49 protein-coding genes and 1 riboswitch (2 of these 50 cut by a window edge) are annotated in these 57,671 nt (G+C 36.5%); of the genes, 29 read left to right on the forward strand and 20 right to left on the reverse strand.

The genetic code is table 11. From position 1 onward, the window contains the following. The 5 genes from D612_RS0102620 to D612_RS0102645 all read left to right on the forward strand — a co-directional run. Positions 1-45 carry the final stretch of a glycosyl hydrolase family 18 protein gene (locus D612_RS0102620; RefSeq protein WP_017753928.1) on the forward strand. It extends 1,707 nt beyond the left edge of the window, so 45 of the gene's 1,752 nt are visible here — the last part of the coding sequence; its start codon lies beyond the left edge, outside the window; its stop codon occupies positions 43-45. A gap of 131 nt (positions 46-176) precedes the next feature. Beyond that, positions 177-593, forward strand: coding sequence for a CoA-binding protein (locus D612_RS0102625; RefSeq protein ID WP_017753929.1), 417 nt, complete (start codon positions 177-179; stop codon positions 591-593). Positions 594-1,213: 620 nt separating this feature from the next. Further along, positions 1,214-3,178: a DNA topoisomerase IV subunit B gene (gene parE, locus D612_RS0102635; protein WP_017753931.1), complete on the forward strand. Its 1,965-nt coding sequence runs from the start codon at positions 1,214-1,216 to the stop codon at positions 3,176-3,178. A gap of 27 nt (positions 3,179-3,205) precedes the next feature. Next, entirely contained in the window at positions 3,206-5,620 is a 2,415-nt protein-coding gene (gene parC, locus D612_RS0102640; protein WP_034725798.1) for a DNA topoisomerase IV subunit A, read from the forward strand. 510 nt (positions 5,621-6,130) lie between these two features. Beyond that, positions 6,131-6,754 carry a TetR/AcrR family transcriptional regulator gene (locus tag D612_RS0102645; RefSeq protein ID WP_017753933.1) on the forward strand — a complete coding sequence of 208 codons (624 nt, stop codon included), beginning with the start codon at positions 6,131-6,133 and terminating at the stop codon, positions 6,752-6,754. Positions 6,755-6,931: 177 nt separating this feature from the next. On the opposite strand, the gene D612_RS19340 is transcribed toward D612_RS0102645, so the two are convergent. Continuing rightward, positions 6,932-7,447, reverse strand: coding sequence for a hypothetical protein (locus D612_RS19340; protein ID WP_017753934.1), 516 nt, complete (start codon positions 7,445-7,447; stop codon positions 6,932-6,934). A 335-nt stretch (positions 7,448-7,782) separates the two neighbouring features. Here D612_RS19340 and D612_RS0102655 point away from each other — a divergent pair, with 335 nt between their 5' ends. From D612_RS0102655 to D612_RS19790, 8 genes are all read left to right on the forward strand, one after another. Next, positions 7,783-8,925 carry an acyl-CoA dehydrogenase gene (locus tag D612_RS0102655; protein ID WP_017753935.1) on the forward strand — a complete coding sequence of 381 codons (1,143 nt, stop codon included), beginning with the start codon at positions 7,783-7,785 and terminating at the stop codon, positions 8,923-8,925. A 417-nt stretch (positions 8,926-9,342) separates the two neighbouring features. Then, the gene (locus D612_RS0102660; protein ID WP_017753936.1) at positions 9,343-10,701 is read left to right on the forward strand and encodes an acetyl-CoA carboxylase biotin carboxylase subunit; all 1,359 of its coding nucleotides are present in this window, start codon (positions 9,343-9,345) and stop codon (positions 10,699-10,701) included. A gap of 152 nt (positions 10,702-10,853) precedes the next feature. Then, on the forward strand, positions 10,854-11,066 hold the full coding sequence (locus D612_RS0102665) for an acetyl-CoA carboxylase biotin carboxyl carrier protein subunit (protein WP_017753937.1): 213 nt from the start codon (positions 10,854-10,856) through the stop codon (positions 11,064-11,066). A 188-nt stretch (positions 11,067-11,254) separates the two neighbouring features. Next, the gene (locus tag D612_RS0102670; RefSeq protein ID WP_017753938.1) at positions 11,255-12,172 is read left to right on the forward strand and encodes a hydroxymethylglutaryl-CoA lyase; all 918 of its coding nucleotides are present in this window, start codon (positions 11,255-11,257) and stop codon (positions 12,170-12,172) included. Positions 12,173-12,386: 214 nt separating this feature from the next. Continuing rightward, a complete protein-coding gene (locus D612_RS20025) occupies positions 12,387-12,521 on the forward strand; it encodes a hypothetical protein (RefSeq protein WP_017753939.1) in 135 nt (44 codons plus the stop codon). 32 nt (positions 12,522-12,553) lie between these two features. Beyond that, positions 12,554-13,333, forward strand: coding sequence for an enoyl-CoA hydratase (locus D612_RS0102680; protein WP_017753940.1), 780 nt, complete (start codon positions 12,554-12,556; stop codon positions 13,331-13,333). Between the two features lie 33 nt (positions 13,334-13,366). Then, positions 13,367-14,896, forward strand: a complete 1,530-nt coding sequence (locus tag D612_RS0102685) for an acyl-CoA carboxylase subunit beta (protein WP_407637445.1) — start codon at positions 13,367-13,369, stop codon at positions 14,894-14,896. Positions 14,897-15,109: 213 nt separating this feature from the next. Continuing rightward, positions 15,110-16,144 carry a polysaccharide deacetylase family protein gene (locus D612_RS19790; RefSeq protein WP_017753942.1) on the forward strand — a complete coding sequence of 345 codons (1,035 nt, stop codon included), beginning with the start codon at positions 15,110-15,112 and terminating at the stop codon, positions 16,142-16,144. A gap of 108 nt (positions 16,145-16,252) precedes the next feature. Here the strand turns inward: D612_RS19790 and D612_RS0102700 are convergent, their stop codons facing one another. Further along, the gene (locus D612_RS0102700; protein ID WP_017753943.1) at positions 16,253-18,238 is read right to left on the reverse strand and encodes an AMP-binding protein; all 1,986 of its coding nucleotides are present in this window, start codon (positions 18,236-18,238) and stop codon (positions 16,253-16,255) included. A gap of 287 nt (positions 18,239-18,525) precedes the next feature. Between D612_RS0102700 and D612_RS0102705 the strand changes: the two genes are divergently transcribed. Further along, positions 18,526-19,989: a protein adenylyltransferase SelO gene (locus D612_RS0102705; protein ID WP_017753944.1), complete on the forward strand. Its 1,464-nt coding sequence runs from the start codon at positions 18,526-18,528 to the stop codon at positions 19,987-19,989. A gap of 161 nt (positions 19,990-20,150) precedes the next feature. Here the strand turns inward: D612_RS0102705 and xerS are convergent, their stop codons facing one another. After that, positions 20,151-21,230: a tyrosine recombinase XerS gene (gene xerS, locus D612_RS0102710; RefSeq protein WP_017753945.1), complete on the reverse strand. Its 1,080-nt coding sequence runs from the start codon at positions 21,228-21,230 to the stop codon at positions 20,151-20,153. Positions 21,231-21,906: 676 nt separating this feature from the next. Here xerS and D612_RS0102715 point away from each other — a divergent pair. After that, positions 21,907-22,377, forward strand: a complete 471-nt coding sequence (locus D612_RS0102715) for a low molecular weight protein-tyrosine-phosphatase (RefSeq protein WP_017753946.1) — start codon at positions 21,907-21,909, stop codon at positions 22,375-22,377. 82 nt (positions 22,378-22,459) lie between these two features. Here the strand turns inward: D612_RS0102715 and D612_RS0102720 are convergent, their stop codons facing one another. Continuing rightward, the gene (locus D612_RS0102720; RefSeq protein ID WP_017753947.1) at positions 22,460-23,434 is read right to left on the reverse strand and encodes a TIGR01777 family oxidoreductase; all 975 of its coding nucleotides are present in this window, start codon (positions 23,432-23,434) and stop codon (positions 22,460-22,462) included. A 261-nt stretch (positions 23,435-23,695) separates the two neighbouring features. Here D612_RS0102720 and D612_RS0102725 point away from each other — a divergent pair, with 261 nt between their 5' ends. Together D612_RS0102725 and D612_RS0102730 are read left to right on the forward strand one after the other, a co-directional pair. Then, a complete protein-coding gene (locus D612_RS0102725; protein ID WP_017753948.1) occupies positions 23,696-24,793 on the forward strand; it encodes an SDR family oxidoreductase in 1,098 nt (365 codons plus the stop codon). Between the two features lie 124 nt (positions 24,794-24,917). Beyond that, the gene (locus D612_RS0102730; protein WP_017753949.1) at positions 24,918-26,303 is read left to right on the forward strand and encodes an aldehyde dehydrogenase; all 1,386 of its coding nucleotides are present in this window, start codon (positions 24,918-24,920) and stop codon (positions 26,301-26,303) included. A 38-nt stretch (positions 26,304-26,341) separates the two neighbouring features. On the opposite strand, the gene D612_RS0102735 is transcribed toward D612_RS0102730, so the two are convergent. The 4 genes from D612_RS0102735 to D612_RS0102750 all read right to left on the reverse strand — a co-directional run bounded on the left by D612_RS0102735 (position 26,342) and on the right by D612_RS0102750 (position 29,208). After that, positions 26,342-26,989: an ABC-2 transporter permease gene (locus tag D612_RS0102735; protein WP_017753950.1), complete on the reverse strand. Its 648-nt coding sequence runs from the start codon at positions 26,987-26,989 to the stop codon at positions 26,342-26,344. Further along, positions 26,973-27,851, reverse strand: coding sequence for a phenol-soluble modulin export ABC transporter ATP-binding protein PmtA (gene pmtA, locus D612_RS0102740; protein ID WP_017753951.1), 879 nt, complete (start codon positions 27,849-27,851; stop codon positions 26,973-26,975). The genes D612_RS0102735 and pmtA overlap by 17 nt, the downstream gene beginning before the upstream one ends. Positions 27,852-27,959: 108 nt before the next feature. Continuing rightward, the gene (locus D612_RS0102745; protein ID WP_017753952.1) at positions 27,960-28,331 is read right to left on the reverse strand and encodes a GntR family transcriptional regulator; all 372 of its coding nucleotides are present in this window, start codon (positions 28,329-28,331) and stop codon (positions 27,960-27,962) included. 124 nt (positions 28,332-28,455) lie between these two features. Further along, positions 28,456-29,208, reverse strand: a complete 753-nt coding sequence (locus D612_RS0102750) for an EAL domain-containing protein (RefSeq protein WP_017753953.1) — start codon at positions 29,206-29,208, stop codon at positions 28,456-28,458. Positions 29,209-29,286: 78 nt separating this feature from the next. Continuing rightward, positions 29,287-29,374: riboswitch (cyclic di-GMP riboswitch) on the reverse strand. A 243-nt stretch (positions 29,375-29,617) separates the two neighbouring features. Here D612_RS0102750 and D612_RS0102755 point away from each other — a divergent pair. Continuing rightward, positions 29,618-30,466 carry a DUF2935 domain-containing protein gene (locus D612_RS0102755; protein ID WP_407637446.1) on the forward strand — a complete coding sequence of 283 codons (849 nt, stop codon included), beginning with the start codon at positions 29,618-29,620 and terminating at the stop codon, positions 30,464-30,466. A gap of 181 nt (positions 30,467-30,647) precedes the next feature. Here the strand turns inward: D612_RS0102755 and D612_RS0102760 are convergent, their stop codons facing one another. After that, on the reverse strand, positions 30,648-31,115 hold the full coding sequence (locus tag D612_RS0102760) for a hypothetical protein (protein ID WP_017753955.1): 468 nt from the start codon (positions 31,113-31,115) through the stop codon (positions 30,648-30,650). Between the two features lie 257 nt (positions 31,116-31,372). Here D612_RS0102760 and D612_RS0102765 point away from each other — a divergent pair, with 257 nt between their 5' ends. The 8 genes from D612_RS0102765 to D612_RS0102800 all read left to right on the forward strand — a co-directional run bounded on the left by D612_RS0102765 (position 31,373) and on the right by D612_RS0102800 (position 38,950). Next, positions 31,373-31,768 carry a GntR family transcriptional regulator gene (locus D612_RS0102765; protein ID WP_017753956.1) on the forward strand — a complete coding sequence of 132 codons (396 nt, stop codon included), beginning with the start codon at positions 31,373-31,375 and terminating at the stop codon, positions 31,766-31,768. Next, positions 31,755-32,657 (forward strand): ABC transporter ATP-binding protein, encoded by a 903-nt coding sequence (locus D612_RS0102770; RefSeq protein WP_017753957.1) that lies wholly within the window; start codon positions 31,755-31,757, stop codon positions 32,655-32,657. Before D612_RS0102765 ends, D612_RS0102770 begins: the two co-directional genes overlap by 14 nt. After that, positions 32,638-33,378, forward strand: a complete 741-nt coding sequence (locus D612_RS0102775; protein ID WP_017753958.1) for a hypothetical protein — start codon at positions 32,638-32,640, stop codon at positions 33,376-33,378. The genes D612_RS0102770 and D612_RS0102775 overlap by 20 nt, the downstream gene beginning before the upstream one ends. Next, a complete protein-coding gene (locus tag D612_RS0102780; protein ID WP_017753959.1) occupies positions 33,375-34,115 on the forward strand; it encodes a hypothetical protein in 741 nt (246 codons plus the stop codon). Before D612_RS0102775 ends, D612_RS0102780 begins: the two co-directional genes overlap by 4 nt. A 75-nt stretch (positions 34,116-34,190) precedes the next feature. Continuing rightward, positions 34,191-34,877 (forward strand): response regulator transcription factor, encoded by a 687-nt coding sequence (locus D612_RS0102785; protein WP_017753960.1) that lies wholly within the window; start codon positions 34,191-34,193, stop codon positions 34,875-34,877. 192 nt (positions 34,878-35,069) lie between these two features. Beyond that, positions 35,070-36,080, forward strand: a complete 1,011-nt coding sequence (locus tag D612_RS0102790) for a sensor histidine kinase (protein WP_017753961.1) — start codon at positions 35,070-35,072, stop codon at positions 36,078-36,080. Positions 36,081-36,249: 169 nt separating this feature from the next. After that, positions 36,250-37,014 carry an ABC transporter ATP-binding protein gene (locus D612_RS0102795; protein ID WP_017753962.1) on the forward strand — a complete coding sequence of 255 codons (765 nt, stop codon included), beginning with the start codon at positions 36,250-36,252 and terminating at the stop codon, positions 37,012-37,014. Then, on the forward strand, positions 37,004-38,950 hold the full coding sequence (locus tag D612_RS0102800; RefSeq protein ID WP_017753963.1) for an ABC transporter permease: 1,947 nt from the start codon (positions 37,004-37,006) through the stop codon (positions 38,948-38,950). Before D612_RS0102795 ends, D612_RS0102800 begins: the two co-directional genes overlap by 11 nt. A 50-nt stretch (positions 38,951-39,000) precedes the next feature. Here the strand turns inward: D612_RS0102800 and thpR are convergent, their stop codons facing one another. Beyond that, positions 39,001-39,573, reverse strand: coding sequence for an RNA 2',3'-cyclic phosphodiesterase (gene thpR / locus D612_RS0102805; protein WP_017753964.1), 573 nt, complete (start codon positions 39,571-39,573; stop codon positions 39,001-39,003). A gap of 178 nt (positions 39,574-39,751) precedes the next feature. On the opposite strand from thpR, the gene uvsE reads away from it, so the two are divergent. Then, on the forward strand, positions 39,752-40,717 hold the full coding sequence (gene uvsE / locus D612_RS0102810) for a UV DNA damage repair endonuclease UvsE (RefSeq protein WP_017753965.1): 966 nt from the start codon (positions 39,752-39,754) through the stop codon (positions 40,715-40,717). A 108-nt stretch (positions 40,718-40,825) separates the two neighbouring features. Here uvsE and rarD read toward each other — a convergent pair whose 3' ends face one another. After that, positions 40,826-41,752 carry an EamA family transporter RarD gene (gene rarD, locus D612_RS0102815; protein WP_017753966.1) on the reverse strand — a complete coding sequence of 309 codons (927 nt, stop codon included), beginning with the start codon at positions 41,750-41,752 and terminating at the stop codon, positions 40,826-40,828. A gap of 273 nt (positions 41,753-42,025) precedes the next feature. On the opposite strand from rarD, the gene D612_RS0102820 reads away from it, so the two are divergent. Further along, positions 42,026-43,576 carry a sensor domain-containing diguanylate cyclase gene (locus D612_RS0102820; protein WP_017753967.1) on the forward strand — a complete coding sequence of 517 codons (1,551 nt, stop codon included), beginning with the start codon at positions 42,026-42,028 and terminating at the stop codon, positions 43,574-43,576. 83 nt (positions 43,577-43,659) lie between these two features. Here D612_RS0102820 and D612_RS0102825 read toward each other — a convergent pair whose 3' ends face one another. The 7 genes from D612_RS0102825 to D612_RS0102855 all read right to left on the reverse strand — a co-directional run bounded on the left by D612_RS0102825 (position 43,660) and on the right by D612_RS0102855 (position 52,777). After that, a complete protein-coding gene (locus D612_RS0102825; protein ID WP_017753968.1) occupies positions 43,660-44,568 on the reverse strand; it encodes an NAD(P)H-dependent flavin oxidoreductase in 909 nt (302 codons plus the stop codon). Positions 44,569-44,802: 234 nt separating this feature from the next. Further along, entirely contained in the window at positions 44,803-45,900 is a 1,098-nt protein-coding gene (locus tag D612_RS0102830) for an ABC transporter ATP-binding protein (protein WP_017753969.1), read from the reverse strand. A gap of 73 nt (positions 45,901-45,973) precedes the next feature. Further along, complete coding sequence (pgmB, locus tag D612_RS0102835) at positions 45,974-46,663, reverse strand: beta-phosphoglucomutase (RefSeq protein WP_017753970.1); 690 nt, start codon at positions 46,661-46,663, stop codon at positions 45,974-45,976. A 45-nt stretch (positions 46,664-46,708) separates the two neighbouring features. Continuing rightward, positions 46,709-48,991, reverse strand: a complete 2,283-nt coding sequence (locus tag D612_RS0102840) for a glycoside hydrolase family 65 protein (RefSeq protein ID WP_017753971.1) — start codon at positions 48,989-48,991, stop codon at positions 46,709-46,711. Positions 48,992-49,101: 110 nt separating this feature from the next. After that, on the reverse strand, positions 49,102-49,935 hold the full coding sequence (locus D612_RS0102845) for a carbohydrate ABC transporter permease (protein WP_017753972.1): 834 nt from the start codon (positions 49,933-49,935) through the stop codon (positions 49,102-49,104). Positions 49,936-49,950: 15 nt separating this feature from the next. Further along, a complete protein-coding gene (locus D612_RS0102850) occupies positions 49,951-51,165 on the reverse strand; it encodes a carbohydrate ABC transporter permease (RefSeq protein ID WP_017753973.1) in 1,215 nt (404 codons plus the stop codon). A 346-nt stretch (positions 51,166-51,511) separates the two neighbouring features. Next, entirely contained in the window at positions 51,512-52,777 is a 1,266-nt protein-coding gene (locus tag D612_RS0102855) for an extracellular solute-binding protein (RefSeq protein WP_017753974.1), read from the reverse strand. A 122-nt stretch (positions 52,778-52,899) separates the two neighbouring features. Between D612_RS0102855 and D612_RS0102860 the strand changes: the two genes are divergently transcribed. Beyond that, positions 52,900-53,643 (forward strand): helix-turn-helix transcriptional regulator, encoded by a 744-nt coding sequence (locus D612_RS0102860; RefSeq protein WP_017753975.1) that lies wholly within the window; start codon positions 52,900-52,902, stop codon positions 53,641-53,643. 172 nt (positions 53,644-53,815) lie between these two features. Here D612_RS0102860 and D612_RS0102870 read toward each other — a convergent pair whose 3' ends face one another. Together D612_RS0102870 and D612_RS0102875 are read right to left on the reverse strand one after the other, a co-directional pair. Continuing rightward, the gene (locus tag D612_RS0102870; protein WP_017753977.1) at positions 53,816-55,810 is read right to left on the reverse strand and encodes a tetratricopeptide repeat protein; all 1,995 of its coding nucleotides are present in this window, start codon (positions 55,808-55,810) and stop codon (positions 53,816-53,818) included. A gap of 15 nt (positions 55,811-55,825) precedes the next feature. Beyond that, positions 55,826-57,671: the 3' portion of a P-loop domain-containing protein gene (locus D612_RS0102875; protein WP_017753978.1), read on the reverse strand. Its footprint extends 1,382 nt past the window's final position; the window shows 1,846 of its 3,228 coding nt (coding positions 1,383-3,228); the start codon falls outside the window, past its right edge; it ends in the stop codon at positions 55,826-55,828.

Below are 57,671 nucleotides of genomic sequence, written 5' to 3' on the forward strand. Positions count from 1 at the left end.
GTGATCGATGACTCCTTAAGACAAGTCGAACCCGTAAAGAAGTAATACCTATCGTTAATGAACCTAGAAGTGAATATCAATAATTAATGCTGACAAATTGGAAGCAATTTCGTTGCAATTTTCCGGATAAATTTGGTACTTTAAAGCTAGTATATAAAATGTCTGGAGGAATCGAAATGACTATTGAAAATCCAAGCCGTGAAGAAATTGGGAAAATTTTAAAAGAGAACAAACGAATTGCTGTTGTAGGTATTTCTAATAACCCGGAACGAACATCATATATGGTTGCTGAGGCAATGCAAAAGGCAGGATATGAGATTGTTCCTGTAAATCCTGTTATCGATGAAGTATTAGGTGTGAAAGCATATCCTTCTTTAAAGGATATTGAAGGCCATGTTGATATTGTAAATGTTTTTAGAAGACCTGAGTTTTTACCTGACATAGCAAAGGAAGCCGTTGAAATAGGGGCAGATGTCTTCTGGGGACAATTAGGTGTTGTGAATGAAGAGGCTTACCATTATTTAAAAGAAAAGGGTATGACAGTTATTATGGATCGTTGTATCAAAGTTGAACATGCTATGACAAAAAAATAATTTTTTTAAAAATCTCTGCACGTTTTTGCAGGGATTTTTCTTTTTCTCGCGAAAGCGTATTTTAGAAACCGATTTAAATCGGTACAATAAAGCTTATATATTAGTTTGTATGTTCCATGGATATTTTATCGAAACCCGTGGGTAAAGTACCGAGTTATGTGGGTATTCAAATGAGATTCGTGGGTAAAGTACCGGGTTATGTGGGTATTCAAATGAGATTCGTGGGTAAAGCACCGGGTTATGTGGGTATTCAAATGAGATTCGTGGTTAAAGTACCGGGTTATGTGGGTATTCAAATGAGATTCGTGGGTAAAGCACCGGGTCAATTGGGTATTCTACTAAGATTCGTGGGTAAATCGCCGGGTCAATTGGGTATTCTACTAAGATTCGTGGGTAAAGCACCGAGTTATGTAGGTATTCTACTAAGATTCGTGGGTAAAGCACCGGGTCAATTGGGTATTCTACTAAGATTCGTGGGTAAAGCACCGAGTTATGTAGGTATTCTACTAAGATTCGTGGGTAAAGCACCGGGTCACGGGTGTATAGAATGAAACTTATTTAAAGCATCACTTTGTGGTATTATGTAATCTTGAGGGTATGTTTGAAAGGGGTTTGGACTATTGGCAAAGAAGCAGTTTGAATATAATGACGATGCAATACAAGTACTAGAAGGTTTAGATGCAGTTCGGAAACGCCCTGGAATGTACATAGGTAGTACAGATTCACGTGGTTTACACCATCTTGTTTATGAAATTGTCGATAATGCCGTTGATGAGGCGTTATCTGGCTATGGAAATCATATAAAGGTAACAATACATAACGATAATAGTATTAGTGTGGAAGATGAAGGGCGAGGTATGCCTACTGGTATGCATAAAATGGGGAAACCAACGCCAGAGGTTATTTTAACCATTCTCCACGCTGGGGGGAAATTTGGACAAGGGGGGTATAAAACAAGTGGTGGGCTCCATGGTGTCGGTGCTTCTGTTGTTAACGCGCTGTCTGAGTGGTTAGAGGTAACAATTAAGCGGGACGGTTTCGTGTATCGGCAGAGGTTTGAACAAGGTGGCAAGCCTGTTTCGACTTTAGAAAAAATTGGAACAACAAAGCAAACAGGAACAACTATTCATTTCAAGCCAGATTCAACTATATTTAGTACAACTACCTATAATTATGAAACTTTAAGCGAACGGTTACGGGAATCGGCGTTTTTATTAAAAGGTTTAAAAATTACAATACGTGACGAGCGTCATGATGTGGCGGAAGCATTTCAATATGATTCAGGGATAGAGGCATTTGTTGCATTTTTGAATGAAGAAAAGGATACCCTGCATCCAGTTGTATCGATTGAAGGGCAGCAGCAAGGAATTGAAATAGAATTTGCGTTTCAATTCAATGATGGCTATTCAGAAAACATCCTTTCATTTGTAAATAACGTCCGGACGAAGGACGGAGGAACACATGAGGTAGGCTCAAAAACAGCGTTGACTCGTGCCTTCAATGAATTTGCTCGCAAAGTAAATCTTTTAAAAGAAAAAGACAAAAACCTTGATGGTAATGATATTCGTGAAGGTCTAACTGCGATCATCTCCGTTAGAATTCCAGAGGAAATGCTGCAATTCGAAGGACAAACAAAAGGAAAGCTTGGGACTAGCGAAGCCCGCTATGCAGTAGATGCTGTTGTATCTGAAAAATTAACTTACTTTCTTGAGGAAAATCCGGATATAAGCACACTGCTAGTTAAAAAAGCAATTAAAGCGGCCGAGGCACGGGAAGCAGCGCGAAAAGCACGTGAGGAAGCACGTAGCGGAAAAAAGAATAAAAGAAAAGATTCTATTCTTAGTGGCAAATTGACACCGGCACAGTCCCGTAATCCAGAACGCAATGAACTTTATTTAGTTGAGGGTGATTCTGCAGGTGGATCTGCCAAACAGGGGCGGGATCGTCGTTTCCAAGCGATTTTACCGTTACGAGGTAAAGTTATTAATACAGAAAAAGCGAAGCTTGCAGATATATTCAAAAATGAAGAAATTAATACGATCATTCATGCGATCGGTGCTGGTGTTGGAGCTGATTTTGATGTGAATGATAGCAATTATGATAAGGTTATTATTATGACGGATGCCGATACGGATGGTGCCCATATACAAGTACTATTGCTAACCTTTTTCTATCGCTATATGAGACCGTTGATTGAAGCTGGAAAGGTATTCATTGCTCTACCGCCTCTATATAAAGTAAGTAAAGGTGCAGGTAAGAAGGCTGTCATTGAATATGCCTGGGATGAAGTTGAGTTAAAACAAGCAATCAAAAGAGTAGGAAAAGGTTATATAATCCAACGCTACAAAGGTTTAGGTGAAATGAATGCTGATCAGCTTTGGGAAACAACGATGGATCCGGATACTAGAACTTTAATCCGTGTGAAGATTGATGATATCGCCCATGCAGAACGGCGTATTACTACGTTAATGGGGGAAAAAGTTGAACCTCGACGGAAATGGATTGAGGCAAACGTTGCGTTTGGACTTGATGATGGTATGGGTATTTTAGAAAATGAGAATTTGTCAATCGATAGAGGTGAATAGATTTTGTCTTCATTATTTGAAAAAGTTATGGAATTACCATTAGAAGATGTTCTAGGAGACCGCTTTGGTCGCTATAGTAAATATATTATTCAAGACCGTGCTTTGCCCGATGCGCGGGATGGATTAAAGCCAGTACAACGCCGAATTTTGTATGCGATGTACCAAGAAGGGAATACGAGTGAAAAGGCATTTCGAAAATCAGCGAAAACTGTTGGTAACGTAATTGGTAATTACCATCCACACGGGGACTCATCGGTATATGAAGCAATGGTGCGGATGAGTCAGGATTGGAAGGTACGCAATGTCCTCATCGAAATGCACGGTAATAACGGTAGTGTCGATGGTGACCCACCGGCAGCTATGCGGTACACAGAAGCGCGTTTATCAGCAATTTCTTCAGAATTGTTGCGTGATATTGATAAGAATACAGTTGATTTTACACCGAATTTTGATGATACGATAAATGAACCGACAGTGTTGCCAGCAATGTATCCGAATCTGTTAGTAAACGGTTCGACTGGTATTTCAGCCGGCTATGCGACAGAAATTCCTCCGCACCACCTTGGCGAAGTCATTGATGGCGTCATTATGCGAATTGATCAACCTGCATGTACAGTTGCTGATTTAATGCAGGTTATTAAAGGGCCCGATTTCCCAACAGGAGGAATTATCCAAGGAATCGAGGGCATTCAGAAGGCTTATGAAACCGGAAAAGGACGGATTGTCGTCCGTGGACGTGCCGTGATCGAGGATATTCGTGGCGGGAAACAACAAATAGTCATTGATGAAATTCCTTATGAAGTAAATAAAGCAAACCTTGTGAAAAAAATTGATGAGTTTCGGATAGACCGAAAGATTGATGGAATTTCTGAGGTTCGTGATGAAACTGATCGCACTGGCTTAAGAATTGTAATTGAATTAAAGAAGGATGCTGACGCACAAGGCGTTTTAAACTATTTATATAAAAATTCCGATCTGCAAATCTCCTACAATTTCAATATGGTGGCGATTCATAATCGGACACCAAAACAAATGGGCTTACCACAATTGCTTGATGCTTATATTGGGCATCAAAAAGAGGTTGTGACAAGACGCTCACGGTTTGAATTGGATAAAGCAAAAGAACGTCAACATATAGTTGAAGGATTAATAAAAGCAATTTCTGTCCTTGATGAGGTAATTGCTACAATTCGCGCATCAAAGGATAAAAGGGACGCGAAAAATAATTTAATAGCAAAGTTTCAGTTTACAGATCCACAAGCTGAAGCGATTGTAAATTTACAGTTATATCGATTAACCAACACCGATGTGACCGCTCTTCAAAAGGAAGCGGAAGAGCTTCAAAAGAAAATTGATGAATTAACAAGTATTTTAAGTAGTGAAACAAAGCTATTACATGTCATAAAGAAAGATTTACTTCACATAAAAAAAACATACGCCGATAATCGTCGAACGAAAATTGAGGAAGAAATTCAGGAAATTGTGATTAATTTAGAGGTAATGGTTCCTTCTGAGGATGTCATAGTAACGGTTACAAAGCACGGTTATATTAAACGTACATCATTGCGGTCCTATACGGCCTCAAATGGTAAAGAATTTGGCATTAAAGAAAATGATTATTTAATTGGTCAGTTTGAAATTAATACAACAGATAAATTATTGTTGTTTACAAATAAAGGAAACTATCTATACTTACCTGTCCATGAAATTCCAGATATTCGCTGGAAGGACTTAGGTCAACATGTTGGAACGGTCATCCCGATTGATAAGGATGAGGAGCTTGTTCGTGCAATTCCAGTTAAGGAATTTTCAGAACTTGAGTATTTAACATTCTTTACTAAGGATGGAATGGTGAAACGGTCATCATTAGTGCAATATCAAGCTCAGCGGTACTCTAAACCAATTGTAGCCGTTAATTTGAAGGGTGATGATCGGGTTGTCGATGTCTATTTGACAGATGGAAGTAATGATTTATTTATTGCAACGCACAACGGATATGGACTGCGTTTTACAGAAGAAGAGGTAAGTGTTGTCGGTCAACGTGCGGCAGGAGTAAAAGGTATTAATTTAAAGGATGGCGATTTTGTAGTCAATGGACTTGTGATTAATCGTGATGAAACAGGAGATTTTGTTTTAGTCACACATCGTGGAGCTGTAAAGAAAATGGCATTATCGGAATTTGAAAAAATAAGCCGAGCCAAGCGTGGTGTCGTAATGTTGAGGGAGTTAAAAAGTAATCCACATAAAGTCGCAGGAATTGTTATTGCATCGGCTCAAGAGTTCGTTCATTTAAAAACTACAAAAGAAATAACTGTGAGCGTTGATCCAAGTGATTTACGTCCAAATGATCGATACAGTAACGGATCCTTTGTTATTGATATTGATGAAGCGGGTCAAGTAACGGAAATTTGGAAAACCGAAAAAGAAGCAGGAACTGAGTAAGTCAAAATTGGAAGACCGAAATGGAAACGGAAACTGAGTAAGTCAAAATTGGAAGACCGAAAAGGTAACGTAAAAAAGTATAAGAACAAGGTCCAAATCGTATTTTGATTTGGGCCTTGTTATTGTAATCGTCATTTGCTGGTTTATAGTTGTCTTTAACTATGTTTACGGACATACGTTCCGTTATTTTTGAAAAAATCGACTATATTTTAATCTTACGGACATACGTTCCGTTATTTGCCTGAAAAGTACTCGTTTTCTAGTAATTTTTATCAATTAAAGGATCTGGTGTCCGTTAATATTCACGTTAACGACCGTTTTTACAAAATAACGGATTTTGTGTCCTTATAATGCCATGTGGTTGATGACCAAGATATCATTGATACCGTTACCATTAAGAAATTATTCAACAATACAACAAAAACATGTAATAAAATTATAATATATTGCTAATTTTTATTGAAATTTCAGAAAATTTTTGTTAAATTATAACACAAGGTGGTTAAGTACATGTCGCAATTAAGGGATAAGATAATATCTACTGCTTTAACATTATTTGAAACACATGGATACCATGGCGTAACCGTTAATCAAATCGTTGAAGAAAGTGGCACTTCTAAAGGTGGCTTTTATCATCATTTTAAGTCAAAAGACGAGCTGCTTTATATGATTCATGATTACTTCATATCGTATGTTTTGGAAAAAGCGAATGATGCTAACAAAATCTATGAATCTCCTACGGAAAAGCTACGGGCAATAATTCAATCGTTTGTAAAAGTTTTCGATTTATACAAACCCCATATTTCCGTATTTTATCAAGAAAGTAAATATCTTAAACCGGAATATGATGAAATCATTAAAAAGAAGCGGGATGAGTATCGTCATATTATCTTCAAAGTCGTTAAAGAAGGTATAGAAGCAGGTGAATTCCGTTCAAATCTTCCTGTTGAAATAACCGGAATGTCGATTCTAGGAATGGTGAACTGGACATATAAATGGTATAAGCCTGAAGGGAAAAATACAATTGAGGAAATAGCAGGAATATATATCGATCTGCTTCTCCATTCATTATTAACCGAAGAGGCTAGGGGTAACGAAAAGTACAAATCTTTCTTTTTACAAAATAATCAGTAACGATTATTTTGTCGCGGATTGTCGCGGATTGTCGCGGATTGTCGCGGATTGTCGCGGATTGTCGCGGATTGTCGGGAATATGATAAAGCGCTTACATTATTCCGCAAATAACAGACCGACCGGTCGGTATTAAATTATTATTTAATCTATATTAAAAGTGTAAAAAATTTCATATAATTAGGATTTTATTAGTACTAAATGATGCCAAAGTTTCTTTTCATAATGATAACAGGATTTATTAACGTCGCGAGCCTCAATTTGGTGACGATAAAACGGATTTATTATCAGCAAAACGGCGCGGTGCTCAATTTGGTGACGATAAAACGGATTTATTATCAGCAAAACGGCGCGATTTTCAATTTGGTGACGATATAACGGATTTACTATCAGCAAAACGGAGCGATCCTCAATTTGCTGATAATAAAAAGGATTTACTATCAGCAAAACGGCGCGATTCTCAATTTGGTGACGATAAAAAGGATTTACTATCAGCAAAACAGAGCGATCCTCAATTTGCTGATAATAAAAAGGATTTACTATCAGCAAAACGGAGCGATCCTCAATTTGCTGACGATAAAACGGATTTACTATCAGCAAAACGGAGCGATCCTCAATTTGCTGACGATAAAACGGATTTATTATCAGCAAAACAGCGCGAGTCTCAATTTGGTGAAGATAAAACGAATTTATCATCAGCAAAACGACATGGGCATCAATTAGGTGACGAAAACACGGATTTACCCGTACCAAATCGCTACTGAATTAACGTTCAAGGTAGATAACAAGTTTATAACTAGCATTTAATCCAACTAAATCAATGTACAAGGATGATAACAGAATATAAAAAAATTTTTTTGAAAGGAGTGATGTACATAAATTTATGTGATTTTTCATATAAAGCTACTGGCAATTTATATTTGAGGAAGTTTGGATACTTGAAAAAATTGCTATGTCTTATCGGAACTATTACAACTTATGAATTTTAAACATAGAGATGATAATTATAAATTTCAAGGGGGGTATTATTGATGAATTTTGAATTAACGAAAGAGCAACAAATGATTAAGGAGATGGTGCGTGATTTTGCAGAGAAAGAGGTAAAGCCGAAAGCTGAGTATGTTGACCGCACATCTGAATTTCCAGAAGACACGTTTAAAAAAATGGGAGAGTTGGGGTTACTCGGGATTCCTTTTCCTGAGGAATACGGTGGTTCTGGTGGTGATACCATTTCATATGCAATTGCAGTTGAGGAAATCGGAAAGGCATGCGGGGGAACAGGTTTAAGTTATGCAGCTGCCGTTTCATTAGGTTCAAGTCCAATTTATTATTTTGGAACTGAAGAGCAAAAACAAAACTACCTTGCGCCGCTTGCTCAAGGTAAAACGTTAGCTTCCTTTGGGTTAACTGAACCAAATGCCGGATCTGATGCTGGAGGAACAAGGACTAAGGCAGTACTTGATGGTGATTACTACGTAATAAATGGTGAAAAGTGTTGGATTACGAATGCCGGGTACGCAAGTTTTGTAACAGTAACAGCTGTTACAGGAAAGGATGAGCGCGGGAAAAATATTATTTCAGCCATTATTGTTCCAACCGATACACCTGGATTTACTATCAACAGCAATTATGACAAAATGGGCGTTCGCGGTTCAAACACGTCTGAGTTAATTTTAGAAGACGTTCGCGTTCCAAAAGGAAATTTATTAGGCGATCCAAAGGCTGGGTTTAAACAATTTTTATATACATTAGATGGTGGACGTATTTCAATTGCAGCTCTTTCTGTTGGTATTGCCCAGGCGGCATTAGATAAGGCTTTAAGCTATGCAAAGGAAAGAACACAGTTTGGACAATCCATTTCTAAATTTCAGGCGATCCAGTTTAAACTAGCAGATATGGCAATGGAAATTGAACTTGCGCGGAACATGGTTTATAAAGCAGCTTGGCTAAAGGATCAGGGAAAACCGTTCACCAAAGAATCTGCTTATGCAAAATTATTTGCCTCTGAGGCAGGTTTTAGAGCTTGCAATCAAGCCATTCAAATTCATGGGGGTTATGGCTATATGAAAGAATATGAGGTTGAGCGCCACCTTCGTGATATCAAGCTTATGGAAATAGGTGAAGGAACATCCGAAATTCAACGCCTTGTCATTGCACGTCAACTAGGATGCTAAGCTATTAATCTAACCCGAAGAACCAATTAGAAGAACCAATTAGAAGAACCAATTAGAAGAACCAATTAGAAGAACCTATTAAGGGAAACATAATACGTACTGTCTCAATAATATATCATTTGGTGGGGATTCACATCTCAACTAGGCTTCTAAGCTAGTAAATACACTAGAAGTACCAATTAAGGGGAAACCTTATGCGTTCATTATTTTCCCCTTAATTGGACTATAGTCTAGTAATCTTGAACACTTGATGTAGAAATAACAGTCGAGAGTATTGGGCGCCTATGATGTTTTCGTAATCCATCATGACTTTTATGATACGAGTGGTCTTGGCTATTTTAAAAAGCAAACAGCTACACTAGTTTCATTTCATAGAAGTAAAGATTGTTCCATTGGGAAAGAAATGGGGGAATATCTTTGTTTTCAAAAATATTAGTTTCAAATCGAGGAGAAATAGCGTGTCGTGTCATTCGAACTTGCAAGAAAATGGGCATAAAAACTGTTGCCGTTTATTCAGAGGCTGACGCAGACGCTCCACATGTAAAAATGGCAGATGAAAGCTACTGTATTGGTAAACCACGGGTTCATGAGAGTTATTTGCAAATGGAACAAATAATCAATACAGCTAAACAAGCTGGAGCAGAAGCGATCCATCCTGGCTATGGTCTTTTGAGTGAGAATCATGAGTTTGCAAGAAAATGTACGGAAGCAGGTATTACTTTTGTTGGTCCAACAGCAAATGTCATTGAAAATATGGGAAGTAAGGTTGCTGCCAGAATCAAAATGATTGAAGCAGGAGTACCTGTTGTTCCTGGAACCGAACAAGCGTTAGCTGATATGTCTGAAGCTATTCAAGTTGCTGAGAAAATGGGCTATCCAGTCATGCTTAAAGCAAGCGCAGGTGGTGGCGGTATTGGCATGCAAATTGTTCAAAATCAAGTAGAATTAACAAAAGCATTTGAAGGAAATCAAAAGCGAGCACAAATGTTTTTTGGGAATGGAGATATGTATATTGAAAAATATATAGAGAATCCGCGTCATATCGAAATCCAATTATTAGCTGATCGTTATGGCAATACCGTTTATTTATGGGAACGTGATTGTTCTGTACAACGGCGTCATCAAAAGGTTGTTGAGGAAGCGCCATCACCATTTATAGATATAGAAACACGCATGAAAATGGGTGAGGTAGCAGTGAAAGCTGCCCAAGCAATTGGCTATGAAAATGCGGGAACGATCGAGTTTTTAATCGATGAACAAAAGAATTTTTACTTTTTAGAAATGAATACGAGATTGCAGGTCGAGCACCCTGTAACGGAAGAAATAACAGGGCTAGATCTTGTCGAGGAACAAATACGAATTGCAGCAGGTGAAGCATTACGTTGGGTTCAAGAGGATATTAATCCTGCCGGACATGCAATTGAGGTTCGTATTTATGCTGAGGACCCGACTACATTTTTTCCATCACCAGGAACGATCACAAATCTTGATCTTCCAAATGGAGAAGGGCTTCGTCATGAATTAGCTGTTCATGGTTCGTCTACTGTTACACCGTTCTATGATCCAATGATTGCAAAATTAATTTCGACTGGTGCTACTCGTAAAGAAGCGATCGATAGATTACTAGCTGCATTAGACCAATACAACATAGAAGGGATCAAAACGAACATACCGATGTTAAAGCAAGTTGTGTCCCACGAAGCATTTATAAATGGTGAAGCAACAACACAATTTGTAGAGCAGTACATTCATGTTAAAACGACTAAATCAAAATAAAAGTTATGATAGATATAGATTTTTGGCACCTTTTTAAAATACGACCAATGGAAAAATAGTTCAAATCAACACATTTCGCCAAAATCTGTATGATTATTGTGATATTAAGGAAATAGCATATATAAAAATTCGTAATAGAGGAGGTATTTATAATGGCAATGATTACTGCAAGTATGGCAGGTAACGTATGGAAGGTACTAGTTAAAGAAGGGGATTCAGTTTCAGAGGGACAGGATGTTGTAATTTTAGAATCTATGAAAATGGAAATACCTATTGCAGCAGAAGTAAGTGGAACTGTTAAATTAGTAAAAATTAGCGAAGGTGACTTTGTTAACGAAGATGAAGAACTACTAGTTATTGAGTAGCAGGGTGGGACGTTATTGTCCCCATATGCACTACTTTAGGTAGTGAGTGGGACGTTTAGGGTATCCATTGCATAATAGTTAGAAGTGGGATACGACGCAACTGTCTCTTTATCGCTATTAGTAAAGGGGTGGGACGATCTAAACCCCTTTACATATTTTTTATAGGAAATAGGAAAGGATGGTCAAAAATGAACCTTCCAAACTCCGTGATTATTAAAGAGGTGGGCCCAAGGGACGGGCTTCAAAATGAACAAGCGTTTATAAAAACAGAGGATAAAATTAAGTGGATTAATATGCTTTCAAATACTGGGTTGTCCTACATTGAAATATCATCATTTGTCCATCCGAAATGGATACCGCAGCTAGCAGATGCTCTCCAGGTTGCAAAAGAAATTACGCGTAATGACAAGGTTACATATGCTGCGTTAGTACCGAACGAGCGCGGCTTACAAGGAGCACTTGAGGCCCATATAGACGAAATTGCTGTGTTTATGTCTGCTAGTGAATCACATAATCGAAGCAATATAAACAAGTCAATTGACGAAACATATCCGGTTCTTAAACCCGTTATTCAAGGGGCATTAGAAGCAGGCAGGACGGTACGGGGATATGTTTCCACCGTATTTGGCTGTCCTTATGAGGGTGATGTTGCAAAGGAGTCAGTTTTGTCAGTTGCTGATAAGCTATTTGAGCTTGGGATTAGTGAATTGTCACTTGGGGATACGATTGGTGTAGCAAATCCAAAACAAGTTGAGGACATTTTGAGTGATGTTGAGCGCCATTTTCCAAAAGAAAAAATCGCTCTACATTTTCATGATACAAGAGGGACAGCACTTGCGAATACTTTAGTTGCATTAAATATGGGGTATTCGCGGTTTGATAGTTCACTAGGCGGACTTGGCGGTTGCCCATATGCACCAGGGGCATCTGGGAATCTTGCGACAGATGATCTTCATTATATGCTAGATAAAATGGGAATTTCAACGGGAATTGACCGAACTACGTTATTAAAAGCTGCACAGTTCATCGAAGAAAAAGTAGGGAAGAAGCTCCCAAGTCATTCTATGCAAGCGGAAAGATCATCATGTTCAAACCACAAAGCATAGTAGACTCGTGAAATCTAGTAGATTCAAAATTAATTATGAACTCTTAAAATTTTTGCAAAGTCAATAAATCAACAAATTGAAGAATCGAATAGTCCTATATCAACAAATTGAAGAATCGAATAGTCCTATATCAACAAATTGAAGAATCGAATATAGATACTGTCCTATATCAACAATTTATGAATTTAAAATTGATCATGTCATATTTGAGCAATTGAAAATTGAAGTATCGAATATTGATAATGTCGCATTTGAACAAATTGATAAATCTATTATTGATAATGTCGTATTTGAAAAAATTGATAAATCTATTATTGATAATGTCGTATTTGAACAATATGAGGAATAGAAAAAAATAAAAATACAGAAGGGGAGAATTTTATGTCTGAAACTGTATTGCTAGATGTGAACAATGGTATAGCTACATTGACATTGAATCGCCCAGAAGCAGCCAATGCTTTTTCAAGAAAAATGCTTTTTGAAATGCAAGAAGCGTTAGCAAAGATAAAATTTGATCAGCTGGTGCGCTGCGTTATTATTACGGGAGCCGGAGATAAGGTATTTTGTGCTGGAGCTGATTTAAAAGAGCGAAGAACGATGTCAGAACTTGAAGTGAAACAAACGGTTTCGCTTATTAGAGAAGTGATAAATGAAGTAGAACGACTTCCGATGCCGGTTATTGCTGCGATTAACGGTGCCGCTTTTGGTGGTGGCTTAGAGCTTGCATTAGCCTGTGATATTCGGATAGCAAGTCAATCCGCGCAAGTGGGCTTAACTGAAACGTCACTTGCTATTATTCCTGGTGCCGGCGGAACCCAACGATTGCCACGACTTATTGGAATTGGAAAAGCAAAAGAACTTATTTATACAGCAAGAAGAGTGGCTGCTTTTGAAGCGAAGGAGCTTGGAATTGTTGAGCATATTGTACCAAGTGAGGAATTAATAACAAAGGTTAATGAAATTGCAAATACAATTATACAAAATGGTCCAATCGCCATTTCTCAAGCAAAACTTGCGATCAACCGTGGAATCGAGGTTGATTTGCAAACAGGCTTACAAATTGAACAAATGGCATATGCAATAACGATTCCGACTAAGGATCGCCTTGAAGGCTTAACAGCTTTTAAGGAAAAAAGAAAACCAGATTATAAAGGGGAATGATCAATGAACATAACTAAAAAGGAGGATAAGCAAATGGCTAGTTCAACCGAGTTGCAGCAACGAATTGAAAAAATCAAAGCCGGAGGAGCTGAGAGCTATCACGAAAAAAATGCGGAAAAAGGCAAGCTATTCGTTCGTAATCGTTTAGAGCTTTTATTTGACGAAGGCATGGAAGTAGAAGATGCTTTTTTCGCAAATTGCTTAGAGGACGGACTACCGGCTGATGGTGTCGTGACTGGTATTGGGAAAATAAACGGGAAGACAGTTTGTGTAATGGCTAACGATTCAACAGTGAAAGCAGGTTCGTGGGGCTCGCGTACCGTTGAGAAAATAATACGTATTCAAGAAACAGCTGAAAAACTTCAAGTACCAATGCTATATTTGGTTGATTCAGCTGGCGCACGGATTACGGATCAAATTGAAATGTTCCCAGGGCGACGTGGCGCAGGTCGGATTTTTTATAATCAAGTAAAGCTCTCTGGGAAAGTACCGCAAGTTTGCTTGTTGTTTGGACCTTCCGCAGCTGGTGGTGCTTATATTCCAGCGTTTTGTGATATTGTTGTGATGGTTGATGGCAATGCTTCGATGTATTTAGGTTCGCCACGTATGGCGGAAATGGTCATTGGCGAAAAGGTAACATTAGAGGAAATGGGCGGGGCAAAAATGCATTGTTCCGTATCCGGTTGTGGGGATGTTCTTGTAAAAACAGAAGAAGAGGCAATTGCGTTTGCACGACGTTATTTATCATATTTTCCGCAAAGCTATAAGGAGAAGTCTGCTGTTGTGGAGTCTACCAACGCTAAAAAATTTGAAAAATCTATAGCTGAAATCATCCCAGAAAATCAAAACGCACCTTTTAATATGTATGATTTGATCGACCGTTTTGTTGATGAAGATTCTTTTTGCGAAATTAAAAAGTTATTTGCACCTGAAATCATAACTGGCTTAGCAAGATTGAACGGGCAAGCAATCGGGATTATCGCAAATCAACCACGCGTGAAAGGAGGCGTATTGTTCCATGATTCTGCCGATAAAGCCGCGAAATTTATCACCTTATGTGACGCTTATCATCTTCCTTTATTGTTCTTAGCTGACATCCCTGGCTTTATGATTGGTACGAAGGTGGAGCGAGCTGGCATTATCCGTCACGGTGCGAAAATGATTTCGGCGATGAGTGAAGCAACGGTTCCGAAAATTTCAGTTATTGTCCGTAAAGCATATGGCGCCGGTCTTTACGCAATGGCAGGCCCTGCCTTTGAACCAGATTGCTGTATAGCGTTCCCATCTGCGCAAATCGCGGTGATGGGTCCAGAGGCTGCTGTAAATGCTGTTTATGCCAATAAAATTGCTTCCCTTCCTGAAAATGAGCGGGCAGCATTCATTGAGCAAAAACGAAACGAGTACAGGGAGGATATCGATATATACCGCCTAGCTTCAGAGATGATTATTGATGGGATTATCGAACCAAACGAATTAAGAAAGGAATTAATCAGTCGTTTTGATATGTATTCATCTAAATATCAGGTTTTTACGGAAAGGAAACATGGAGTATATCCTGTTTAGAAAGACTTATATTGGAATGGCATTTTGAGAACGGTAGATAGTAGGAAAATACTATCTACCGTTTTCGAATTATGTATAAAAATAAAGTATATTTATCTAGTAAATAGTATAAAAATATATAAAACTTTCAATATATTGTATTTTTATAAGATTAATGGTAAAGTGAAATAGGGAGTAAGTTGTATATTTTTACAAAAAGGGGAGGAAATTCTAGTGGGAAAAGGTTTAATGTCTCATCAAATGAGAAAATGGGGTGGTTTGACTTTATTTGTGTTTTTGTTAACTACGTTATTTATTCTTGGTGGATGTTCAGGTCAAAAAGCCAGTACTGTTACAAATGACAACAATACGACCAGTTCGCCACCTCAAAGTAATACCTCGGAAACAAATGAAAGCGCTTTCGAAAATAAAGAAGCATCGAGTATGTCTGATGTAGTGACTTATGAAACTCACGTGAAAGATTTAATTGCCAGCAATTGTTTAGCCTGTCATGGTAGTGATGCCCCAACAATGGATGAGTTTAGCAAGGATCCGGACAAATATTCCGCAATGATGAGGGGACCGCGTTATGATAGTTATGAAAATCTCCTAGTAGTTGTAAATGGTTCTGAAGCTGGAGCATTAATGAGAAGATTGGATGACGGTACAAATAAAGAGGATGGCCAGCCAGGTAATATGTATCAAAATCTTGGTGCTTCAGATGAAGAGAGGCAGAAAAATCTGGCGATGCTTAAGCAATGGGTTGGTCATTGGACTTTAAAACATGCTGATGAATTAACAGATGAAGATCGAGCTAAATTTACTGTTTATAAAAATAATGAAGATGCCGAAGCACATGGAAGCGCTGCGCTAACTTCTGAAAATGTGACTTATGAAACTCACGTGAAAGATTTAATTGCCAGCAATTGTTTAGCCTGTCATGGTAGTGATGCCCCAACAATGGATGAGTTTAGCAAGGATCCGGACAAATATACCGCAATGATGAGGGGACCGCGTTATGATAGTTATGAAAATCTCCTAGTAGTTGTAAATGGTTCTGAAGCTGGAGCATTAATGAGAAGACTGGATGACGGTACAAATAAAGAGGACGGCCAGCCAGGTAATATGTATCAAAATCTTGGTGCTTCAGATGAAGAGAGGCAGAAAAATCTGGCGATGCTTAAGCAATGGGTAGGTCATTGGACTTTAAAACATGCTGATGAATTAACGGACGAAGACAGGGCAAAATTTAATGTCCCTGAAAAATAATTCGTCAAAATTCGTGAATTAGAAATCATGAAAGATTTAAATGAATGTGATACAAATATTTGAAAGAACGAAAAGGAGTCGGGTTATTCCGACTCCTTTCAAAAATTTCTATATATCTTTTAAGATTTTATCATTTAAAAATTTTTTCCCAAGATCGCGGATCGCTTCAACTGTATGCGGATTTTCTAGTGATGATAAATCACCAGCATCTTTGTTTAAAAAGCCAGCTTTCATGGCTCGTCGCATTACTTTTGCATTCCTTGTTTTCGGTAAGTCATCAACGAAGAAAATTTCCTTTGGCTTTAAGGCTTTTCCTATTTTTTCGGCAACTAAATCCATGGCTTCCTGTTTGACTTTCTTCTTATCTACTTGATTGTCTTTTAACACAGCAAAGCATATGGCCACTTCACCTTTCACATCATCAGGGATACCAATTGTTCCAGCTTCAACAATGTTTTCGTGCTCAACTAAAATCGACTCCAGTTCAGCAGGCCCAAGCCGCTTTCCAGCAACATTTAAAATATCATCTGAGCGACCAGTAATCGTGAAAAACCCATCAGAGTCTTTAATTACCCAATCTCCATGCACCCATGTATCCGCCCACCGTGACCAATAGGAATTTTCATAGCGTTCCGGCTCGTTCCAAAAGCCATTTGTCATTCCTACCCATGGTTTTGTAATCACGAGCTCGCCAACTTCATTAAGAACCGGATCTCCATTCTCGTTATATACATGGACAGACATACCTGGAATTGGTGAGTTAAACGTAATCGGACCAATTGGCTTTACGAGAACATTACCTAAAATTCCGCCAGATATTTCTGTACCTCCAGAATAATTGAAAATAGGAATACGTTTACCGCCAACATGCTCAAACAACCACATCCAGGGCTCTGGATTCCAAGGCTCTCCTGTAGAGCCGATGACACGGAGATTCGAAAGATCATGCTTTTTTGCCCAAGCTTCCCCATGCTTCATTAATGAACGGATTAGAGTAGGGGAAATGCCAAGATGGGTAACATGATGATTACTAGTCACTTCCCAAATTCGGTCAGGGTTTGGGAAATCCGGTGTTCCTTCAAACAAAACAATACTTGATCCGTTGATTAAACCACCAAACACGAGGAAAGGCCCCATCATCCAACCCATATCTGTATACCAAAATAGCGTATCGCCATTTTTTACATCCATTGCGATTCCGGCATCAAAAGCTGCTTTTATCGGAAAACCAGTATGTGTGTGTACAGCACCTTTTGGTTTTCCAGTTGTACCTGATGTATAAAGGAGCATAAGCGGCTCGTCATGATCCATTTCCATAGTTATTAGTTCACTTTCTTGACTTGAACCTTTTTCGATAAGTTCGTCCCATGCAATATCTCGAACAGATTGCCATGGTATATCTATATTTAGTCTCCGGACAACTACTACTTTTTCAATTGATGAGGACAGACCAACTGCTCGGTCGGCTTCATCCTTCATCAAAACTGTTTTCCCACGACGAAGATAACCATCAGCTGTAATAAGCATTTTTGCTTCAGCAGCATTTATTCGCGTTGCAACTGCATCAGCACCATAGCCAGAAAAGGCAGGAGAGAAGATTGCCCCAATTTTTGCAATTGCTAGCATTGCAATCATTGTTTCAGGAATCATAGGCATATAAATTGTAATGACATCACCTTTTTGAATACCTTCAGCAGCTAAACCCTTTGCAGCTTTGGTCACTGAATCATTTAATTGTTCAAATGTGTAACGAATAACTTTGCCATCATCACTTTCCCAAATCAATGCGGTATCGTTTTTAGTTGTTTCTGAAAGAGCCCATTTTTCAACCGCATTATAAACAACATTAAATTTACTGCCTTCGAACCATTTCGGCCACTTAAGCCCATTCGCAAGGTTTAACGTTCGCTCATATGGTTTATACCATTTTAAATCTAGTGTTTTTGTAGCTTCATCCCAAAACCACTCAATATTATCGATTGATTTTTCATAGAAATCTTCATATGTATGAAAACCTAGCTTTTTCATCCATTGATATAATCTCGTTGATTCAATGTAAGCTGTATTTGGAAACCAAACCGCCTTATTAGACATATAGTACCCCCAAAATAATTATAATATTATCAGAATATTCTTAACTATATAGTTATTTTACTACAAACCACTCAATTTAGAAAGTTATAAACACAAGAAACTGTAATAAAAGTATAAAAAAATAAAGACATTTGCGATGCGGTTTTTATCGCCACAATCCACAATAAAGAAAGAGTGCAGGAGCACTCTTTTAGAAGTTATATTTATATTTATGAGAGGAAATCGAATTTTTTATATTTAAAAGATAAAAATAGAATTAATGATGACAAAAAAATAAAGGAGATATGATGGGAAAAGTACTTAACAAAACAGGATGGAACCTAGATAACAGTTATTCACGTTTGCCGAATGTGTTTTACACCCAACTGAATCCAACTCCGGTCATTTCACCGAATTTGATAATTTTAAACGAAATGTTGGCGAAATCATTAGGATTGAATAGTAAAGCATTAAGAAGTAAAATTGGAATTTTTGCTGGAAGTGATATTCCTGACGGTTCATTGCCTCTAGCGCAAGCATATGCAGGACACCAATTTGGGCATTTTACGATGTTAGGGGACGGCAGGGCGATCCTTCTTGGAGAGCAAATTACCCCGCAGGGAACGAGGTATGATATTCAGCTTAAAGGCTCGGGTAGAACACCATACTCACGGGGTGGCGATGGTCGTGCTGCGCTTGGACCAATGCTCCGCGAATATATTATAAGCGAAGCGATGCATGCACTCGGTATTCCAACTACTCGTAGTCTAGCTGTAGTAACGACAGGTGAGGTAGTAATTCGAGAAACTGATTTGCCAGGTGCAATTTTAACCCGTGTAGCTTCAAGTCATATCCGTGTAGGAACATTCCAATATGCATCAGTATGGGGTACAACGGAAGAACTAAAAGCGTTGGCTGATTATACAATACATCGTCATTTTCCCGAAATAGACCAAGTTGAAAACCGCTATCTTTCGTTGCTAAGAGAGGTCATAAAACGACAGGCATCACTTATTGCAAAATGGCAGCTTGTTGGTTTTATACACGGAGTAATGAATACAGACAATATGGCTATAAGTGGCGAAACAATTGATTATGGACCATGTGCTTTTATGGATACTTATGATCTGGCAACCGTCTTCAGTTCCATTGACCGCCATGGTCGCTATGCTTATGGCAACCAACCATCAATTGCTGGCTGGAATCTAGCTCGTTTTGCGGAAACTCTATTACCACTGTTACATGAAAATGCCGAACGGGCAGTTAATTTAGCTCAAGATGAGATTTCACGTTTTATGGATTTATATAAAAAAAATTGGCTAGCTGGAATGAGAGCAAAGCTTGGGCTTTTTAATGAAGAGAAAGAGGACGAATCCTTAATGGACGAGCTGCTTACCTTAATGGAAAAAAATCGTGCTGACTATACGAATACGTTCCTAGCTTTAACGTTTGATCGCTACAAGAATATGGATTTGTTTGTAACGAAGGAATATGCTGAATGGCAATTGCGTTGGCAGGCAAGATTAAAAAGGCAGAAGAAATCAACAGAGGCTGTAAAGAAGTTAATGCGCGAACGTAATCCTGCGCTAATTCCTCGGAATCATCGCGTAGAAGAGGCGCTAGAGGCTGCAGTTGAAAGGGGAGATTACCGTGTGATGGAAAAACTTCTTCATGCACTATCTAATCCTTACGCTCATTCCGCTGAACAGGCTGAGTATGCAACTTTGCCGCCACCTTCAGCATGCCAGTATAAAACATATTGTGGTACTTAATTTTTTTATGGTAGAAAATCATAATAGAGCTCAAAATATTAATATGGTTAAGATTTTAAATGGATGAAATCATTTATATAGTAAAAACTTACTATCGACAGTAAGCATTTTATGAAAACAATGAGGAGCTTCGACAGAAAAGCTCCTCGTGTTAAACTATTTTAATCCTTCGGCATATTTAATTTGTTAATGGCATTTTTTAGATCCTCATTTTTGATATGTGTATAGATCATCGTTGTCTGAACCGATGAATGACCAAGCTGACGTCTTAATTTTGGAACATCGTTAATTTCAGCATGATATCTCGTCGCAAACGAATGTCGCAATTTATGAACGGATAGCGACGGTTTACCAAAAGAGATCGCATATTTTTCAACTAATTTTTCGATAGCGCGAGGGGTTAGTCGTCTTGATTTTCCTTTTGGCCCCATTGGAGCTGATATAAACAGTGCTTTATTGTTTTTTTCGACTTTATAGCGTGCATTTCGAATTTCAAGATACGTTAACAAGTCTAACATTGCTTGCTCGCTGAAATAAACGTATTGTTCTTTATTTCCTTTGCGAATCACACGGGCACAGGATTTTTTAAAATCAATGTCGCTAATATCAAGACCAACAAGCTCAGAAAGTCGCAAGCCGGATCCGAGAAATAATGATACAATCGCGGTATCCCGTTCACGGTTAAATGTATAAAAATTTACTTTTTTCTTATCATCCTGGACAATTTGCAAGTAATCATTTGCAACAAATGCACGAAATTGCTCATATTCATCTCCTATTAGGATTTTTCCTTCCATCCGATTGGCCGTTGTTTCTTGATCTTCTTTAACGCTATTGAGTTCAATTTTTGCCATTACATTACGGCTTATGTAAGGCTGTAAATCGTCTGTTTCTGCGATATTTTGTAAGTAATTAAAAAGGGATTTTAACGCTGATAGCTTTCTATTTATTGTAAGATCTTTATTATTTAACTCGAATTTTAAAAAACTAAGAAAATCTTCAATTTGCTGGGTCGTTAACTTTTCGAGAAGGGGAAGTGGGACATCCTTCATTGACCCTTCAAAAAAGCCTTCTGATAACAACCAACTGAAAAATATTTTAAAATCATGACAATAATTTAATAATGACGCAGCCGATAATTTCCGACGTTTTTTATCAATGTATTCTTCAACATACCATGGAAGTTCGGTTAAAATTGCTTCTAATTTGTTATAAAATTGCTGTTGACCAGGTCGAGCCATGAAAAATCACCTCGGAATTTCGAAATTTGAACACGAAATTTTGACACATAGTCACAAATTTGTGATCAAACGATTTTTTGTTTGAAATTTAATTAATTTGATAACATATGTAGTTAATTTTTTTTTTTGAATATAAATTTAATCTGGCAACGAAAAGATAAACTATTTATAAAAATATAAAATATGTAAGGTTCGGTTAAGAAATAAAAGATAATTTCACAGTATTTACGATTATAGTATAGCTGAATTTTGCTATTTAACTGGGTTTAGGTTTATTATAACGAAGGGCTTATCATTTGTATATATTAAATTACGTCAAATTTATATTTTACGTAATAATGTGTATTTTGGTGGGGGACCTAAACTGTCTTCTTCTCCCAATTTATGCTTGTTTTAAAAAGAAAATTGAGTTTGTAGATCTAGGTTTTTAAAAAAAATTCCTATATTCTTTTTTAAATTCCTCTAATTTTGCGTAGTTCGAGGTTCTATACCATTTGTACTGTGGACAGCATATGTGTTTTAAATGTAAAATATTAATCAGTGTATTTTTGTGGTATGTTTCTAATTAGAAATATTTACTTACATAATATCTCAATCATAATATCTCAATGTGTAATGCTGCTAGTATCATAATTGTTGTCTACCTATTCAATTGATTACGAAAGGATGTTTTGCTTTGATTCGGGTTTTGTTTGTATGTCTCGGAAACATTTGTCGCTCACCGATGGCTGAGGCAGTGTTTCGCGATTTAATTCAAAATGAAGGTTTAGCTGGAAAAATAGAAGTCGATTCTGCCGGTACGGGTAACTGGCACATTGGTGAGCCCCCGCACCGTGGTACTCGTAAGAAGCTTGATGAGGTAAAAATTGATTATAGCATAATAAAGGCACGTCAAATAAGCGTTTCTGATCTTGATCAATTTGACTATGTAATTGCAATGGATGAAAAAAATTTGATAGATATTCATGCTATTGCTCAAGAAAATCCGACTGCTTATATTGCCCGTCTATTGGATTTTGTTAAACATAATCCTTCTAAGGATGTTCCAGATCCTTATTTTACTGGTAACTTTGACTTAACATATGATTTAGTAAAAGAAGGCTGTGAGCATTTGCTGGCGTTTATCCGCGAACGTGAGCAAATTTAAGGTTTAGAAAAAATTAAGAAAGCAGTATGCTCATAACATTGCATACTGCTTTTCATAATGTGTGAATCGATTTTTCTTTATTTTATCGTAATAAATCTTTGCACGCTTTCTCGACCGTAGGATAGTTAAAATGGAATCCAGATTCTAGAGCATTTTTAGGGAGAACTTTTTGTCCATCTAGAAGCAGCCGTGACATTTCGCCAAACATAAGCTTTAGAACAAACGCTGGTACAGGAAACAGGTGTGGTCGACGTAGCACCTGCCCAACTGTGCGACCAAATTCATCATTTGTTACAGGTGTTGGTGCTGTGGCGTTTATTGCTCCATTGATGGTTTCATTTATTATACAATGTTCGATTAGCTGTACAAGATCACCAATATGAATCCAGGATAGCCACTGCTTACCGGTCCCCACTTTGCCGCCGACAAAAAGCTTATAAGGAAGAATCATTTTCGGCAGTGCCCCACCATCCTTACCTAAAACAACACCAAGTCTTAACTTAATTATTCTTGTGTATGGTTTCATTAGATCTGCCGTACTCTCCCATTCTTTCACGACTTTAGCTAAAAAATCATTGCCACTTTGTGTGCTTGTTTCATCAAATACGACTGTATCTGACATTCCATAAATTCCAATAGCCGAACCATTGATAACAACTTTAGGCCTCGAATGTAGTCTTTGGACAATTCCTGTTACAGTTTTCGTAGAGCAAACTCTTGATTCCAAAATTTTTTCTTTAGCATTGGCGGTCCAACGTTGATTGATTGTCTCTCCGGCTAAATTGATGAAAGCATCGGCTTGTTCGAGAAGTCCAACATCTTGTTGGAGCTCCTTCCATGTTACATATTGTACAAGTGAGTTTACTTGTGCCAACAATTGCGCTCCATCATTAACCCCGGAATGACGTTCTATTCCGTTCTTTGCACCTAGTCTTTTTTCAAGATGAATGTTACGTTTTGTACGAGAAACTAGTACAACATGAGCCCCTTTTTTTGTGAAGTATGAAATAAGATGTTTGCCAATGAATCCACTGCCACCAAATAAAACTATTTTCATAGTGAACTCTCCCTCCCTATAGAAAACCTCTCACACATAAGATCACGTGTGTTATCAATTAATCTTTACAATAAAATATGTCCCGTCAATAGGTTACAATATACAAGCACGAATATTGCATTTGAATTAATATGTATGTATCGTTTTAGGAAGAACTATCCAATTTTTGGTCTTTTATCGTTATTTTTTAATTATAATTGATTAATATAGTTTTATTTCATTATATATCAATTTTACAAATATTGGGGGTATTTCATCTTAATGGCCAATACTTACTTTTTTACGGGATTTCCGGGATTTATAGCGACCTCGCTTATAAAGCAATTGATTCATGATGGCTATAAGTTCGAACGAATTTATTTGCTTGTGTTGCCGAATATTTATGAAAAAGCAAAACAAGAAGTAGATAAAATTAGTAAGGAAGAAAACACTGACATAAATAAGCTTGTTGTGATTCAAGGTGATATTACAAAACCAAATCTTAGTATCAATGAAGAGACAAACCTAGAATTGCAAAAAACAGTTACCCACGTTTTTCATTTAGCTGCGATTTATGATCTTGCGGTTCCAAAAGAACTAGCTGAAAATGTCAATGTAAATGGCACGAAAAATGTAAATGAATGGGCTTTAACCCTTCATAAAATTGATCGGTATGTATATTTTAGTACGTCTTACGTAGCGGGGACTCGTGAAGGAAAAATACTCGAAACAGAGCTTGTGATGAACCAAACGTTCAAAAACCATTATGAACGAACAAAATATGAAGCTGAAGTTTTAGTACAGGAAATGGCGAACTCCATTCCAACTACGATTATCCGTCCTGGAATCGTTGTGGGCAACTCAATAACTGGTGAAACGATAAAGTTTGATGGCCCTTATTTTATCTTAAACTTCTTTGATAGATTGCGATTTTTACCTTTTATCCCCTATCTTGGTAGAGGTGAAGCTGAAGGAAATTTCGTTCCAGTTGATTATATCTTTTCGGCAACGATTTATCTTGGACATGCAAATGTTGGGATTGGGAAAACCTATCAATTAACCGATCCAAATCCTTACAAAGTCAAGGAGGTTTATCGAATGTTAATGAAGGAATATCTTGGCATGGAGCCATTTGGAACGATCCCATTATCAGTGGCAAAGTGGTTTCTTTCCTACTCAATTTTTAGAAAATGGTTACGGGTGGAAAAAGAAGCATTAGATTATTTCACATGCATGGCTCAATATGATTGTACCGAAGCTCACAATGATTTAAAAGGCTCAGGAATCAGCTGCCCGGATTTTAAAGACGTTATCCCAACAATGGTGAAGTTTTATAAAGCACATAAAAATGAAATTGATAAACAGCTAAAAATCAACTAATATCAAAAAATTAAGGCAAAGCTTGCAGCCGCTCATTCAGTCGAAACGGTATAATAATAGAAAGATGGTTACACATAATATAAACTAAATTTTCTTCTGATCTTCCATTGAGGTGGTAAAATTCATGAAGTCCAATCTAACTGAAAATTTTCGTCAACTCGTAGTAGAGCAAAAGAATTTTTTTCGCTCCAATAAAACGAAGGATATTTCTTTCCGGATTGAAGCACTGAAAAAGCTAAAAACGGCGATAAAAAATAACGAAAAACTGCTAATGGCTGCGCTGAAAACTGATTTAAATAAGTCTGAATTTGATGCGTATACGACTGAAATTGGCATTATTATTGCAGAAATAAATTTTACCCTTCGTCATCTACAATCTTGGGTGAAGCCAGAAAAGGTCAAAACACCGTTAACTCATATCGGTTCCACGAGCTACATATATTCGGAGCCTTACGGTGTTGCTCTGATTATTTCGCCATGGAATTATCCTTTTCAACTGGCGATTGCGCCATTGATCGGTGCGATTGCTGCAGGGAATTGTGCTGTTATAAAGCCGTCTGAGTTAACACCAAAAACATCTGAGCTAGTAGCCACTCTTATTGATGATATTTTCCCCGTGGACTACATTTCAGTTGTTGAAGGTGATGTGGAAACAAGCCAAGCGTTGCTAAATGAAAAATTCGATTACATCTTTTTCACTGGCAGTGTCCCTGTTGGGAAAATCATTATGGAAGCAGCTGCAAAAACGTTGACGCCGGTTACGTTGGAGTTAGGTGGGAAAAGTCCTTGCATCGTACATGAGGATGCGAATCTAAAAATAGCAGCAAAGCGCATTGCTTGGGGGAAATATGTGAATGCTGGGCAAACATGCGTTGCCCCCGATTACTTATATGTACATCATGCGATCAAAGCTGAATTTTTGGAGCTGCTAAAACAAGCGATTGAAGAGTTGTATGGAAAAGAGCCGTTACATAATCCGAATTTCACTCGAATCGTCAGTGAAAGGCATTTTAATCGCCTCCGTTGCTTTGTGAAATCTGATAAAACGATTATTGGTGGCGGATGGGATGAAGCAAAGCTAATGATTGAGCCAACTGTACTTGCGGATATTACATGGAATGATTCTGTCATGGATGATGAGATTTTTGGACCGATTCTCCCAGTATTAGAGTACAGCACTATTTCTGAGGTGGTTGAAGGGATTCAAAATCATCCTAATCCTCTGGCCCTTTATTTGTTTACAGAAAGCGATACTGTACAACGTGAAGTTCTTAATAGCATTTCCTTTGGCGGTGGCTGTGTAAATGATACCGTCTATCATCTCAGCTCCCCTTACCTGCCATTTGGTGGCGTTGGCACAAGTGGGATGGGTGCCTATCATGGCAAAGGTAGCTTTGATACGTTTTCTCACAGAAAAAGCGTGTTAATGCAAACAACACGCTTTGATATTCCGTTTCGTTATCCAAATTTGAAAAATGGATTAGAAAAAATAAAATTGTTTTTGAAATAATAAACAGCAATCCAATTTTCGATTGCTGTTTAATCATCTTAAAACTCTCGATTGCTATAAAATTTAAGTGAGATTAAATATGAGATCACAATCAATAGTATTAGTGGTATCAACGTTAGAACGAGCATTTCGATTGTTGAGCGCACACTAAAGAACTCCATTATTGCAGTTGTTGAATAGTAATCCATATTACTAATAATCATTGTCACACCAATTACAAATGTAAAGAATATAATAAAGTTTGGCAATTTAGCTTTCGTATACCCCCATTTTATAATAAGTGGCAAAGCTAATGCTGTAAAAATTGTGACTGAAACAATTGCTCCAATAATGGCATCAATTGTAAACCATCGCTCTTTTAATGGAACTTGCATAAGTGTAATTACGAAATAAAGAATAAAGTTAACTATTGTTGCATAAAGTGCGAACACAAAGACAGAAATATATTTTGATAACACAATAGTGCTTTTTTTGATAGGAAGACTAACTAGCATCATATCGCTGTTTGTTTTGTCATCCATCATACTTGCCCCAAGTGCTAAGCTGTAACTGATCGCTAAAATACTTATACTTAAGCCTGCAGGACCCAAATTTGAAAGGGTGACTAGGAAAAAAGCAATTAAAAGTAAAGATATCAGCATGTTTTTTTTCTGAATTAATATATCTTTTTTAATAAGATGAAGCATATTGATCCCCCTTTCTTGTTAAATACACCATGATATCCTCAATTGTTGGTTTTTCGATTACAACAGAATCCCCAAACATCTGTCTAACTTCTTTTTTATTCTTTGATAATGCTGCAAAGCCATAGCTATTTACTTTTACTCCAATGAACATCTCTTTAAGATTTGTGCTTAGTTTTTCTTTGCTACCTTTGACAACACAGTAATCTTCAATTAATTCATCCTTTGTTTTACTTAACATAATCTCACCGTTATGAATTAATGTGATATAGTCGGCAATTTTATCTAAGTCCGAAGTAATGTGTGTTGAGAAGAAAACGGACTTATTTTCATCCTCAATTATCGCTTGGAGAATTTCCAAAAGCTCACTCCGTATAAGCGGGTCAAGTCCGGAAGTTGGTTCATCCATAATGAATAGTTCTGCATGATGTGAAAGCGCGATCGCTAAAGAAAACTTCATTTTCATACCCTTTGATAATTGTTTAATTTTCTTTTTTATTGGTAGGTTAAATTCATAAACATACTTTGCAAATGCCGTTTCGTCCCAGTGTTTGTAAAATGGTCGAATAAAATTCTTCATTTCATCTACAGTCAATTGTTCATAATAGTAGTTTTCGTCGTAGACAAAGCCAATTTTCTCTTTAATTTCAATTTCATTTTTCACATGGTCTAAGCCAAAAATTTCAATCATACCACTATCTTTTTTAATTAGATTCATTATCAGCTTGATTGTCGAGCTTTTACCAGCTCCGTTCGGGCCTATAAAGCCCATAATATATCCTCTTTCAAGTGAAATATTAATATTTTTTAATGCAAATCCTTTATAATCCTTTGATACATTTGTAATTTCGAGAATGTTAGGCATTTCTAGCCCTCCTAATTATTAATACTTCGATTCTTTTTGAACGATTCTTTCTGTATAATTCATAAGTTTTGCAGTTTCCATATGCATCTTCTTTTTACTACTATTCTTCTATTCTTCATAAAGAAGCTTCAGCATTTCTTCAAGCTCCTCTAGCGTTAAACCGACGAGCTTTGCAGTTGCTACCGCCTCGCTCATTTTTTCTTCGACCATTTTAACCTTCGTTTCTCTTAACATTTCTTTGTTCATTTCCGCTACAAATGAACCTTTGCCGGCAACTGTTACAATATATCCGTCTCTTTCTAGTTCGTCATATGCTCGTTTTGTCGTGATAACACTGATTTTCAACTCTTTCGCTAAATTTCTGATCGATGGAAGCGGCTCTGATTCCCTTAGCTCCCCCTTCACAATCTGTTCTTTTATTTGATCAACAATTTGCAAGTAAATTGGCTCATCTGAAGTATTCGATATAATTATTTTCACAACTGGTATCCCTCAATTCTTTACAATGCATATATCGTTCACTTTGTATATGTTGTTCATACTGTATATGTTCATTATATACAGTATGAACAATAGTGTCAACAGTGTTAACAATAAAAAAATCCTATTCACTAAGAATAGGACTTAAATATTTGGAAGGCTCAAAATAATAATCTATTATCTTTTCTGGCATCCCTAGGTAATACCCCTGAAACATATTAATGCCAAGACGTTGAGCGATTTTAATCATTTCCTTGTTTTCGATGCCTTCTAATACAACTTTTATGTCATTACAATTGCAATATGATAACAATGCCTTTATCATATCTTGCTTTTTATGGGAAAAGACTAGATCATTTGCAAAATAACGATCTAGTTTTAAATAATTTGGCTCGATTTCGATGATCGATTGAATCGTTGGCCAGCCTTTCCCAAAATCATCAATTGCAACTAAGAACCCGTACTTCCTTAATAATTGTATTCTTTGACCTAATAATCGTTGATCAAAAGTATCCGTTTCATTAATTTCAAAGATTATCTGGTTGCAAACAGAATCGTACTGTCTATAAATATCTTCAATAAATGTTGGGAAAGTATTATTTATCAGAGTCGATGGAAAGACGTTAATAAATATCATAACATCCCCTTGCATTAAATTAGTTAGCTGTATGGCCTTATGAATGGACTTTGTGTCCAGATCATAAAGCTTATTATTTTGTTTGGCAGCTTTAAATATATTATCGGGTGAATCAAAATTAGTGCGTAATAAAAGTTCGCCACCGACTAGGGTGTCACTATTTAAATTTAAAATTGGCTGAAAGTAATGCTCAAATTGTTCCTGTTCAATCAGTAGATTTAATAATTCACCTTGTAACAAATTGATTCTCCTTCCGCTTCCGTAGTAAAACAAAAAAATCCACCAAAAGGTGGATTCATCGTTTTACATAGCCATCCTTTTGGTAGCCCGGCTGCCGTAGTAATAATTAAACATTAGGCCCGTGGCTTTGCGTCCCTATTTTTCAATAGGTTTGCCTTTATCACTGGAATTAAATCTTATATGAAAATTATGGATAAACTAGGTGGTTATTTCCGTGAAATTTATCACAAATTCCTTTTTAAATATGGATTGAAAGTGAAGTACTAAAAACAAGCACTATTCCTTCCCTTATAACATAAGAAAAAACTTCGGGAATATAATTTAGAAACTAATTATTTTGAGGGGGATGCTCACCTTGTGGAATAACCCATCAGCTACTAGCCACGCTGCCGATGATTCGCAAAGCAATATGCTTATTGCTCCTGAGTATAAAGCTTCTAGTCCTGAATCATTAACGGAACAAAAATTTATTGAGCGGTCACTAACAGAGAACAAGTTCTGGCTTAGAATTATGAAGGAACATGCGTTGTTTCTAGGAGAGGGGTTTAATCGAAAGGATAAAAATTTAATTCAACAAACCGATAGATTTTTTGTGCATTTTGAACAGCTTGAAAGAAGATCTCATCAGACTCCCAAAACAGTGCACGATGTAAGAAGATTAAATGAAGATAGCATACAGTTAGTTTATGGCTTTAGAAATTTTAAAAGAAATCTTTTAATTCTAATCATAAATTGTAAAGTGACAGGCTTTAATTTTCCATTACTTGTGGATCATATTGCACGTGAAGCAGAATATTTTATCAGGAGTTTACAGAAATTTAATCAAGGGATTTTGGACCCTATCCAAGATGCGATTATAAATGAAAATGTTTTTTGGTTGCGGATCATGTTGGAGCATTCACGTTTTATATCCCAACTTATTGACAGCTCAGAACGAAATTTAGTGATTACAGCAAGAAAGTTTGCAGATGACTTTGAAATCCTTCTGAATCAAGCTAGAGATGTAGAATCTATGCTTTATAATAAGGAACCTGTATATCCTATTATTGGAAAGATGAACAAGGATAGTGAAAGTGCCGCAACTGAATTAAGAGATTTCAAAAAGGCTGGGTTAGAATTAATTAAATCATGTCAAATAAAGAGTGTTGTGAATCCATTATTGGCAGACCATGTTGTCAGAGAAGCAGAGCACTTCTTGTATATGATTCATGCTTTAGAGAATCGATTAGAAAAAAAGCAAAAAGAAGGCACAATGTAGATTATGAAAGTATACCTATACGCACAATATTTTAATCGGTTATAAGTAGAATTGCTGCTGAACAACAGAGCGATATTATCCTGCGACCAAGTTTTGTGAATTTTAATAATTCAATTCAATCACATAAAGTTATGCTTGTTCATTGTTCGGCAGCTTTCTCTATCCCTCCTATTTCTCCCTCCTATTTGCTAACCTCTACCTCTTCTATAAGCTCTTCTAAAAATTGAAAAATTAATTGAAACGCTTTTTCAAGTGGTAATTCATTTTGAAACCCTTCGACAAAGTTTAGTCCGAAATTTAAATCCCAAAGTCCGTCAGCTTGATTAAACATTAAATCAAAGGTTGTTTCATTGCCTTGTAGTTTAGTATGGAGTATGTTTTTTAGTGCTGTACCGTATTTCTTTTGCAGTTTTAGTCCTAAGATCACATCGTATGTTCTAAAGACATCGTCTACTTCCAGACAGACCCCATCTACTCCAAGCTCCTCAAACGATTTTGCTTCTAAATAAATGTATTCGTTTTTATGTTTCTCCAAATATTGAAGTGATTGCTTCAAAAAGTTACGGGATTCAACCGCTATCCCCTCATCTGTTTCTTTAATGCATCTTTCAATATAGACATCCCCTAGGTCAAAATTTGAATTTCGCATGCTTATTCCTCCATTGCATAATTGTTATTTCCTCATTTTCCTTAATTGTACCGAAATTTTCATACCGATTAAAGTTTGCCTCAAAAATACTACGAAAAAAATGGGTGCAATTCCTATTGCTCACTTTCTTGAATTATAGTATAGTACATTACAACAGTAATGCACTATACTGGTCGAAGGAATAGTATCGAGAAGTTTTTACAAAGTAGACAATTTACATAAATGAGAATGAACTGTAAGCGTTTGGAGGTGAGATATTGATTTTAGATCATGATGGAACAACGCCAATTTATGTACAAATCGCGCAATGGTTAGAAACGGAAATATTAGCTGGACGCATTCTGACTGATGAAAAAGTGTATTCGCAATATCAGTTGGCTGAAATGTTCAATATTAATCCGGCGACAGCAGCCAAAGGATTGAATTTGCTAGCAGACGAGCAAATTGTTTATAAAAAACGAGGTCTTGGTATGTTTGTCACCGCACAAGCCCAAGAGATTATCCTTACAAAACGAAAGGAGCAAACGTTGAAAAAGCTCGTACAACAACTTGTTGCCGAGGCGAAACGACTTCATGTTAATGAGGATGAACTAATTTCAATGATACAACAAGCAAGTAGAAAAGGAGATGATGACGAAAATGACAGTGATTGAATGTAATCAATTAACAAAAAAGTATCGAAACCAACGAGCGTTACACAATGTATCGTTTTCGATTGAAAAAAATACAATTACGGGTCTAATCGGACGAAATGGAGCGGGCAAAACAACACTTTTGAAAATTATCGCAGGTTTTTATAAACAATCCTCTGGTGAGGTTCGCGTTTTTGGGGAAAATCCATTTAACAATCTTAAAGTTTCACAAAATATGATTTTTATTGATGATCAGATGATCCTCCCCCCTGCTTTAAGCTTAAGCGATACCTTAGTGGAAGCTAGTGACTTTTATCCGAATTGGGATATGACACTTGCCCGACGACTCTTTGACTATTTCTCGTTTGATCCAATGCAGTACCATTCGAAATTATCAAAGGGTATGAAAAGCACGTTTAATACAATCATTGGTTTAGCAGCGCGTACCCCTTTAACAATTTTTGATGAGCCTACAACCGGCATGGATGCCGCTGTTCGTAAAGATTTTTACCGGGCATTACTTAAAGAATATCTTGAGCACCCACGAACGATTGTTTTATCTAGTCATTTATTACATGAAATTGAAGATTTACTTGAAGATATTTTATTAATCGACAAAGGCGAAAAAAAACTCCATATGAAGGTTGATGAGTTGAAGCAATATGCGATCGGTGTTAGTGGTCCGTTCGATGCGATTGATAACTGGACGATCGATAAAGAAATTTTATATAAAAAAGAAGTTGGTGCGAACGGACGGTATGTCGTTGTAAAAAATGATTTTCCTGATCGATTTCTTGAGCAAGCACAACAAATGGGCTTTCAAGTTTCAGCCGTTTCAGCCGAGGATATCTGTATGTATGTTACAAGTAAAACGAAAGGTGGAATCGATGATGTATTTAGCAAATGCTAGTATCGGCGACATTATAAAAAAGCAGTATCGCTTTAAAATGCGCGCTTATATATGGGCCTTTATTGCTTTAATGGTTGCGCAGCTAGCTGCTTTTGGATTTTCAATCCTTAGCGGTAGTGGGATGATGGGAACTAGTTTTGGTGACCTTTCGGTAAAAGTAACCTACTATGATGGGAATTTGCTTGTCACATTTACGTTATTATGGGCATTTACAACTGGCACTACCCTTACGACTAAGCAAACAAGATACGGTGATTTTGCTTTTGCCACGAATCGTTTAACAAGTCATTTATCTAATATTGCTTTTATCGTTACAGCTAGTATTATTGCAGGAATCACCACGATGCTTGCAAGCAATTTGCTAAAGGTATGTGTTATTTTTTGGGGCGATATAAATAATATGGTGTATGATTTTATCCCGATTTCTTTTCTTGAACTAGTCATTGGCATACTGGCAACAACGTTGTATGCCATTCTGATCGCTGCGATTGGTTATATAATCGGAATGCTTGTCCAACTAAGTAAGGTGTTTATTTTCGTCATACCTGCTTTCTTCATTGTTTTAACTATGAATGGCGGAGATTTTAGTATAGAGGATATCGTGATGTTTTTTAGCAAAGAATCATCGTTATTCTTGTTTGCGGTAAAGGTGTTGGTGACGATTGGGATTTTGTTTATCACCTCTATTCTTATTTCAAACCGATGGGAGGTTAGACGATGAATGCATTGTTGGTTCTCGTTATTTTGATCATCATTGCGATTATTTTTAGCTCAGCAACAAAATCAGCTAGCTATAAAATGATCCTTTTTACCGGTAAAATCATTGATTATGTTTTAATCGTCTATGTAGCTCTACTTTTCGTTGGTTCAATAGCTTATGTTGGATTAGCGATGAAGGCAGACTCTATGAATAGCCAGCGTGCAGCCAATGAAGAAATCAAAAAAGCGTTTGAAGCTGCTGACAACTTTTACCGCTATTTAGAAGAAGGGAAATTGGCAGAGGCTGAAGGTGTGTACGTCAATGAAAAGTGGCAGTTTCCTTATGAGGACAATCGCTTAGCTATCACTAGTTCACCATTAAGTGGGAATCAACCTCGAGTCATTGTTGAAAGAATGTACGAAGCAGCTGGCAACCAGCAAATTGAAGTTGTTCAATATATGACGAAATCCATCATTGATGGTTTTGATTATAGCGATTATGTAAAACCACCGAAAATCACAGTTGATTATCAAAGGATGAAAATCGAACAACCTGATCGAACAGAAATCAAGCATGCAAAAATAACAAAGGAATTTACAATCAACCAATTTACCGCTGAACGTTATAATACTGACCGTTTTTTTGATGGTGTAAACATTGCCAGAGGTGAAAATGTGTTGTATTTACGAGTCCCTGCTTCGATTGAAGTCGTCGAAGGAAAAGGTGTTGCCTTGCAGTTTGTAGAGTCAGTGGATTGAGGGAATAATGACTTCCTATTTTACTAATTTTACAATAAACTGGAAGCTAGAAACTACTAAAGTGTGGTGTTCTCAATGTTTAAAATTTTATTAATAGAAGATGATCAAACTTTATTAAATGAAATAAAAACGCGGTTGGCTGGATGGGATTATGAAGTTTATAGTATTGAAGATTTTAGCAATGTTATTGCAGAATTTACAGCAGTCAACCCTGATTTAGTCATTATTGATATTCAACTTCCTAAGTATGATGGCTTTCATTGGTGTAGGTTGATTCGTACTCATTCGAACGTGCCTATTATCTTCTTATCCTCTCGCGACCACCCTGCTGATATGGTTATGTCTATGCAGCTCGGAGCGGATGATTTTGTCCAAAAGCCGTTTCATTTTGAAGTGTTGATTGCAAAAATTCAAGCGATTTTACGGCGCGTTTATAATTATAGTTCGGAAAAGAATGATTTAAACACTTGGTCTGGAGCTACGGTTGATTATCAAAAAAATATCGTTACAAATGAAGTTGGAACAATTGAACTTTCGAAAAATGAAATGTTTATCCTAAAGGTATTGCTTGCCCATAAAAACAATATTGTAAGTCGTGCTGATCTCATTAAGAGTCTTTGGGATGATGAACGATTTGTTAGCGATAACACATTAACGGTAAATGTTAATCGACTTCGCAAAAGACTCGATGAGCTCGGACTAGGGCACTATGTTGAAACGAAGGTTGGCCAAGGATATATTGCGAAGGAAAAGGAAAACTGAAGTGTTATATTTCATCGTGTTGAAATTGTAGCAAGGCGGGATAATACTATAGAGGCGGCAAACTGAAATGATGAAGATATACTAAAAACTTTCATACGATAAGACGGTTTTAGAAAAATTGAATACCGCGTCAAAATTTATTAGAAGTAATAATTAATCGAAGTTTTTACAGTGCGAAATGAGGACGTTAAAATGTTGTTAAACTATTTAAAAGAACGACTTAGCTGGATTTTACTAGTGTTAAGCATTCAATTTCTCATTCTTTTTGTTGCGTATCTCGATTTGTCAATTCCCCTCCTTCCTATGCTTTATATTGTGTTTTTATCTTTGCTAGTTTTTACGATTTTTCTTTTTGTACGCTACAAAAAAGAAACAAAGTATTTTAAAAGCTTACAGGATTGGGAGCATGACCTTGATTTAGCTAAATTGATAGCAGCAGAAAGTCCTTTTGAAAAAATCGTAGAAAATAGTTTAACGAGTCAAACTGTAGCACAGAAAGAAATTGCCACCAATCATCTAATTGCTCTGGAACAAGAAAAGGATGATTTGTTAGCATGGATTCATGAAGTGAAAACTCCATTGACAGCAATGCATTTAATGATTGAGCGCATTGAGGACCCCCAATTGAAATCACAATTGGCGTATGAATGGTTACGTATCCACCTGCTACTTGATCAACAGCTACATCAAAAGCGTCTTCGCTTTATCGAGAATGATTTACATATTGAAAAAATAGCGTTGGAGCCGATTATTTTTAAGGAAATAAGAGAACTTCAGTCTTGGTGTATGCAAAAAGGCATTGGGTTTGAGGTTAATTTAAGCGTACATGATGTATTAAGTGATAGCAAATGGCTTGCCTATATTATTCGGCAGGTTGTTACAAATGCAGTTAAATATAGCGAACAATCAGATATTCACATTAACAGCTATGATCAGGATGGGCAAACCTTCCTTGAGATTTCGGATTTTGGACGTGGAATTGCATCTAAAGATGTATCGCGAATTTTTGAAAAAGGCTTTACCACAACGAGTTTGCAAAGCTCTAATTCTGGGGCCGCAACAGGGATGGGCTTATATTTAGCCCAAAAAGCAGCGAGATTTTTACGAATACATATTGGTGTAACATCTGAATTAGGAAAGGGTTCTACTTTCACCCTAACCTTTCCTAAGAAAAATGAATTTGTCAATATAACTGGCATGTGACAAAAATGTCACATGCTTTCGCTATTTGTTAGGTGAATCGCAGGAAAATAGCTCCGAACGCTATTATGATAGGATTATAAATGATTTAACTATAGGCCAAAAAGGTTACTTTTCAACATGATCGGAATGTAAGTACTGCCCCACTAACAAATATATAGGAGTGAAAAAAATGTTGATATTAGAAGCAACGAAGCTTCATAAAAGCTATGGAAATAAGTTAAATAAACAAGAGGTGCTCAAAGGGATTGATCTACATGTTGGTGAAGGAGAATTTGTTGGGATTATGGGAGCATCCGGTTCTGGGAAAACAACGCTGTTAAACGTCCTCTCCTCGATTGATCAAACAAGTGCGGGTTCGATTAAAATTGCGGGAAAAGAAATGACGACGATGAAAGAAAAACAGCTCGCGGAATTCCGAAAAAATCATTTAGGATTTATTTTTCAAGAATATAATCTTCTTGATACATTAACGGTAAAGGAAAATGTCCTTCTCCCCTTATCAATTACAAATATAGCCAAAAAGGAAGCAGAAGCAAAATTTCAAACCATCGCAACTGAACTTGGTATTACCGATATCCAAAATAAATATCCGAATGAAATCTCTGGCGGGGAAAAACAACGTACATCGGCCGCACGGGCATTCATTCATGAGCCTAGTATCATTTTTGCTGATGAACCAACTGGTGCGCTTGATTCAAGATCAGCTTCTGATTTATTAAATAAGCTAAGTGAATTAAATCGGAATCGCAATGCAACAATTATTATGGTTACACACGACCCTGTTGCAGCAAGCTATTGTAATCGCGTTATTTTCATAAAGGATGGGCAAATATATTCACTCTTAAATAAAGGCGACGAAGAACGGCAGTTATTTTTTCAAGCAATTATGAAGACGCAAGGTGTACTGGGCGGGGTGAAAAGTAATGATTATTAAGCAACTTATCCTCCGTAACTTAAAAAAGAATTTGAAAAACTATTATTTATATGTGTTTGCGTTAATTTTTACAGTAGCTCTTTATTTTGCCTTTGTCACGTTGCAATATGATCCAGCAATGGATGAAGCAAAAGGCTCCATTAAAGGTGCAGCAGCAATTAGGTCAGCGTCTGTTATACTAATAGCGATTGTATCGATCTTTCTTCTATATGCAAATAATATTTTTATTAAACACCGAAGTAAAGAAATTGGCTTGTTTCAATTAATCGGTATGACAAAAAAAGAAATGTTTCGTATTCTACTGGTGGAAAATTTTCTACTCTTCTATAGTTCGTTACTAATTGGCATACTTGTAGGGTTTTCGTTTTCGAGATTAATGATGATGATTTTATTGAAAATTACAGGTGTTGAGGCGATTGCTAGGTTGCGATTTTCACCGGAAGCATTGCTGCAAACAGGTATTGTATTTTCTGCTATTTTTTTATTGGTCACAGTTACGAACTATCGTTTTATAAAAATGCAAACGATTTTATCGCTATTTCGTGTAGTAACGTCAGCTGAAGAAAAAGTGAAAAAAGTATCGATTTTTGAAATGCTGCTCGGCATTGCTGGCATCTTCTTCATCATTATCGGCTATTATGTATCATCAAAATTATTCAGTGGAGCTTTTACGACTATTAATGAGCTATTTTTGGCAATGATGTTTATTTTAGGGGCGGTTATCATTGGAACTTACTTATGGTATAAAGGCTCTGTTAGTTTTATAGCCAATATCATTCGAAATAAGAAAAACGGGCATTTAAATATCAACGAGGTCCTCTCGCTCTCGTCGATCATGTTTCGGATGAAATCGAATGCATTATTATTAACAGTTATAACAACGGTATCGGCACTAGCCATTGGACTATTATCGTTAAGTTATATTTCCTATTATTCGGCTGAAAAAGCAGCAGAAAACTACGTTCCAAATCATTTTTCGTTCAGCAACGTAGATGATGTTGGGGAATTTAAAAATGCGTTAGATTTTGCAGGAATTCCATATAGCGAGCAAATCATTGATGTGATTCAAGTTAAAGCAAATTTAGTACAAATATTAGATGCGAAACTAGATGATCTTACTATTGATCCTACAGCAATGCCCCTTCCTGTCATTAGTGAAAATGATGTTAGTGGCTTGAATTTGACTAGTGAAGAAGCCAAATTGAGTGGGAATAATGATATGATGCAAAAATTTATGGCTTTGAAAGAATCTGGAACGATTGAATTACATGGAAAAACTGAAGCGATCCCACTACAATTAAACGGCATAAATAAAGACTACATCTTACCAATATATTTTACAGCTGGTGGGTTGCCTGTCGTCATTGTTGACGAGACAGTGTTCAAGCGTCTTCAAAAAGATATTGAAGCTACAATCCAAAAGGAATCTACTGTCTATGTTGGAATTGATGTGAATCAAAAAGCTCATATCGTAAAAGCAAATGATATTTTTCATGAAATGGAAATGACGTTTAGCGGAAATAATGATTCTCGGCTTGATATGAGCAACAATCAGAAGAAAAAAATGGGTTTAGTTATGTTTATTGTCGGCTTTTTAGGGCTTACGTTTCTCGTCACCTCCGGTTGTATTCTCTATTTTAAACAAATGGATGAAAGTGAAGATGAAAAACAAAATTATACAATTTTGCGTAAATTAGGGTTTACCCAAAGTGATTTGCTGAAAGGAATCCAGATAAAACAACTGTTTAACTTTGGCATACCTTTGTTAATAGGTCTTTCCCATGGCTATTTCGCTGTACAATCGGGCTGGTTTTTGTTCGGTACTGAGCTTTGGACGCCGATGTTTGTTGTCATGGTCTTGTACACAACACTTTACTCAACTTTTGGGATCCTCTCTATTCTTTATAGCAAAAAGGTCATAAAAGAAGCGTTATAGAAACTTTTTGTACAATCGAAAAAAGGGGCGATCCAAAAAGTCATGTATATTTAAAAAGAATCTTTTCGTAGTAGGTATCGCTGGACAACTTCATATTTTGGATTTTTGCTAGGAAAAATTTGATAGATCACAACCTCATCCACATTCATAACTTGTTGATTTGTATAACACCTCTTAATTTCTGTTACAGTTTCGAATGCGGATGAGTCCCCAGAATATTTTTTTGCAAGGGTAATGTGTGGATTATACTCTCTATTTTCTTTTGGGAAACCGACATTTATTGAGCACTCATCCACCACTTTCTGTAACGTTAGTAACGCCTCTACCTTCTCTACTTCAGCCCATAATACTCGTGGATTTTTGGGGTTACCAAATGTGCCAACTTTACCGACAGTGAGGTTGAAGGCCTGAAAGTTTTCCAATTCTACCAATTCCTGTTTAAGTACTTGTAACTGTTCATTTGAAACAGCACCCAAAAATTTCAACGTGATATGAAGATCTTGTTTATGAGGCCAAATTTTGTAGGATAATTTATGTTGGAGTTCACTTTGCCATACTGAAAAATAGTCTTTAATATGCTCTGGTAATGGAATAGCAATAAAATAATGCGGAAAATTCGACATTTTTTCACTTCCTTAAATCAAATGTTCTTAGTAACTATTATAGTATTTCCTTTTCGTAAAATTTAGTAAATCGGTTAGTATATTTTTTTACAAAAAACAAAAAATGAGATGAATGATTAGTTTTTTTAAGTTCTATTGAAGTCTGAAACAGAAAGAATGAATGGTTCGAGGTGTAAAAATGACCCTAGTTCGACTTGGATACGTAGCAATGAGTGTTCATGTGCAAAATAGTTCACCATCGCAAACAATGACATACGCCCATTTTCAGAAATTACTTAATCGAGATGCAGCGATACGCAAGCTAGAACGCATTGCTGAATCAAATCTACATAATTGTTTACGACTACTTCGTCATAATCTTGCCCATGACATTCATTTTTTTCGGCTAAGCTCCCGACTAATTCCATTAGCTACCCATGAGGCACTAAAAGGCTGGGATTACATTTCACCAGTTTGTGAAAGCTTATTCACTGTTGGGGAATTTGCAAAAAAACATAAGATGAGAATTGATTTTCATCCGGATCACTTTGTTGTAATAAATTCACCGAAGGTTGATGTTTTGAAAGCATCGATCAAAACATTGCAATACCACTTGAAAATGTTAAAGGGAATGAAAATCGATCCTACCCACCGCTGTGTGTTGCATGTTGGTGGCAGCTATAACAATAAGGAAAAAGCGCTAGAGCAATTTGTTGAAAATTGGGGTTCAGTCCCTGCTTCTATTCAAAAAATGATAATTCTAGAAAATGATGATAAATCGTTTAATTTACAAGACACGCTTTATCTTTGTGAAAAATTAGGATTACCGTTTGTTTTTGATTACCACCATCATCTTGCAAACCATCAGGATGAGGAATGGAGCAACAATTGGGAACGGATTACTGGGACATGGGAACATTCAAAGCTACCTGTTAAAATGCATATTTCAAGCCCAAAGGACGAGAAAAAGTTTCGTGACCATGCGGATTACATAGATGCTCATATGTTTCTTACATTTCTCCGAGAAATTAAGGGCAGTGTACCTGAAATTGATTGCATGATTGAGGCGAAGAAAAAAGATGAAGCATTGTTTCAGTTAATAAAGGATTTGAAAAAATACAATGAAGTGGATATCGTTGATGGGGCTAGCTTTTATATAAAATAAAGCGGGAATCACTCTCTTGATTCCCACTTTAAAACAAAGGGACTGCTTATATACCGACTACAAATGTATAGAGTTCAGGTAACCGTATTATATACAAATACTAAAGAATCAAGCAACGGTTTTCGTCCTACGAGCTCTGCGGGCTACTATCGAACGGGATACAGAATAAACAGCGAGTGCAACCCAAATAAACGAGAAAGCAATTAAATGGGTGTGGCTGAAATGTTCACGCAGAATAAACACTCCAATTATTAAGTTAATTGTCGGTGAAATATACTGCAAAAAGCCGATAAGTGACAGAGTAATTCGTTTTGCCCCCTCAGCAAAAAGTAGTAAAGGTATGGCGGTTACGATCCCTGATCCAATTAACAATAGATTTATAGACAAGCTGGATGACACACCAAAATGGCCTGTCCCCTGGGAATGAACATATAGTAAATAAAATAATGCTATCGGTGTGACCATCATTGTTTCGAACGTTAACCCAGTAATTGAGCTTAAATTTGCTTTTTTCTTCACAAGACCATATATTCCAAAGCTTAACGCGAGCCCTAAAGAAACCCAAGGGATCGAACCATATTCAACTGTAAGAATTAATACACCACCTGCAGCTAATAGAAAAGAAATCTTTTGCCAAAAATCAAACTGTTCCTTTAACACAATAATTCCTAATAATACACTAATTAACGGATTTATGTAATATCCTAAACTAGTCTCGATTACGTGCCCAGCGTTGACCGCCCATATATAAATAAACCAGTTTGCACTAATCAAAACTCCTGAAAAAAACAATGAAAAAAAAGCTGCTGGATTAGTGATTATAGACTTAATGTCAGTAATCACTAGATGCCACTTCTTTAACACAAGTATTATGACAATCATAAAGATAAACGACCAAACGATCCGATGCGCCAAAATTTGTGGTGCGCTGACTTCGCCAACGGCAATCCAATATAACGGCAGAACACCCCATATTAAATATGCAAAAACCCCATTCCAGATACCTACTGCTTGCTGATTTTTCAATTGGTCCATCTACTTTTCCCCTATTCACTTAAACATCGACCCAAATAAATTTCTATAACTCTAAAGACTAAAAAGCAATTGTATTTAATTATAATTGTAATATAGTTTTTTTGCTAGATAATTTCGTGAGGCAAGAATTGTTTTTGTTTATGTAAAAAAAGGATATTTCTTAAGTAAATCGGACTATAAATCTATTATTTTCCTGTAAAACCTAAAATAGGTGGTTTATAATGGTAATAGATATCGAAGCACATATATGTAGCATTGAGAGGAGAAACATATATGGGGACAAAAAATGGCATTAAATTAACATTTGCGATGAGTTTATTAGTTGTTTTTACAGTGTGTAGTACAACTGTGGTCAATTGGTATTTATCTGTTCATGCCCTTAAATCCACATTAACAGATAATCATTTAGAAAATAATTATCGTTATGCTCAGAAGGTTTTAAATAGCACTACTGTTTTACTTAATGATATGGAGCATAATCTCAGTACTTTAGCTGATGTGTTGGGCAAGAAAGAACTTAGTCAATCCGACTTAGATGCTTGGCGCGATGCTAATAGCGGTTACTATAATTCACTGTTTACAACCGATTCGCAAGGTGTTGTCCAATTAATGAGTCCCCAAGTGCTGCCAAGCAATCCAGGCGGTGTTCGACCAGGTACGAAAATTCAATCAGATTTGATGAAGCAGGCTTTGAAAAATAAGCAGCCGTTTATCTCTGATCCGTATCTTGCACAAACAGGAAACTTAGTTGTATTAGTCTCCTACCCTATTTTTGATCAGCAAGGAAATTTTAAAGGGGTTGTTGACGGTACGATTTATTTAGAAAGTAATAATTCTATGAAAAGGCTTCTCGAACAGCATGAATTTTTAGATGAAACATCTGTATTTGTAGTAGATCATTCCGGTCGAATTATATATCATCCTGATTCAACTCGAATTAATCAGTCTGCAGCAGATCACCCCCTTGTTCAAAGAGTAATTGAGGGGAGAAATGGATCAGAACAGATTCAAGCGAATGGTTTCGAATATTTTTCTGGATATGCCTATATTGAGCCCACAAGATGGGGAATTATTACCCAAACCCCTACTTCGGTAATTGATAAGCCTCTCAATAATTTAACAAAAATTATTATTGTTCAGTCGCTACCACTCCTTTTATTAATTTTATTATTAGGTTGGTTATTTGCTAATCAATTAACAAAACCAATTAATACACTAGCAAGATATTCGGAGGAAGCGATTTTATCGAAAAAAGAAGCGTATTCGATTCACCGTTTAGAAATTAAGTCAGCTATTTATGAAGTTCGTAAGCTATGTCACCATATTCAGCGGCACTTTCAATTATTAAATAACCAAATTCAACAGGATGGCCTTACAGGTCTAGCTAATCGAAGATCATTTGATTTAGAAATCGAAAAACTGGTTCGTGACAAAGTACCTTTTTCATTAATTATGCTTGATATTGACCATTTTAAAGTCGTGAATGATCAATATGGACATTTAGTTGGTGACGATGTATTAAGGTTTTTAGCGTTAATTATGCAGGATGTCTGTCGTGAAGATGATTTATGCTTCCGCTATGGTGGCGAAGAGTTTGTCATTTTATTAAAGTATAAAAATGTTGATAAAGCCCAAGTTTTAGCCGAAAGATTGCGCTTAAAAGTAGCTGAGACACCAAGTCCAACGGGTCATCCTATTTACATTTCGTTAGGAATTTCCGCTTATGAAGACGGTGACGAAAATCCGGAAGTCGTAATTAAAAGAGCAGACATGGCCCTCTATCGTTCAAAAAATGAAGGTAGAAACCGAACAACAATTTATTAAATTATTCTGAAAAATAGACAAGGTAACGGTGCTCTATCAATTAATTTGATTGAGCACCGTTACCTTTTTTAGAATTCTTTCTACTACACTAATGCAGCTATAGCCTGCTGTGCTTCCTTATATTCTTTTTCTAACTGCGCAATTATATCAGCAATAGGTTCAATTTTTGTGATAGTTGTGACCCCATGACCAGCTGACCATATATCGCGCCATGCTTTGACATCTACCATATGGGAAAAATCAATACTTTCCTTGCTAGGCAAGTTATTTATTTCAATTCCCTCCTTTTCTATACTTGGAATCAAATAATTTGCATGAACACCGCTAAATGCATCTGTATAGATAATATCGTCAACTGTACTATTCACGACCATCTTCTTATATTGCTCCGAGGCTACACTTTCAGTTGCCACGATAAAGCGTGTCCCCATATACGCGAAGTCGGCGCCAAGTACTTTAGCAGCTAATATATCTTTTCCGTCCGAAATTCCGCCTGCTAGTATCGTAGTTCCTTTCCAAAATTGTTTAACAGCTGCTAGGAATGCAAACGGATTTAATCTTCCTGCATGTCCCCCTGCACCATTAGCTACAAGAATTAAGCCGTCTACTCCTGTCTCTGCTGCTTTTTTTGCATGCTTGATCGTAGCAACATCAGAATAGACAAGTCCTCCGTAGCTATGTACAACATCGATTACTTTTCCAGGATGACCAAGTGAAGTAATGACGATCGGTGGCTCATATTTCCGAATTAATTGTAAATCTTCCTCAAACCGCTTATTTGTTGGATGGGAGATAAAGTTCACCGCCCATGGTAAATCTAGTAATTCACCTTTAATAGCTATTAACCACTCTTCTAAAATTTCCGAAGTTCGCGCATTTAATAGTGGAAATGAACCAATAACGCCATTCCTGCTAGCCTGAATAACAAGTTCAGGACTTGAAACTAAAAACATTGGTGCCACTATTACTGGTAATTTTAAACCGTTAAACATCTCTCAACCCCCAAAAAGTTAAACTTTTATCGCAATCTACAGATAATATCTATACCTATCATTATGATAGCAAGATGATAGCAAGATGATAGCAAAATGATAGAATACGCTAAATTAGATTGCTAAACGTATAAGTCACCCATCTCCCATAGAATGACTTATTTGCTTATATTTTACAGTTCGCTGTTAAATGGTTTTTTCCTGCTTAAGAATACAATTTAGAGGTTTGAAATGTTAAATTCTGACTTCAGATTCTTTGTCAAAGAAATGGGCTTTCGCCATATCAATTCCTAGTGCAATTTCCTGACCACTCGTAATTGCGATTCTAGAATCAATTCTGGCTAGTAGATCTTGGTCACCTAATTTTGAATAAAGAATCATTTCTGCCCCAGTTAGCTCGACGACATCTATTTTTACTTTAACAACTGTATTTGCTGATATTTTTAAAAACTCAGGTTCATCATGAATATCTTCGGGACGAATTCCTAGGATGACTTCTTTATTGATGTAGCCCTTTGCTTGTAGCCTTTTCATATCATCTTCACTAATTTTAATAGTAGCCCCAGCCGATTCAAAGGCTCCATCCTCTTTCACTATTCCCTTAAAGAAATTCATCGCTGGAGATCCGATAAAGCCACCGACAAACACATTTTCCGGTTGGTTATAAACTTCTGTTGGAGTCCCTACTTGTTGCACGAATCCATCCTTTAAAACAACAATACGGGTAGCCATTGTCATGGCTTCTGTTTGATCATGTGTTACGTAAATCGTTGTTGTGTGGAGACGTTGATGAAGCTTTAAAATTTCAGCGCGCATTTGGACACGGAGCTTGGCATCTAAGTTTGAAAGAGGTTCATCCATAAGAAATACTTGTGCATCACGGACGATCGCACGTCCTAAAGCAACTCGCTGGCGCTGTCCACCAGACAGTGCTTTAGGCTTACGATCAAGATATTGCTCAAGCCCTAAAATTGTAGCGGCCTCTTTCACCCGGCGATCAATTTCCCCCTTTTCAACTTTTCTCAATTTTAAACCAAAAGCCATATTATCATAGACGTTCATATGTGGATACAATGCATAATTTTGAAAAACCATAGCAATGTCGCGCTCTTTAGGTGGCACATCATTCATACGTTGATCACCGATAAATAAATCGCCTTTCGTTATTTCTTCAAGTCCGGCAATCATGCGGAGAATCGTTGATTTACCACAGCCGGATGGTCCAACAAACACAATGAATTCCTTATCGTGTATTTGTAAATTAAAATCTGTTACAACGATGACGTTTTTATTATAGGTTTTGTAAATATGTTCTAAGCGAATCGAAGCCATATATACCCCTCCTTTTGTTCATCAGATTTAATGGACAAATCTTGTAATAATAATTTTGTTCTACTCTTAGTACCTACTTGTCACTATTTTGGAGTTTCATATCATAGCATTTCTTGATGTATTCAAAGGATAGTTCCGCTGTTGTTGTAACCACTAGATCGGCATTCCCAAAAACATCTTTCTCGCCGATAGCGACCGCGTACATCCCTGCAGCTTTTATGGCTTTAATCCCTGCCTGTGAATCCTCTATGCCAATACAACCAGCAGGATCTACATTTAATAGCTTTGCTGCTTCAAGAAAAATTTCCGGATGAGGTTTGCCGTTCTTTATTTCTTTTGCATCAACAATACAATCAAACTCACTTTGTAAAGCTAGTGCATTAAGAACGGTCAGGGCATTTTTACTTGCAGATGCTACACCGAGCTTCAAACTAGCGCGTTTAATAGCACTGATGAATGCTTGAATACCTGGTAAAATATCGCGAGGAGTGATCTCTTCTATTAATCTTTGATAATGCTCATTTTTTTTTGCGGCTAGTGACATTTTTTCAGATTCTGAGAAATCATACTTGCGTCCGCCACATGCTAATATTTTCTCCAATGACTCCATTCGTGAAATACCCTTTAGTTCTTCGTTACATTCTTTTGAAAATGGAATGCGGAGCTCATTCGCAAGCTTTTTCCATGCTAAGAAATGATATTCTGCGGTATTTGTAATTACTCCATCCAAATCAAAAATAACTGCCTGAAGATCAGTTGCCACGAAACAACCTCCTTCATTCGTGATAAATATAATCATGAATAATAATTAAATAAGTGCTGAAAATTGCTTATTTTTCTCAATCATCACATCTTGATTAAAAAGCTTTATTTGTAACGGTTCCCCCTCTAATAATGAAAGCCGTACTTGAGTTTGATCAATTTGAATTTCTAGTAAGCGACCTTGATATTGAAGGCGGAACGACAGCTCTTGCCATTGTTTTGGTATTTTTGGTTGTAAGGTAAGACCCGTTTCTTTCAAACGAAGACCGGCAAAACCGTATAAAATAACCATCCACGTTCCACCCATATTTGCAAGGTGAAGACCGTCTTTTGTATTACCATGTGAATTATCTAAATCTAAGCGTGCTGTCTCAATAAAGTAATGATATGCCTTTTCGTGGTAGCCTATTTTGGCAGCCATAATGCTAAAAATTGATGATGATAGTGATGAATCATGGGTTGTAATCTTCTCATAATAGTCATAGGAATTTTTGATCGTTTCAAAATCTTGCTCACCCTCAAATAAAAAATGGGCTAATACTGTATCTGCTTGTTTACAAACTTGATAGCGATATAGAGTTAAAGGGTGATAATGTAATAATAAGGGATAATTCTCTTTTGGCGTATTTGAAAAATCCCATACAGCTTTTTGTAAAAATGTATCATCCTGGGGATTAATGTTTAACGTTTCATCGTATGGAAGATACATTGCTTCCCCTGCTGTTTTCCATTGATCTGCTTCTACATCGCTTATACGAAGTTTTAAAGATAATTCATAAAAAGCGATCCAATCCTTTTCTTTTAGTAACTTATATAGTTTGTAAGCCCAAAGTAAGTTATGTTTAGCAATTGCGTTGGTATAATAGTTGTTATTAACGATACACGTATATTCATCAGGACCTGTTACCGCATCTATTTTAAATTTACTTTCGTGATAATGACCGACATCAATCCAGAGACGGGCTGTTTCGACCACTAGCTCGATACCGTATTCCTTCATAAAATCGAAATCACTTGTCACTAAATAGTATTGGATATAGCTAAAAGCGATATCTCCACTTATATGATATTGGGCGCTACCAGATGGGAAATAGCTAGAGCATTCTGTTCCACATATCGTTCGCCACGGGTATAACGCTCCTTGTGAATGGCCCATTTCTTTCGCGCGTTTTCTAGCAGCCGGTAATGTATAATATCGAAATAGTAAAAGCTGTCGAGCTAATTTGGGCTCAGTCATTAAGAATACAGGAAGCATATAAATTTCTGTGTCCCAGAAATAATGGCCACCATATCCTTCCCCTGTAAGTCCCTTAGCGGCTATGCTGCTAACAGAGTCTTGACCAACTGCTTGTAGCATTTGATAGAGATTAAAGCGGATTGCCTCTTGCAAGGAATGGTCGCCACTAATTTTTATATCTGCTTTTTCCCAGAAGGAACGTAAGTATTGCTTTTGCAACGTTAGCAAGTTATGAAACTCGGCATTTTTTAGTGAGCAATGGAGCTTGATTGCTTTATTCAGTAAATTACCATTGTGGCGAAGTGTATCGGTATAAACATTCCACTTTGTAAAATGAAGCGGAGTTTGCAAAGAGCAGGTCATTGTCACGTTGATTTTTGCTTCATCTTTTGAAATTTCTCTCTTTTTTAGACATCCATCCAATGAGTGTCTAGATACACATGCCGTTTGTAATTTAGATTGTAACGTTTTGGCAGTAACATATATATATTCATCCTCAAAACCTATTTGATTCACTTGAAGTCGTTTTGCATGACTTGAGCTTATCCTAGGGTCATGAGTATTTACATAGTTTGTTACATCTCCATTTATCGTCGAAACGATTTTAACCGCACCTGAAAAATTAACTGGATTAATGGTTATGTCTATCACGTATAATTCACGGTATACGAATGACACTAGCCGTCGAAAATGGAGCTTGATCTCTTTTCCAAGTGGTGACTTCCAATGTATAATTCGTTCGGAAAAGCCGTCATCAAGATGGAGCAGACGTTCATAAGAAAGGATTTCTCCTGATAATAACGAAAAGCGCTCATCCTCTTCTCCGAAAAAAAGCTGAACTGTCTGAGCATCCACACTATTTAAAAGCTTTTGCTCTGTTTCAGGAAAGGCATGATGTTTTTCGTTATAACAAATGTCCACGATATCATGAAAGGCATTTTGATACGTACCTCTAATTGAGGTTCCATCCTCGCCATACCCTTCCTCAAAGTTCCCTCTTACACCTAAGTAGCCGTTCCCTAATGCGAAAATACTTTCTAGATTTAGTAAATCTTGTTCTTTTAATGAAGAATTTGATAGGGTCCAAGACATCGGCTTCCACTCCCTACTCACAAAGTAGTTAACGTTTTATAAATTCAGATAACAGTAACATGCACAAACCGATTTCGTACATTTCCCCTTAAAGTAGTCTTTGACTGCTATTATTCCTTTACCCCGCCAGATGTTAATCCTGAGACAATTTGTTTTTGGAAAAAGAGAACAATTAATAAGGTTGGAATCGTTACAATCGTTGTTGCTGCAGCCACTTCTCCCCATAAAATTTCAAATTGTGTTCGTAAAAAAGAGATGGCTACTGGAACGGTATGATAAGCTTTATTAGCATTAATTGTGATTGTTAATAAAAATTCATTCCAAGCTGCGATAAAGACGATAATTGCAGTCGTAAAAACTCCAGGTGCAGCAAGCGGGAATACAATTTTAAACAAGGTTTGCAACGGTGTCGCGCCATCAATTTTTGCTGATTCTTCAAGGGCAAGCGGGATTTGATTAAAATGAGTGACTAAAATCCACACTGCCATTGGCAAAGTAATTGTTGAATAAGGTAAAATGATCGCATAGCTATTTGTCCAACCAAGATCTAAAAATAAATTATAGACTGGACCGATAATGATCATTTGTGGAAACATGGAAACAGCCAAAATGACTCCTAATAAAACATTTTTCCCGCGGAAATGAAAGCGCGAAATAGCATAGGCTGCAAAGGTTGCCACTAACACTATATAGACTGTTGTTGAAGTTGCGACAATTAAACTTGTTTTGATAGCATTTAAAATTCCTTTTTCAACAAGAACTTTTACGAAGTTTTGTATCGTTGGATTATCCGGAATAAACCGAAAGGCCCCAGTGCCAAATATTTCCCCTGATGTTTTAAAGGAGGTGATGAAAATCCACAAAAACGGAAAAAACATCGCAATTAAGTACATAATAATTAACACCGTAATCGTAAGCTTCAACGTTCGCTTTGAGTTATCCATCGAATTCTCCCTCCTTTAGTTTTTCTCCATTAAATTTGCACCAAGAAATTTCACATATATAATTGCAATAATCGCGACACAAACGAACATAATCATAACAATTACTGATCCATAGCCGAAGTTTGTTTGCGCAAACATTGCCTTATACCCATAGATGGATAGTGTTTCTGTTGCCCCACCAGGTCCACCACCAGTTAATACGTAAATTAAATCAAACACTCGAAACGCATCAAGCGTTCGGAATAACAAGGCTACTAAGATTGACGGCTTTAATAGTGGCAACGTTACTTGAAAAAATGACTGAATTCGATTTGCACCATCAATGGAAGCTGCTTCATAAAGGGATTTCGGAATATTTTGCAATCCTGCTAACAATAGTAGTGCCATGTACGGGGTTGTTTTCCAAACATCTGCTAAAATTGTGGAAACCATCGCCCCACCTTCAGAAAGCAATAGATCTCGAGAATCCCCGATAAGACCAAACATTTCGAAAAAATGAGCGATAATTCCACTGCTGCCATCATATAAATAACTCCACATTAAAGCTGCAACTGCTGTTGGAATCGCCCAGGGAATGAGCGAGGTTGTCCGAATGAGTCCTTGACCCATAATAGCTTTATTCATAATCATTGCTAAAAGAAGACCAAGGATTAGCTCTAAAAAGACTGAAACAATTGTAAACACTAACGTATTCACTAATGCTGTACCTAAACGTTGATCTGTTAGTGCTGTTTTGTAGCCTTCGAGACCAATAAAATTGGAACCGATTATACTATTTTCCATATCTTCGGCAATTAACGGCAAGTTGTCTTTATTCGGTGTTTCGAAACTTTCGTTTATAGTTGAAATAATCGCTTTAGCTTCAGTGGATAGCGATACAATTTTTTCTTTTTCCTCTTCACTAATCTTTTGAACGCCTTCTCTACCTTCAAATTGTGTTGTTAGTTCATCTAGGTTTGTAAGGAATTCTTCAATTTCTAACTGTAATTGTGGATCAGTGACTGACTTTTTATCTTCATCTAAAAATAAATGTAAGTACAACTGGGTTTCATCAAATAATTCATAATTAAAGCGTTCATTTAGATAAAGTCCCGCTTTTTGCTGGTCATTCAATCGGTAATCAAAAAACGTATACGTAAACGACTGAATCACTGGCCATAATGAAAAAAACGCAATTAGTAGCACAACAGGAACGATAAAGAGGTATTCCTTAAAGCCAATTTTTTTCATCGAAGTATTCACCTCATTTCATATCGAAATAAAATTGAAGGGTCCTCGTTTAATTAAATGAAAAGAGGCTCTCCCTCTCGTGTCTAGCTCGACACAAACGCAATATTTAGATGAATATCTATTTATTGGCATGTGGCGCTTGAGTCACGTTTTTTGGGACAGCCCCTATCTTTATTTTGATTATGAATCATCTAGTGGTAATGCTACATACATCTCTTTTTTTGACAGTTTATATTGCCCTTGAAATAGGAAATCCTACAACTACATCTGTTTATTTGTATCCGAATTTAATTGATTCACAGGTTCCTTCTATATTTTTTACTGTGCCAAGGAATCTCTCATACGTTTATTGTGCGAGGGCTGCCTCAATAGCGGCAACAGCAGCGTCTAATCCCTGACCAGAGCTTAAATATTTATGAGCTTCAATTTGAATGGAGTCTGACACCTTTGAATATTCAGGTGACACCGGTCTAGCAATTGTAGAAGAAAGTGCATTTTTAAAGCCTTCATAAGAGAGCATGTCATTTTCAGCGATAACATCAGCATCTTCTAATAAAGCATTAAAACCAGGTAGATAACCACCTTGTGTTGACATTATTTTTTGACCTTCTGGACCTGCTAAGTACGTAATAAATTCCCATGCACCATCGACACTTTTAGAATTTTTGTTGATTCCAAGTAGCCAGCCGCCTACAGATCCACCGTTAGGAAGTGGAGCAATTCCTACTTGATCAACAGTGATTGTTACTCCATCCTCTTGACCTTTAATGCGTCCAAATTGATATGGCCAATTTCGGGCAAATACTGCGTTTCCTTGCTCAAAGTTTGTGTGGGTTTCCCCTTCCATATAATTCAAAAGATCTTTTGGACTCCATGCGGCAGTTGTGAAAGCATACATTTGCTCCAAACCGCCTTTTATATCAGCAAATGATTTTGTAAACTCAGTGACGTTAACTGTTAAGCCTTCATACTGCTTTGATTGGTAGAGGAAGCCATATTTTGTTCCACCTTGTCCGGAATATTTCGATGACATTGCTTCAAGATCTGCATACGTATAGTCACCGCTAATTAATTTTGCTGCATCCTCTTCACTTACAATATCTTTACGGAAATAAAGCAACCCTAAGTCTGGGAAGAATGGCATTGTAAACTGCTTTCCTTGATAATTCCCTGATGCCATCGAACCACTATTAAACTGTTCCTTTGTAAAATTGGAATCTGCCATCCGTACATCAATTGGTTCGAGAAATCCTGCACCTGCAAATTCGCCAGCCCATACAACATCTAAGGAAAGGATGTCGTATTCATCGGAGCCACTTGATAGTGATGTTAACAATTGGTCATGCATCTGTGCCGAATCATTTGTCATTTCGACCCATTCAACTTCGTATGCGTCCTGACTATTGTTAAATGCATCAATTACGGCTTGCGTTGCTGGGGTATTATCGTTTTGAGCTGCAAATTTTAAAACGACCTTTTCTGTAGGTTCTTCGCTTACTGCTGGAGTTTCACCTTCATTTTGAGGTTCACTAGTTGGCGAGCTTGAATTACAACCTGCTAAAATCCATGACATAACCGAAAGCACTAACAGTACTGAAAAAAACTTTTTCATTGAAAGGCCTCCTTAAATTTGTAAATTTTACTTTACAAGTAAAATATTAGTATGAAACATCGTCTACTTATATTAAAATATTAATATAAGTATTAATATTTTAATGTGGATGTGGAAAAATTATGAAATCTTCGATTAATCCTTCCGTTATAAGACAGTTTTTAGATAGTCGGATTGAGCATAAAAGAGATAATTTTATTCACCCACCTTTTGAGCTTGAACAACAACTTTTAGACGCGGTTAGCTTAGGCAATCAAAAGCTTGCTGAGGAAACTTTAAAGAAAATTAATCAACTTGAACGAGCTATATTAGCCAATAATCCTATTCGCTGTAGAAAAAACGCTCTTATCGCAATTTGCACGCTTTTTACACGAGCGATTATTAAAGGTGGAGTCTATCCGGAAATGGCTTTTGTTTTAAGCGATGCCAATATTATGGAAATTGAGAAAATCGATCATTTAGAAGAATTGGATCAGTTTGAGTATGAAATGCTTCGTCACTTTATCCAAACATTGAATGAGGAGAAAAACACACAAAATTACAGTCACCCTATTAAATTAGCAATTTCATATATTTATGACAATATAATAAATGATTTGTCACTTGATATTATTTCAAAGCATGTATATGTTCATCCTAACTATTTGTCTAATCGTTTTAAAAAAGAGGTAGGAAGTACCGTTACAGATTTTATTACGAAAAAGCGCATAGAAGAATCGAAATACTTTTTAGTACATACAAACACGTCTATATCCCATATTGCCATCCTCTTCAAATTTTGCAACCAAAGCTATTACACCTCTCTTTTTAAACAACATACCGGAATGACTCCGAGAGAGTTTAGAAGACTTAAACAAACTATTTAATAAATTCCCTATTTATTGGATCCAAATACATCCAATATCTCTTTCTCTAATTCTTCAATCAAGATAATCGCTTTTTCAATAATCGTATTCATAATAACGATACCTTCTTTCACAAAGAATTATCTCTTAAAAACTCTCACCATTCGTGTCGATTGGTGAGAGTTCGAATTAGTTATAATGTTTGTTGCAGGACCATTTTAAATTCTTTTTGTATCTTTTCCGTATCAATATCATTAATCTGTCTCTCGTGCCACAGTCCTTTGTCGTCAATCATTTTAAAATCTTCCAATAACGTCATTAAAAGCTTGTAATATTTCTCTGATTTTTGTGGTTCTTTACGACAAGCGTTTTGATAAGCTGTTACCAGATCAGGTAACTTTGTTTTGAGAATCGTCTTTCTGAAGTCATCTTCTCGATGCTCCATACTGTATTTGTACCAGCGAGTGTTCACAAGCGAAGCAACAGCCTCTTCGAATTTACCAAGCTTTGTTAATATATAGCATTGCAGTTCAATTAACGGTTCAATTTGTTTTCTTTTGTGATCGTTATTTTCATAATTTACTATCGAATTTTGTTCGTCATTTTCACATAACTTAAGTGCTTTATTACAGTGAACGAATGCTTCCTCATAATCGCGAATACTTGTTAACAGCAATGCCTTTTTTTGGTGAGCCAAAAAATAATTGACATCGCATTCAATGGCATCTGTATAGCTTTTTAAGGCTGATTTTACATTGTTGCTGTCCTTCACATAATAAATTGTAGGTATAAATTCAATGCCACTATACAACCCTCTAAAGGATACTGTTTCATATTCGTCATAGTATTGTTCTGCTAAATCCTCGCATACCGAATCGATTAATAAATTAGCTTTAACGACATGATAATACGGGTTTTTGGGGCTAAGGTTTATTAGCAGTTGAATATAGCCTTCATAATAACTAGGGTGTTCTTTATACGGATAATGACCATTTTTCGTATAAGTATAAAGGATTCGCCGCAGCAGCTCTTCCTTTGCTTCGTTGTAGTATAATTCATTACCACCTATGTTGATTGCTCGATTGCATATAGCAATCGCTTTTTCATGATTTTCAATGTTGATCGAATATATCCGTTCCTCGCCCCAATAGCTGTATTCATTTTCTGCTAACGTACCAGTAATATACGTATCATAATAATCCAATAAGATTTCTGTACTCGTCTGTAATGAATTAACAGCTGCGAATGAAGGGTCCGCCTTCTCCATCATTGCTAACTTTTCATACGCTGCATTTTGTTTTTCTTTTTCATGACGAAGTCTGGCTTGAAGTTCATCCTCTTTTGTTTTTGCACCTACAATGTTTTTATAATGGTAATCTGCGATAAAATCATCTTCTTCATCATTAAAAGCATGATCTTCGTCGAGAGCAGCATACATTTCTTGGTTTGCTCTCCAAATGATTTCTTCCTCTTGCTCTTCCCATCTCCTTTTTGTATCTTCATTTTTTAAATAATCTTGAAGCTGGTCTGAACAACGAATAATTTCTTGATAGCATTTATATACCATTTGCTTGTTACTATGGTTCTCATAGAATTGTATTTTATAAGAAATATATTCCTCAAAATGAGCAAGGTCGGCTTCGATTGCATGATTTAAGTATGATATAAAATTATTTGCTTTTTCATGCAAGTCCCAAATTAACAATGCATCCTCAATTACTTGGTAGATGTATTCCGATTTGTTAATTTTGCTGTAAAAGTCGATTAATTCGCTAATTTGCATTTCACAAATCATCACATCGTTTATGTGCTCAAATATTTCATGATTTAATTCAAGTATAGTGTCATTTATTACTTGGGCATTATTCTCTAAAAAAACAATGAGTTTATGAGTAAATGCTTGTAGCTTCTCTTGATCGTATGATTCGATATAATTTTCAAATAAGTCGACGGTGACATGATTGAAATGGTCCATGTGTGTGAGTAGGTCAGGATACATTAGTTTATTGTTGTGATGGGACAAAGTCTCTGTAATATATTGAAACGATGTCTCTAAATCCTCTTGCTCGATAGACAGTGTATATAGACGCTTCACTAGTGCAATCCTAATTTTTTCGCTCTCTGGTTTTTGTCTAAGAGCTGCACGTAAATTTTTAAGTTCAATTAGAGCGTTCTTAGCTTCACTCATACTCGCCCTCACCTCTTATTTTTCATTCAGCATTTCGATTTTTTTAATCATACTTTTGTGCTTGTCGACTAAATCAATCTTTAAGTCAATTAGCTGTCCTTGCAAAACTCCAAAAATTCGATAATAGACATCTTTCTGATTTGCTGCCTTTGCAAGCCACAATGCTAAGAAACAGCGATTTAAAAATATCGTCAGTGATTTTTGATCATCAACTTTTTCCATAGTAATAGACTGTTCGAGTTCTGATAATGCTTCAACAAAGTTACCATGTAAGCCTTGGATCAACCCGTTTCCAAGCTTAAGTTTGGCGGTTAACTCGGATTGCTGATTATTAGCGATTAACTTATTCGCTTTTTGGAAAAATAGCTGTGCCTGTTGTAACGTTTTTTCGTATTCTTCCTCAATATTAATACCGGAACGGCCCTGATTGTCTGTTCTTATGCCTTCTGTTTTAGCAACATTGTTATGAAGTCCGTTTTTCAGTAAAAATCGTCCTATCCGTTCATAAAAAGTAGCTAGCACCATTTGATCATTTTCCTTAGAAAGTTCAATCTTGTTGCTTTCTAAGAGTAAATTAATAGTATTTGCATCAGCTAGCGCTTCGTCCCATTTTTTAACATAGTAATATGCCAATCCTCTTAGCAAATACAATCGGAATTGTTCGCAAGTGAACAAGTAACTATCGTGTTTCAAGTAATTATTAATTACTTTTGTATAGACTTCAATTGCTTTATCGTAATTTCCCTTTTTCTTGTATAGCTCTCCTAATAAAAAGCTCGACCAAATGAATAATATTCGGTCTTGTTCAACTTTAGGTGGGTTGTTTTTAAAATAAATAAAGACTGCTAGGATATACCAGAACGCTCGTTTATATTTTTTAGCTTGATACAATTTTTCGCCGATATAGACATAAGCTTTTAGCTTGAATATAAACAAAGGATGAGTTTTCGTTATGTTTTCTTTCCTACATACCGCTAGAACCGTTTTGTAGTTTTCAAGCTGATCGTAAGACTTTATAACAAATGGTACATAACGTTCATTATCTAAAGAGCGAAAGCTTTCGTACATAAGAGCCACGTTTTGAAAGAGCTTAGTAGCGATTGTTTGCAGTTTCGATTTCATTTGATTTAAAGATTCGTCATCCGTGTCAGCACCTATTATTTCAGTAAGTCTCCCATCTTGATTATCTTTCGTTGCGGTAAGAGCCTCGTCGAGATTATGATCATTCTCTATTGGAGTAGTAGTATCGTCAAAATCGTGATTATCTTTTAGTTCAGTGAGTGCCTTAACATGAGCTTTATCAAATATAGTGATGATCGAATTGGCTAGCTTATAAAATTTTTCGATATAACTCTCGTCTAGAACGTTGAGAACGTCTTGGTCAACGTAATCACGTACATATTGAACTAGGTATGCTGCGGTATAAAGATCCCGCTCATCATTTATATTAAAAGAACTATCTTTATATTCGTTGACCCAGCTGAGAACCGTTTGTTTAATAACATCAGGGTATTTTTGTTTAATATACTCCTTCAAGTATTGATGCTTAATATATAACCTCTTACCTTCACTGCTTTTTTCTATAGCGATAAGCTTTTCGATACTATTTAAATAGGCTAAAAATCGTAACGATTGGTCCATTCCTTCTTGAGCTGATAGATGCATTAATTGCGGAATCGTTAGCTTCTCGAATGAAGTAGCTAAAATCGCTATAATCGTAACAATGTTTTTAAAGTACTTTTCCCCGTATATTTTCTTTATTTCTTCTAAATAAATATCTAAAATATATGAATCATTGCCATTTTTTAGAATGTCTTGGTTGATTTTAAAAGTTTCAATAATAAAGCTTGTATAAAGAAAT

It is taken from the genome of Calidifontibacillus oryziterrae (assembly GCF_000331575.1).
GTDB lineage: Bacteria > Bacillota > Bacilli > Bacillales > Bacillaceae_J > Calidifontibacillus_A > Calidifontibacillus_A oryziterrae.

What these genes read in the sequence shown, in the direction of transcription:
- D612_RS0102625 (WP_017753929.1), top strand. Translation starts at nt 177, where the DNA reads ATGACTATTGAAAATCCAAGCCGTGAAGAAATTGGGAAAATTTTAAAA.
- parC (WP_034725798.1), top strand. Translation starts at nt 3,206, where the DNA reads ATGGAATTACCATTAGAAGATGTTCTAGGAGACCGCTTTGGTCGCTAT.
- D612_RS0102645 (WP_017753933.1), top strand. Translation starts at nt 6,131, where the DNA reads ATGTCGCAATTAAGGGATAAGATAATATCTACTGCTTTAACATTATTT.
- D612_RS19340 (WP_017753934.1), bottom strand. Translation starts at nt 7,447, where the DNA reads ATGATAAATTCGTTTTATCTTCACCAAATTGAGACTCGCGCTGTTTTG.
- D612_RS0102655 (WP_017753935.1), top strand. Translation starts at nt 7,783, where the DNA reads ATGAATTTTGAATTAACGAAAGAGCAACAAATGATTAAGGAGATGGTG.
- D612_RS0102665 (WP_017753937.1), top strand. Translation starts at nt 10,854, where the DNA reads ATGGCAATGATTACTGCAAGTATGGCAGGTAACGTATGGAAGGTACTA.
- D612_RS0102670 (WP_017753938.1), top strand. Translation starts at nt 11,255, where the DNA reads ATGAACCTTCCAAACTCCGTGATTATTAAAGAGGTGGGCCCAAGGGAC.
- D612_RS0102680 (WP_017753940.1), top strand. Translation starts at nt 12,554, where the DNA reads ATGTCTGAAACTGTATTGCTAGATGTGAACAATGGTATAGCTACATTG.
- D612_RS0102685 (WP_407637445.1), top strand. Translation starts at nt 13,367, where the DNA reads ATGGCTAGTTCAACCGAGTTGCAGCAACGAATTGAAAAAATCAAAGCC.
- D612_RS0102700 (WP_017753943.1), bottom strand. Translation starts at nt 18,238, where the DNA reads ATGTCTAATAAGGCGGTTTGGTTTCCAAATACAGCTTACATTGAATCA.
- D612_RS0102705 (WP_017753944.1), top strand. Translation starts at nt 18,526, where the DNA reads ATGGGAAAAGTACTTAACAAAACAGGATGGAACCTAGATAACAGTTAT.
- xerS (WP_017753945.1), bottom strand. Translation starts at nt 21,230, where the DNA reads ATGGCTCGACCTGGTCAACAGCAATTTTATAACAAATTAGAAGCAATT.
- D612_RS0102720 (WP_017753947.1), bottom strand. Translation starts at nt 23,434, where the DNA reads ATGAAAATAGTTTTATTTGGTGGCAGTGGATTCATTGGCAAACATCTT.
- D612_RS0102725 (WP_017753948.1), top strand. Translation starts at nt 23,696, where the DNA reads ATGGCCAATACTTACTTTTTTACGGGATTTCCGGGATTTATAGCGACC.
- D612_RS0102730 (WP_017753949.1), top strand. Translation starts at nt 24,918, where the DNA reads ATGAAGTCCAATCTAACTGAAAATTTTCGTCAACTCGTAGTAGAGCAA.
- D612_RS0102735 (WP_017753950.1), bottom strand. Translation starts at nt 26,989, where the DNA reads ATGCTTCATCTTATTAAAAAAGATATATTAATTCAGAAAAAAAACATG.
- pmtA (WP_017753951.1), bottom strand. Translation starts at nt 27,851, where the DNA reads ATGCCTAACATTCTCGAAATTACAAATGTATCAAAGGATTATAAAGGA.
- D612_RS0102755 (WP_407637446.1), top strand. Translation starts at nt 29,618, where the DNA reads ATGCTTATTGCTCCTGAGTATAAAGCTTCTAGTCCTGAATCATTAACG.
- D612_RS0102760 (WP_017753955.1), bottom strand. Translation starts at nt 31,115, where the DNA reads ATGCGAAATTCAAATTTTGACCTAGGGGATGTCTATATTGAAAGATGC.
- D612_RS0102770 (WP_017753957.1), top strand. Translation starts at nt 31,755, where the DNA reads ATGACAGTGATTGAATGTAATCAATTAACAAAAAAGTATCGAAACCAA.
- D612_RS0102775 (WP_017753958.1), top strand. Translation starts at nt 32,638, where the DNA reads ATGTATTTAGCAAATGCTAGTATCGGCGACATTATAAAAAAGCAGTAT.
- D612_RS0102780 (WP_017753959.1), top strand. Translation starts at nt 33,375, where the DNA reads ATGAATGCATTGTTGGTTCTCGTTATTTTGATCATCATTGCGATTATT.
- D612_RS0102785 (WP_017753960.1), top strand. Translation starts at nt 34,191, where the DNA reads ATGTTTAAAATTTTATTAATAGAAGATGATCAAACTTTATTAAATGAA.
- D612_RS0102790 (WP_017753961.1), top strand. Translation starts at nt 35,070, where the DNA reads ATGTTGTTAAACTATTTAAAAGAACGACTTAGCTGGATTTTACTAGTG.
- D612_RS0102795 (WP_017753962.1), top strand. Translation starts at nt 36,250, where the DNA reads ATGTTGATATTAGAAGCAACGAAGCTTCATAAAAGCTATGGAAATAAG.
- D612_RS0102800 (WP_017753963.1), top strand. Translation starts at nt 37,004, where the DNA reads ATGATTATTAAGCAACTTATCCTCCGTAACTTAAAAAAGAATTTGAAA.
- thpR (WP_017753964.1), bottom strand. Translation starts at nt 39,573, where the DNA reads ATGTCGAATTTTCCGCATTATTTTATTGCTATTCCATTACCAGAGCAT.
- uvsE (WP_017753965.1), top strand. Translation starts at nt 39,752, where the DNA reads ATGACCCTAGTTCGACTTGGATACGTAGCAATGAGTGTTCATGTGCAA.
- rarD (WP_017753966.1), bottom strand. Translation starts at nt 41,752, where the DNA reads ATGGACCAATTGAAAAATCAGCAAGCAGTAGGTATCTGGAATGGGGTT.
- D612_RS0102820 (WP_017753967.1), top strand. Translation starts at nt 42,026, where the DNA reads ATGGGGACAAAAAATGGCATTAAATTAACATTTGCGATGAGTTTATTA.
- D612_RS0102825 (WP_017753968.1), bottom strand. Translation starts at nt 44,568, where the DNA reads ATGTTTAACGGTTTAAAATTACCAGTAATAGTGGCACCAATGTTTTTA.
- D612_RS0102830 (WP_017753969.1), bottom strand. Translation starts at nt 45,900, where the DNA reads ATGGCTTCGATTCGCTTAGAACATATTTACAAAACCTATAATAAAAAC.
- D612_RS0102840 (WP_017753971.1), bottom strand. Translation starts at nt 48,991, where the DNA reads ATGTCTTGGACCCTATCAAATTCTTCATTAAAAGAACAAGATTTACTA.
- D612_RS0102845 (WP_017753972.1), bottom strand. Translation starts at nt 49,935, where the DNA reads ATGGATAACTCAAAGCGAACGTTGAAGCTTACGATTACGGTGTTAATT.
- D612_RS0102850 (WP_017753973.1), bottom strand. Translation starts at nt 51,165, where the DNA reads ATGAAAAAAATTGGCTTTAAGGAATACCTCTTTATCGTTCCTGTTGTG.
- D612_RS0102855 (WP_017753974.1), bottom strand. Translation starts at nt 52,777, where the DNA reads ATGAAAAAGTTTTTTTCAGTACTGTTAGTGCTTTCGGTTATGTCATGG.
- D612_RS0102860 (WP_017753975.1), top strand. Translation starts at nt 52,900, where the DNA reads ATGAAATCTTCGATTAATCCTTCCGTTATAAGACAGTTTTTAGATAGT.
- D612_RS0102870 (WP_017753977.1), bottom strand. Translation starts at nt 55,810, where the DNA reads ATGAGTGAAGCTAAGAACGCTCTAATTGAACTTAAAAATTTACGTGCA.